Source organism: Streptomyces sp. NPDC058157, from assembly GCF_042884105.1.
Classification (GTDB): Bacteria; Actinomycetota; Actinomycetes; order Streptomycetales; family Streptomycetaceae; genus Streptomyces.
The window spans coordinates 1-57,671 of record NZ_JBHVUQ010000008.1; the positions used below are offsets into that span (position 1 = coordinate 1).

Annotated in this window: 38 protein-coding genes and 1 pseudogene (1 of these 39 running past the window's edge); 20 read left to right on the forward strand and 19 right to left on the reverse strand. The window is 69.1% G+C overall.

What is annotated here, in order from left to right:
* Positions 1–134: 134 nt before the first annotated feature.
* On the reverse strand, positions 135–1,349 hold the full coding sequence (locus ACFVXK_RS03680) for a CapA family protein (RefSeq protein WP_389609922.1): 1,215 nt from the start codon (positions 1,347–1,349) through the stop codon (positions 135–137).
* A 348-nt stretch (positions 1,350–1,697) separates the two neighbouring features.
* On the opposite strand from ACFVXK_RS03680, the gene ACFVXK_RS03685 reads away from it, so the two are divergent.
* Entirely contained in the window at positions 1,698–2,231 is a 534-nt protein-coding gene (locus ACFVXK_RS03685; protein WP_389609923.1) for a sigma-70 family RNA polymerase sigma factor, read from the forward strand.
* A 256-nt stretch (positions 2,232–2,487) separates the two neighbouring features.
* Positions 2,488–2,952, forward strand: a complete 465-nt coding sequence (locus ACFVXK_RS03690; RefSeq protein ID WP_389609980.1) for a hypothetical protein — start codon at positions 2,488–2,490, stop codon at positions 2,950–2,952.
* A 31-nt stretch (positions 2,953–2,983) separates the two neighbouring features.
* Here ACFVXK_RS03690 and ACFVXK_RS03695 read toward each other — a convergent pair whose 3' ends face one another.
* From ACFVXK_RS03695 to ACFVXK_RS03710, 4 genes are read right to left on the reverse strand one after another with little or no spacing between them, the layout of a single operon-like run.
* A complete protein-coding gene (locus tag ACFVXK_RS03695) occupies positions 2,984–3,373 on the reverse strand; it encodes a hypothetical protein (protein ID WP_389609924.1) in 390 nt (129 codons plus the stop codon).
* A gap of 27 nt (positions 3,374–3,400) precedes the next feature.
* On the reverse strand, positions 3,401–4,261 hold the full coding sequence (locus ACFVXK_RS03700) for an Fpg/Nei family DNA glycosylase (protein WP_389609925.1): 861 nt from the start codon (positions 4,259–4,261) through the stop codon (positions 3,401–3,403).
* 55 nt (positions 4,262–4,316) lie between these two features.
* On the reverse strand, positions 4,317–6,380 hold the full coding sequence (locus ACFVXK_RS03705; RefSeq protein ID WP_389609981.1) for a SpoIIE family protein phosphatase: 2,064 nt from the start codon (positions 6,378–6,380) through the stop codon (positions 4,317–4,319).
* Between the two features lie 7 nt (positions 6,381–6,387).
* A complete protein-coding gene (locus tag ACFVXK_RS03710) occupies positions 6,388–7,968 on the reverse strand; it encodes a DUF6777 domain-containing protein (RefSeq protein WP_389609926.1) in 1,581 nt (526 codons plus the stop codon).
* A gap of 166 nt (positions 7,969–8,134) precedes the next feature.
* Here ACFVXK_RS03710 and ACFVXK_RS03715 point away from each other — a divergent pair, with 166 nt between their 5' ends.
* The 3 genes from ACFVXK_RS03715 to ACFVXK_RS03725 are packed head-to-tail and all read left to right on the forward strand — an operon-like array spanning position 8,135 to position 11,039.
* A complete protein-coding gene (locus ACFVXK_RS03715) occupies positions 8,135–9,004 on the forward strand; it encodes a YndJ family protein (RefSeq protein WP_389609927.1) in 870 nt (289 codons plus the stop codon).
* 53 nt (positions 9,005–9,057) lie between these two features.
* Positions 9,058–9,588 (forward strand): DUF1990 family protein, encoded by a 531-nt coding sequence (locus ACFVXK_RS03720; RefSeq protein WP_389609928.1) that lies wholly within the window; start codon positions 9,058–9,060, stop codon positions 9,586–9,588.
* Between the two features lie 11 nt (positions 9,589–9,599).
* Positions 9,600–11,039, forward strand: coding sequence for a lipase maturation factor family protein (locus ACFVXK_RS03725; protein WP_389609929.1), 1,440 nt, complete (start codon positions 9,600–9,602; stop codon positions 11,037–11,039).
* Here the strand turns inward: ACFVXK_RS03725 and ACFVXK_RS03730 are convergent.
* Together ACFVXK_RS03730 and ACFVXK_RS03735 are read right to left on the reverse strand one after the other, a co-directional pair.
* Positions 11,019–12,011, reverse strand: a complete 993-nt coding sequence (locus tag ACFVXK_RS03730; RefSeq protein ID WP_389609930.1) for an NAD-dependent epimerase/dehydratase family protein — start codon at positions 12,009–12,011, stop codon at positions 11,019–11,021. The two genes, ACFVXK_RS03725 and ACFVXK_RS03730, sit on opposite strands and share 21 nt — an antisense overlap.
* A gap of 206 nt (positions 12,012–12,217) precedes the next feature.
* Positions 12,218–12,385 (reverse strand): hypothetical protein, encoded by a 168-nt coding sequence (locus tag ACFVXK_RS03735; protein WP_389609984.1) that lies wholly within the window; start codon positions 12,383–12,385, stop codon positions 12,218–12,220.
* A 291-nt stretch (positions 12,386–12,676) separates the two neighbouring features.
* Between ACFVXK_RS03735 and ACFVXK_RS03740 the strand changes: the two genes are divergently transcribed.
* On the forward strand, positions 12,677–13,108 hold the full coding sequence (locus ACFVXK_RS03740; RefSeq protein WP_389609931.1) for a hypothetical protein: 432 nt from the start codon (positions 12,677–12,679) through the stop codon (positions 13,106–13,108).
* A 103-nt stretch (positions 13,109–13,211) separates the two neighbouring features.
* Here ACFVXK_RS03740 and ACFVXK_RS03745 read toward each other — a convergent pair whose 3' ends face one another.
* Positions 13,212–14,705, reverse strand: coding sequence for an SDR family NAD(P)-dependent oxidoreductase (locus tag ACFVXK_RS03745; RefSeq protein ID WP_389609932.1), 1,494 nt, complete (start codon positions 14,703–14,705; stop codon positions 13,212–13,214).
* Between the two features lie 280 nt (positions 14,706–14,985).
* Here ACFVXK_RS03745 and ACFVXK_RS03750 point away from each other — a divergent pair.
* Positions 14,986–15,810 (forward strand): annotated as a pseudogene (locus ACFVXK_RS03750) (DMT family transporter); the annotation flags it as partial.
* Positions 15,811–15,861: 51 nt separating this feature from the next.
* On the opposite strand, the gene ACFVXK_RS03755 reads toward ACFVXK_RS03750, so the two are convergent.
* The 4 genes from ACFVXK_RS03755 to panD form a co-directional block, all read right to left on the reverse strand.
* Positions 15,862–17,187, reverse strand: a complete 1,326-nt coding sequence (locus tag ACFVXK_RS03755; RefSeq protein WP_389609933.1) for a transglycosylase family protein — start codon at positions 17,185–17,187, stop codon at positions 15,862–15,864.
* Positions 17,188–17,549: 362 nt separating this feature from the next.
* A complete protein-coding gene (locus ACFVXK_RS03760) occupies positions 17,550–18,182 on the reverse strand; it encodes an aspartate/glutamate racemase family protein (protein WP_389609934.1) in 633 nt (210 codons plus the stop codon).
* Positions 18,179–18,520 carry a GNAT family N-acetyltransferase gene (locus tag ACFVXK_RS03765; protein ID WP_389609935.1) on the reverse strand — a complete coding sequence of 114 codons (342 nt, stop codon included), beginning with the start codon at positions 18,518–18,520 and terminating at the stop codon, positions 18,179–18,181. Before ACFVXK_RS03765 ends, ACFVXK_RS03760 begins: the two co-directional genes overlap by 4 nt.
* 15 nt (positions 18,521–18,535) lie before the next feature.
* Positions 18,536–18,955: an aspartate 1-decarboxylase gene (panD, locus tag ACFVXK_RS03770; protein ID WP_389609936.1), complete on the reverse strand. Its 420-nt coding sequence runs from the start codon at positions 18,953–18,955 to the stop codon at positions 18,536–18,538.
* A gap of 654 nt (positions 18,956–19,609) precedes the next feature.
* Here panD and ACFVXK_RS03775 point away from each other — a divergent pair.
* Together ACFVXK_RS03775 and ACFVXK_RS03780 are read left to right on the forward strand one after the other, a co-directional pair.
* Positions 19,610–19,780: a helix-turn-helix domain-containing protein gene (locus ACFVXK_RS03775; protein ID WP_078909523.1), complete on the forward strand. Its 171-nt coding sequence runs from the start codon at positions 19,610–19,612 to the stop codon at positions 19,778–19,780.
* 74 nt (positions 19,781–19,854) lie between these two features.
* Entirely contained in the window at positions 19,855–20,676 is an 822-nt protein-coding gene (locus ACFVXK_RS03780; protein WP_389609937.1) for a serine/threonine protein kinase, read from the forward strand.
* A 59-nt stretch (positions 20,677–20,735) separates the two neighbouring features.
* Here ACFVXK_RS03780 and ACFVXK_RS03785 read toward each other — a convergent pair whose 3' ends face one another.
* Complete coding sequence (locus ACFVXK_RS03785; RefSeq protein WP_389609938.1) at positions 20,736–21,461, reverse strand: tyrosine-type recombinase/integrase; 726 nt, start codon at positions 21,459–21,461, stop codon at positions 20,736–20,738.
* Between the two features lie 886 nt (positions 21,462–22,347).
* Here ACFVXK_RS03785 and ACFVXK_RS03790 point away from each other — a divergent pair.
* The 5 genes from ACFVXK_RS03790 to ACFVXK_RS03810 all read left to right on the forward strand — a co-directional run bounded on the left by ACFVXK_RS03790 (position 22,348) and on the right by ACFVXK_RS03810 (position 41,198).
* The gene (locus ACFVXK_RS03790; protein ID WP_389609939.1) at positions 22,348–23,529 is read left to right on the forward strand and encodes a serine/threonine-protein kinase; all 1,182 of its coding nucleotides are present in this window, start codon (positions 22,348–22,350) and stop codon (positions 23,527–23,529) included.
* Between the two features lie 134 nt (positions 23,530–23,663).
* Complete coding sequence (locus tag ACFVXK_RS03795) at positions 23,664–26,669, forward strand: SNF2-related protein (RefSeq protein WP_389609940.1); 3,006 nt, start codon at positions 23,664–23,666, stop codon at positions 26,667–26,669.
* Positions 26,669–32,155, forward strand: coding sequence for a hypothetical protein (locus ACFVXK_RS03800; protein ID WP_389609941.1), 5,487 nt, complete (start codon positions 26,669–26,671; stop codon positions 32,153–32,155). Before ACFVXK_RS03795 ends, ACFVXK_RS03800 begins: the two co-directional genes overlap by 1 nt.
* Positions 32,152–38,877 (forward strand): DEAD/DEAH box helicase, encoded by a 6,726-nt coding sequence (locus ACFVXK_RS03805; protein WP_389609942.1) that lies wholly within the window; start codon positions 32,152–32,154, stop codon positions 38,875–38,877. Before ACFVXK_RS03800 ends, ACFVXK_RS03805 begins: the two co-directional genes overlap by 4 nt.
* Complete coding sequence (locus ACFVXK_RS03810; RefSeq protein WP_389609943.1) at positions 38,874–41,198, forward strand: UvrD-helicase domain-containing protein; 2,325 nt, start codon at positions 38,874–38,876, stop codon at positions 41,196–41,198. The genes ACFVXK_RS03805 and ACFVXK_RS03810 overlap by 4 nt, the downstream gene beginning before the upstream one ends.
* A gap of 51 nt (positions 41,199–41,249) precedes the next feature.
* Here the strand turns inward: ACFVXK_RS03810 and ACFVXK_RS03815 are convergent, their stop codons facing one another.
* The 3 genes from ACFVXK_RS03815 to ACFVXK_RS03825 all read right to left on the reverse strand — a co-directional run bounded on the left by ACFVXK_RS03815 (position 41,250) and on the right by ACFVXK_RS03825 (position 44,501).
* Positions 41,250–42,302, reverse strand: a complete 1,053-nt coding sequence (locus ACFVXK_RS03815) for a hypothetical protein (protein WP_389609944.1) — start codon at positions 42,300–42,302, stop codon at positions 41,250–41,252.
* A gap of 193 nt (positions 42,303–42,495) precedes the next feature.
* Positions 42,496–43,296 carry a hypothetical protein gene (locus ACFVXK_RS03820; protein ID WP_389609945.1) on the reverse strand — a complete coding sequence of 267 codons (801 nt, stop codon included), beginning with the start codon at positions 43,294–43,296 and terminating at the stop codon, positions 42,496–42,498.
* A 413-nt stretch (positions 43,297–43,709) separates the two neighbouring features.
* A complete protein-coding gene (locus ACFVXK_RS03825; protein WP_389609946.1) occupies positions 43,710–44,501 on the reverse strand; it encodes an aminoglycoside phosphotransferase family protein in 792 nt (263 codons plus the stop codon).
* A 140-nt stretch (positions 44,502–44,641) separates the two neighbouring features.
* Between ACFVXK_RS03825 and ACFVXK_RS03830 the strand changes: the two genes are divergently transcribed.
* Positions 44,642–45,166, forward strand: a complete 525-nt coding sequence (locus ACFVXK_RS03830; protein WP_389609947.1) for a GNAT family N-acetyltransferase — start codon at positions 44,642–44,644, stop codon at positions 45,164–45,166.
* Between the two features lie 76 nt (positions 45,167–45,242).
* Positions 45,243–45,785 (forward strand): NUDIX domain-containing protein, encoded by a 543-nt coding sequence (locus ACFVXK_RS03835; RefSeq protein WP_389609948.1) that lies wholly within the window; start codon positions 45,243–45,245, stop codon positions 45,783–45,785.
* 197 nt (positions 45,786–45,982) lie between these two features.
* Here the strand turns inward: ACFVXK_RS03835 and ACFVXK_RS03840 are convergent, their stop codons facing one another.
* Positions 45,983–46,870, reverse strand: coding sequence for a DUF5655 domain-containing protein (locus ACFVXK_RS03840; protein ID WP_389609949.1), 888 nt, complete (start codon positions 46,868–46,870; stop codon positions 45,983–45,985).
* 308 nt (positions 46,871–47,178) lie between these two features.
* Here ACFVXK_RS03840 and ACFVXK_RS03845 point away from each other — a divergent pair, with 308 nt between their 5' ends.
* From ACFVXK_RS03845 to ACFVXK_RS03855, 3 genes are all read left to right on the forward strand, one after another.
* Complete coding sequence (locus ACFVXK_RS03845; RefSeq protein WP_389609982.1) at positions 47,179–48,336, forward strand: hypothetical protein; 1,158 nt, start codon at positions 47,179–47,181, stop codon at positions 48,334–48,336.
* A gap of 61 nt (positions 48,337–48,397) precedes the next feature.
* Entirely contained in the window at positions 48,398–51,688 is a 3,291-nt protein-coding gene (locus ACFVXK_RS03850) for a hypothetical protein (protein ID WP_389609950.1), read from the forward strand.
* Complete coding sequence (locus tag ACFVXK_RS03855) at positions 51,630–54,383, forward strand: RNaseH domain-containing protein (protein WP_389609951.1); 2,754 nt, start codon at positions 51,630–51,632, stop codon at positions 54,381–54,383. Before ACFVXK_RS03850 ends, ACFVXK_RS03855 begins: the two co-directional genes overlap by 59 nt.
* An 885-nt stretch (positions 54,384–55,268) precedes the next feature.
* Here ACFVXK_RS03855 and ACFVXK_RS03860 read toward each other — a convergent pair.
* Complete coding sequence (locus tag ACFVXK_RS03860) at positions 55,269–56,243, reverse strand: tyrosine-type recombinase/integrase (RefSeq protein WP_389609952.1); 975 nt, start codon at positions 56,241–56,243, stop codon at positions 55,269–55,271.
* A gap of 323 nt (positions 56,244–56,566) precedes the next feature.
* Here ACFVXK_RS03860 and ACFVXK_RS03865 point away from each other — a divergent pair, with 323 nt between their 5' ends.
* Complete coding sequence (locus tag ACFVXK_RS03865; protein ID WP_389609953.1) at positions 56,567–57,505, forward strand: D-alanyl-D-alanine carboxypeptidase family protein; 939 nt, start codon at positions 56,567–56,569, stop codon at positions 57,503–57,505.
* Positions 57,506–57,517: 12 nt separating this feature from the next.
* Here ACFVXK_RS03865 and ACFVXK_RS03870 read toward each other — a convergent pair whose 3' ends face one another.
* Positions 57,518–57,671, reverse strand: partial view of an RraA family protein gene (locus ACFVXK_RS03870; protein WP_389609954.1) — the 3' end only. 539 nt of this gene lie beyond the right edge of the window; 154 of the gene's 693 nt are visible here — the last part of the coding sequence; its start codon lies beyond the right edge, outside the window; its stop codon occupies positions 57,518–57,520.

A 57,671-nucleotide genomic window follows, 5' to 3' on the forward strand; every position in this document is an offset into this window, starting at 1 on the left:
GTGACGGTGGTCCCGTAGCCGTCCGGTCCGGCGCGCCGGAGAGCGGGCCGGACCGGTCGGAGGGCGGGGCGGCGCCGGGCGGGCGGGCCGGACCGGTCGGAGGGCGGGCGGCGCCGGGCGGGTGCCGCGGGGGCCTATCCGGCGCGCCGGAGGCCGTCCTTGGCGGCGTCGCGGCCGAGCACGGCCTCGGTGATCTCGTCCTGGGCGCTCTCGTAGGCGGAGTTGCCGGGGTCCTGGGCGAGGGCGGCGGGGAGGTCGACGACGCGGCCGGTGGACAGGTCCATCATCTGCGGGACGAACTCGGCCTTCGTCACCTGCCAGCGCCGTCCGGGCGCGGCGGGCGGGGCGAAGGTGAAGCGGGCGATGGAGCCGTAGTTGCCGCGCATGTCGCGGGCGCCGGTGTGGTTGAACATCTCGCCCGCGACCTGGTCTCCCATGCCGTAGACGATCCAGGTCCCGTTGACCTTCTCGTAGGCCTGCGGGATGTGGGCGTGGGTGCCCAGGATCATGTCGATGTCGGGGCGGCCGCCGGTCTGGGCGGCGGTGAGGGCCTTGCCGAGCGAGAGCTGGGTCTCGTCGGGTTCGGTCTGCCATTCGGTACCCCAGTGGAGGCTGACGAGGACCACGTCGGCGCCCGCCTTCCGGGCCGCCCGCGCGTCCGTGAGGATCTTGTCCTGGAGCATCAGGTCGACCGCCCACGGCTGGCCCTCGGGCATCGGGTAGCCGTTGGTGTCGTAGGTGTAGGCGAGGTGGGCGACCTTGGCGGTGCCGGCCGTGTAGAAGGTGGTGCGGGCCGCCTCGGCCGCGGTGCGGGCGGAGCCGGCGTGGCCGAGGCCGACCTTGTCGAAGCGGTCGAGGGTGCGTTTCACGCCTTCGGCGCCGTCGTCCAGGGTGTGGTTGGAGGCGGTGGAGCAGCCGTCGTATCCGGCGTCCTTGAGGGCGTCGGCGACGGAGGGCGGGGAGACGAAGGCGGGGTAGCCGCTGAAGGGGCCGTCGTCGTCCCCGTAGATGGTCTCCATGTGGCACAGGGCCAGGTCGGCGGCCGAGACCACCGGCTTGACCGCGGAGAACATGGGCCGGAAGTCGTACCCGTCGCCGCCCGCGTCGGCGTGCGCCCGCTGGATGACCGAGGTGTGCGGGAGGACGTCGCCGCTCGCGACCAGGGTGAAGCCGCGGGCGCCGGCGGGGGCGGCCGGGGAGGCGGATCCGGCCGCCGCGGCGGGGGCGCCGGCGGCGCTGGAGCCCAGGCGCGCGGGTGCGGGGTGGCCGCCGCTGGAACAGCCGGCGGCCACGGCGGACAGCAGTCCGGCCGACAGCAGGGCGAGGGTCCGACGGGTGCGCTTGGTCATCTGACCCGGCTCTCCTTGAAGGGATTCGCGGATTATCGGATTATCTGCAATCCCTATGAATCCATAGGACAGGGTGTTCCAAGTCAAGGAACGGCGCCGTCCGCCCGGCCCGGCCTCACTCCGGTGGCGGCCCGGCCGTTCGCCGCGCCGTTCAACCGTTCGTCGTCCGGCGCGGCCGCCCACCGGACCACCCGGGTGCTTGGGCGCAACGGCGCCGCCGGACGGTTCCCGGGCGGCTCCGCGCAGGTGAGGGTGGGTGGAGCCGGACGCGCAGGACCCGCCGGCCGGTCCCCGCAGACCTCCCCGCCCCCCCTCGCCCGCCCCGCGGATCCGGAAGGAGCCACCGACGTGCCGCCCTCCCCCACCCTCCAGCGCACGGAACCCGAGACGCTCGCCGCACTCCAGCGCGAGCACGGGCGGGCCCTGTTCTACTTCCTGCTCGGCTTCACGGCGGGCGACGCGCAGCGCGCCGAGGACCTCGTCCAGGAGACCCTCGTGCGGGTCTGGCAGCACCCCGAGGTGCTGGCGACCGGGCACGAGTCCATGCGCCCCTGGCTGTTCACCGTGGCCCGGCGCCTGGCGATCGACGCCCGCCGCGCCCGGATGGCACGGCCCCAGGAGGTCGAGCCCGACGGGCTGGAGCAGGCGCCCGCGCCGGAGGACGCGGTGGCCGGCTCGGTCACCGCCATCGACGTGCGGCGGGCTGTCGGCAGCCTGGGGCAGGAGCACCGCGACGTCCTGGTCCAGGTGTACTTCCAGGACCGCTCGGTCGCCGAGGCCGCGGCGGAGCTGGGCATCCCGGCCGGCACCGTCAAATCCCGTACGCACTACGCCCTGCGCGCGTTGCGGAAGGGGCTCCAGGGGTACGGGCTGGGAGCCTGAACCGGGCGCGCGGGCACGAGGACCGCCCGCGCCCCGGTGGAGGAACACTCAAGGAACGCCCTCCAGGCGCACGAACCGGACACAAACCATGCCGAAATCGGCATCAGTCCGTTCAAGTTGAGTAAACATCCCCCGCCCCGCGAGCCCTGCGGTGAAGGCTCGGGTCTGACGACGGCAGGCTCGACGCGCGGGAGAAGGTGGAACGGTGCAGCCCGAGGGTTCGAACGGCACCAGTGACGGCGGACTGGCAGTGCCCATGGCGTGGCTCTACGCGGAGTACATCGCGGACGAGCTGCTGCGCACGGGCCGGCTGATCCCGGTCAGCACCCTGGAGTTCCGTGCCGGACGGGACACGCTCGCGCTGACGATCTACCTCTCGGACGCGGCGGGCGAGCTCTCCGGGATCCGGGTCGTCTCACAGCTCGACGAGTGGCTGTCCCTGACGGCGTACGGGCACCCCTGGCGCGACTGGGTCCAGACCCGCTTCCTCACCCTGGGCGAGGAGGCCCGCGAGCGCGGCGGCGCCGAGGACCCCGACCTGGAACTCGCCCGGGCGGCCTGGCGCTGGCTGGACCGCACCGAGCTGTTCGCCACCCACCTCGACCCGGACCACCCGGCCCAGGCCGGCCCCCCGCCCGGCCTGGACGAGAACGCCCGCGTCTGGACCCCCGCCTGGCAACTGGGGCTGCCGCTCGGGCACTTGGCGATGCACCTGTTCTGAGGGGCCCGGGCGGAGCCCGCCGGACGCCGCCCTACCGGGCGGCCGGGTCGGCGGGGTCGGTCACCAGGCCGGTGAAGTCCGCCTCGTTGCGCTCGGCCCGGGTCACGTACCAGCGGGCGATCAGCCACATCACCGGGTACGCCACCAGCCCGAGCGCCACCCACACCACCGTGCCCGCCGCCGCCCGGGGCAGCAGGAAGCCCAGCGGGAGCAGCCCGAGCACCAGGACCAGCAGGGCCACCGCGCCCAGCGCCGCCCGCAGCTGGCTGCGCATCAGGGCGCGCACATAGGTGGCGCCGAGGGTGGTCTGCTCGGAGATCTCCGAGCGGGCCGGGGCGTGCGCGGGCGGCCTGCGGCGGGCGGCGCGCGGGACTCCGGTGACGACCTCCCGCCGGGGCGGTGGCTGCTGCTGCTCGGCCATGGTGCCGGAGTCTACGCAGCGGGCCCGCTACTTGAGGAGGCGGGAGAGCCTGCGGTCGGCGAGCGGCTTGCCGCCCGTCTGGCAGGTGGGGCAGTACTGGAGCGAGGAGTCCGCGAACGACACCGAGCGGACGGTGTCCCCGCAGACCGGGCAGGGCTCCCCGTCCCGGCCGTGCACGCGCAGCCCGCTCCTCTTCTCCGCCTTCAGCTGCCCGGCTGCCAGGCCGTGGGCCCGTTCGACGGCCTCCCGCAGGGTCTCGCGCACCGCCTCGTAGAGGTGGGTGACCTGCTCCTCGTCGAAGGCGGAGGCCAGCTTGAAGGGGGAGACGCGGGCGGCGTGCAGGATCTCGTCGCTGTAGGCGTTGCCGATGCCGGCGAGCACGGACTGGTCCCGCAGGACGCCCTTGATCTGGCGCCGCTCACCGGCGAGGAGGGCGGCGAAGGCCTCCCGGTCGAAGCCGTCGGCGAGGGGGTCGGGGCCGAGGCGGGCGATCCCGGGGACCTCCTGGGGGTCGCGGACCACGTACACCGCGAGGCGTTTTTGCGTGCCGGCCTCGGTGAGGTCGAAGCCGGAGCCGTCGTCCAGGGCGAGGCGCAGGGCGAGCGGGCCCTTGCCGGGGCGCGGGGGCTGGGCGGGGAGGGAGTCCTGCCAGCGGAGCCAGCCGGCGCGGGCCAGGTGGGTGACGAGGTGGAGGGTGCCGATGCGCAGGTCGAGGAACTTTCCGTGGCGGGCCACCGGGCCGGCGGGCTGCCCCTCCAGGGCGGTGAGCGGGGGGTCGTAGGTCTTGAGCACGCTGACGGCGAGCGGGAGGACGCGGTCGACCGCCCGTCCGGTGAGGTGCTGGTCGAGGAACTCCCTGAGCGCCTCGACCTCCGGTAGCTCCGGCATCCTCCGATGCTCCCCCGAGCGGGAGCGCCGCGCGACCCGGACGGGGCCGGGGCGGCTACATCACGAACTCGCACCACACGCACTTGCCGCTCCCCCTCGGCTCCACCCCCCACACGTCCGCCAGCCGGTCCACCAGCATCAGCCCCCGCCCCGACACCCCCGCCTCGCCCGCCTCCCGCCGGCGCGGCAGGGCGCTGGAGCGGTCCTCCACCTCCACCCGCAGCCGCCGCTGCGGTCCGCTCAGGACGCGGAGGGTCACGATCGCCGGGCCGTCGGTGTGCATCAGGGCGTTGACGATCAGTTCGTCCGCGACCAGTTCGATCTCGTCGGCCCGGCCGCGCGCGCCCCACGCCCGTACCGCCGTCCCGATCATGTGGCGGGCCGCCACGAGGGCCTCGGGATCCCCCGGGGCCACGTGCTGCTGGAGCCGGCCGCCGCCGGCGTGTGCCGAGTCGTCGCCCTCGCGGCGCAGCAGCAGGAGCGCCATGTCGTCGTCCCCGCCCCGCTCGTCGGCCACCTCGCACAGCCGGTCGGCGAGCAGCTGGAGGTCGTCGGGGCCCTCGCGGATCAGGCCGGTCAGCAGGCGGACGCCGTCGTCCAGGTCGGCTCCGGGCTGTTCCACCAGCCCGTCGGTGCACAGCAGGAGCGTTTCCCCGTGGTCCAGTTCGACCGTCGTGACCGGGTACTCCAGGCGGCCGAACTCCGCCGACAGCCCCAGCGGCATGCCGCCCTCCACCGGCAGCCGCCGGCACTCGCCGTCCCGGGTGCGCAGCAGCGGGTCGATGTGGCCGGCGCGGACCACCTGGAGCACCCCGGTGGAGAGGTCGGCCTCGACGTAGGTGCAGGTGGCGAAGCGGTCGGTGTCCAGTTCGTGCAGGAAGACCGAGGCCCGGGCCATCACCGTGCCCGGTGAGTGCCCCTCGGCGGCGTACGCGCGCAGCACGATGCGCAGCTGTCCCATGACGGCCGCCGCGTGCGTGTCGTGGCCCTGGACGTCGCCGATGACGGCCCCGACGCGGCCGCCCGGCAGCGGGACGACGTCGTACCAGTCGCCGCCGATGTCCTGGCCCATCCGCGCGGACCGGTAGCGGACCGCGATCCGGGCGCCGGGGACGGCCGGTATGCGGCGGGGCAGCATGGCCTGCTGGAGGCCTTCGGCGAGGTCGTGCTCCTGCTCCAGGAGCATGGCCCGCTGGAGGCTCTGGGCGATGCTGCTGCCGAGGGCGACCAGCAGGTTGCGTTCCTCCTGGGTGAAGCCCTCCTTGTCCTCGTACAGCAGGCCGAGGGCGCCGATGGGGCGGGCCTGGGCGATCAGCGGCAGGTAGGCGGCGGCCGAGATCCGCATGTACGAGATCTTCGACCAGAGCGCGGGGTAGCCCTCGGCGAACTCCTCGGCGGACTCCAGGAACCGGGGCTGGAGCGAGCGGACGACCTCGCTCATCGGGTACTCCTCGTCGACGCGCGTGTAGCGCGTGCCGGGGACGAAACTGCCCTCCGGGCCTTCCGCCACGAGGTGGATCCGGCCCGCCTCGACCAGGCCCATCACCATGCCCATCGAGCCGAGCCGCTCCAGCCCGTGGGCGTCGCCGATGACGTCGATGACGTCCTTGACGGTACGGGCGTGGGCGAGGGCCGCGGTGGTGGATTCGACCACGGAGGTCTGGCGGCGGCGTTCCTCGTCCAGGCCGAGGCGTTCGGCGGAGTGGCTCAGCTCCTCGGTGGCGTCGCGGACGATGCCGATGATGCGGTACGGGCGGCCGTCGCGGCCGCGCATGACGCGGCCCTGGGTGTGGGTCCAGCGGAGCCGTCCGTCACGGCAGCGGATGCGGAAGTAGGCGCCGTAGCTGTCGGAGCCGCTCTTGAGGGCGCTGGAGACCAGCGCGTCCAGCCGGGCCGCCTCCGCGGCGGGGACGCGCCGGTTGAGCGTCTCCGGCCGCCCGTCGTAGTCGTCGGGCGGCGTGTCGAAGACGTCGAGTGCCGCCGTGTCCAGGTGCATGAGCCCGGTGACCAGGTCCCAGTCGAAACTGCCCATCCGGTTCAGTGACAGGGACCGGTCCGGGTGTGCGGGCCAGTCCTCCGGCAGCGATACGGTGCTCGGCACCGATCCACCATGACACAGCGCAGGGTCAGGCGCTCTCCAGGTAGGGGGCCTGGTCGGCGCCCTGGTCGGTGCCCTGGTGCTGGTCGGGGAGGCCGAACGGGTCGGAGGGCGCGGCCGGGCCGGTGGTCGGTACGTCCTCCGGGTCCGGGGTCAGGCCCGGTTCGGCGGGGACGGGGGCGGTGGGGGCGGTGGGGGCGGTAGGGGCCTCCGGGAAGGGGTCGGCGGGGGTGGTGGTGCCGCTCGGGAGGTCGCCGGGGGGCGGGGTGGTGGGCGCCTGCGGAGGGGTCTTGCCGCCGGGGGCGGTGGGGGCGGTGCCGGAGGGGCAGGGGGTGGTGGGCGCGGGGCCGGTGGCGGAGGGCGGCCCGGGCACGCCCGCCGCGCCCGGGGCACCGGGTTCGGCGGGGATGGGCAGCTGCTCGTCCAGGGGCCCGGCCTGCGCGGGGGCTCCCGGCGGGCCGGACAGGGCCGGCGGCGGGGCCGTCTCCGACAGGTGCCGGCCGTCCGCCGAGGGGGTGTCCAGCGGCGGGTCGGTCTCGGCGAGGTGCCGCCGACCGGCCGAGGGGGTGTCCAGCTGCGGGTCGGTCTCGGCGAGGTGCCGCCCGCCGGCCGGGGGGACGTCCAGCGGCGGGGCCGTCTCCGGGAGGTTCTGCGGGTCGATCGGCGGGCCGGAGGGCGGGGCGGAGGGGGACGTCGGCTTGGCGGTCCGGGGCGGGCCGGAGGCGCCGGGCGTGGCGCAGGGGTCGGCGGGGTCGTCCGGCGGGGTCGGGGGGCTGTCGGGGATGCCCTCGGCCGGGTCGTAGGGGGGCGGTGTCTTCGGCGCCTTGTCCTGGGCGCCGTCGTCACCGGCCTTCCGCTCGATCCAGGTGTTGTCGGCGAGGTTGACGATGACCAGCCGCTTGACCGGCTGGATGGTGGGTTCGATGACGATGACCTGGTGGGGGCGGTAGCCGTTCCACTGGTCCCCCTTGAGGACCGGGTTCCCCTTGGCCGAGCGGGGGGCGGCCAGCGGGTTGCCGCAGCCGCAGCGGACCCTCGGCATGCCGTGGTCGTCGACGAGGACGGCCGTGCCGGCCTGGAGGACGGCCTGGTAGCCGTCGGCGCGGCCGTCGCGGAAGCCGTGGTTGGTGATCCGGGTGTCGGCGCGCAGCACCACGGGGGTGAGGCCCCGCAGGAAGTCGGGGATCTTCTCCTGTTCGATGCCGGCGGCCTGGGCGAAGGCCCGGGCCTTGGCGTCGTCGGCGGTGAGGTAGGCCGCCTGGCGTTCGACGTCGCAGCTGCCGAGCCGGTTCGTTCCGCCGTACAGGCCCGGGGTGGCGGCGCCGACCGTGCGGATGCCCTGGCCGGACTTGTTCGGCACGGGGGGCTGTACGGGGGCCGACTCGGCCGTTGAGGTGGATGCGGTGAACGGGTCGGGTCCGGCGGCGCCCACCGGCTGGAGGGTGAGCTCCTGGCTCTCGGCCGCTGCGCCCTTGGTCTGCTCCGGCTCCTGCGCGCCGCACCCGGCGGCGATCAGGCCGAGGAGCGCCAAGACGGCCGCACCGGCCGGTACATGACGGCGCGATGCCTGACGGGGTGTCGGTGCGGGCACGTCGTTCACGTCGTTCACGCTGGCTCTCCCTTTTCGCCCCGGTTGCTCCTCTCTTGTCTGCCGCATCCGCCCCGGGGCCGCAACCGGAGTTCCGGCAGATGCGCACCGCGCACGCATTGAACACGTTCAAGAAAGGGCCTACAGTGGCGGGCGTCGCAGTTGAACGCGTTCAATGAGGTGGGTCGTGACCGTACTCGTGAACCTGGTCGTCGCACTGGGGATGCTCTACGCCGTCCCCGCCGGCCTGCGCCTGATCGACCCGGCCGGGCTGGGCACGGCGGCCCGGCTGTGGCCCTGGGCGGCGGTACCGGGGGCGCTGTCGCCGTGGCTGCCGCGCGGGGGCGCCGCCACCGCGCTCGCCGCCGTGTACGCGGCCGCCGCCCTGGCCCTGCTCGGCGCGGCGGGGGCCAGGCTGCTCCGCCCGGGCCGGTCCTCGGGCGGCCGCCGCCCCGACCCGGCCGAGGTGGCGGTGCTGACCGCCCTCGCCTCGCCCTCGGTCGCCGCGGCCGCCCTGGTCGCCGAACGGGCCGGGTACCGGCTGTTCGGCTTCGACCTGGACGTGCTGGCCCTGACCGTCCCGCACTTCCACTTCGCCGGGTTCACGGCCGCCCTCGTCGCCGGTCTGGTGTGCCGTTCGGCGGCCACCGGGCACCGGGCGCGCTGGGCGGCGTACAGCGTGCCGGCGGGGACCCTGCTCGTGCTGGCCGGGTACTTCGTGGACGACTGGGCCGAGCTGCTGGGCGCGGTCGTGCTGACCGGGGGCATGTGGACGGTGGCGCTGGTGACCTGGCGCGAACTTCGGCCCGCCGCCCGCGACCGGGCGACCGGCGCGCTGCTGGCGGTGTCGGCGGCCGTCCTCGTGGCCACCATGCTGCTCGCCCTGTGGTGGGCGGCCGGGGAGGCGACCGGGATCACCCACCCGACCCTGACCTGGATGGCCGCCACCCACGGCGTCGGCAACGCGCTCGGCTTCGCCCTGTGCTCCCTGCTGGCGTGGCGGCGGCTCGGCGGCGGCCGGGCCCCGGCCCCCCGGCCCGCCACCGCCCTCACCTGACCCCGACCCCCGCCCTCCCCGACCGCACCGCAGCCACCCGAACGGAGATCCCCGTGAGCCGCCTCATCAGCACCGGCCGGCCCGTCCTCAGCTACCCCGAACACGGCGCCTCCCTCCGGCGGCCGCTGCCCGACGGCTACCGCCACCTGCACCACCGCACCCGGATCGGATACGGGCGGGAGGTGTTCGAGGCCGCCGGCGCGGCGGTCCTCGGCTTCCGGATGCACCGTGCCGCCGGGGCGAGCGTCCGGGCGGACGGACCGGCCGCCCCGGGGGCCCGGGTGGAGATCGGCCTCGGCGCCGGCCCGCTGCGGATCGGCGTTCCGTGCGAGGTGGTCCGCACCTCTGACGGCCCCGGCCTGGCCGGATTCACCTACGGGACCCTCACCGGGCACCCCGCGAGCGGGGAGGAGTCCTTCCTGGTGGAACTGGCCGCCGACGGCAACGTCTGGTTCGAGGTGACGGCCTTCAGCCGGCCCGCCGCCTGGTACGCACGCCTCGCGGGGCCGCTGCTGCCCGTGCTCCAGCGGGCCTTCGTCCGCAGCCTCGGCCGCCACCTGCGCGCACTGGCCGCCGGCGCCTGATACTGGAGGGGATGGACTGGTTCACCGCGCCCGGGTACTGGCTGGGCCGGCTGGTCTTCCAGCGGGCCCTGGCCGGGGTCTACCTCTTCGCCTTCGCCGGGGCCGCCCTGCAGTTCCGTGCCCTGATCGGCGCGCACGGCATGCTGCCCGTCCCGCGCTACGTGCGGTACGTGCCCTTCCGGCACGCCCCGAGCCTGTTCCGACTGCGCTACTCCGACGGACTGTTCGCCGCCTGCGCGTGGACCGGGGCCGCGCTGTCGGCGGCCCTCGCCGCGGGCGCCGGGGACCTGGTGCCGCTGGGCGCGGCGATGGGGATGTGGGCGGTGCTGTGGCTGCTCTACCTGTCGATCGTCAACGTGGGCCAGACCTGGTACTCGTTCGGCTGGGAGTCGCTGCTGCTGGAGGTGGGCTTCCTCGCGGTGTTCCTGGGCAACGCCCGGGCGGGGCCGCCCGTGCTGGTGCTGTGGCTGCTGCGCTGGGTGCTGTTCCGGGTGGAGTTCGGCGCCGGGCTGATCAAGATGCGCGGGGACGCCTGCTGGCGGCAGCTGACCTGCCTCTACCACCACCACGAGACCCAGCCCATGCCGGGACCGCTGAGCTGGTTCTTCCACCGTCTGCCCAGGCCCCTGCACCGGGTGGAGTGCGCCGCCAACCACGTGACGCAACTGGCCGTTCCGGTGCTGCTGTTCACCCCGCAGCCGGTGGCCTCGTACGCGGCCTGGATCATGATCGCCACCCAGCTGTGGCTGGTGCTCTCGGGGAACTTCGCCTGGCTGAACTGGCTGACGATCGCGGTGGCCCTGTCGGCCGTGGACTTCACCGGGCTCGCCGGTCCGCCGCCCGCGGCGGCCTCGCGCGGGGCGCCGCTGTGGTACGTGGTCCTGGTGTGCGCGGTGACCGTGCTGGTGCTGGTGCTGAGCCGGCACCCGGTGCTGAACATGGTCTCGCGGCGCCAGGTGATGAACCGCTCCTTCGACTCCCTGCACCTGGTCAACACCTACGGGGCCTTCGGCACGGTCGGCCGGATCCGCGACGAGTTGGTGGTCGAGGGCACCTCGGACCGCACGCCCCGCGAGGACGGCGACTGGCGGGAGTACGGCTTCAAGGGGAAGCCCGGGGATCCGCGGCGGGTCCCGCGCCAGTTCGCGCCCTACCATCTGCGGCTGGACTGGCTGATGTGGTTCGCGGCCCTCTCCCCCGGCTACGCGCGGGACTGGTTCGGGCCCTTCGTGGAGCGGCTGCTGGCGGGCGACCGGGACACGCTGCGGCTGCTGCGCCACAACCCCTTCCCGGACGCCCCGCCGCGCTTCGTGCGGGCCAGGCTGTACCGCTACCGGTTCACCACCTGGCGGGAGTTGCGCGAGACGGGCGCGTGGTGGCACCGCAGGCTGCTGCGGGAGTACCTGCCGCCGACCCGGCTCGCGGAGGCCTCATCCGCCGAGCCCGAGTAGCGCCGCCTCCCGCTCGGGGTCGAGGCCCTTGAACGAGCGGTCGGGGCGCATCGGCGCCGTGCCGCCGATCGAGCGGAGCCAGGTCCAGGTGTCGGCGACGGTCTCCTCGACCGGGCGGCAGGTGAGCCCGGCCGAGAGGGCCTTGGTGACGTCCGCGCGGAACATGTGGTCGTGCAGCTCGCCCGGGGGCAGCCAGCAGGGCAGCTGGATCCAGGGCTCGACGCCCGCCTCCGCGATGCGCTCCGGGTCGGTCCAGCGGAGCTCGGCGGCGCCCCCGGTCACGGCCGCGCAGGCTTCGAGGAAGGAGCCCGTGGTGGCGTGTCCGGACGGGGAGGCCACGTCGTAGGATCCGCCGAGGCCGGCCTCGGCGGCGTCCAGGGTCCAGTGCGCGAGGTCACGGACGTCGACGTACTGCATCGGCAGGTCGCGGGGGCCGGGGGCGAGGGTGGGGCCACCGCGCGCCATCCGGCTCAGCCACCAGGGCAGCCGGCCGACGTTCTCGTACGGGCCGAGGATCAGGCCCGCCCGGACCAGGAGGGCCCGGTCGCCGAAGGCGGCCACGGCGGCCAGCTCGCCGCCGCGCTTGTCCTCGGGGTAGCCGGTCGCGTCGGCGTCGGGCGAGCCATCGACCAGGGCGGCGTCCTCCGCCCGGCCGGCCGGCGCCGGGTAGGCGTAGACGGAGCAGGTGGAGACGTACGCGTACCGCCCGGCGCGGTCGGCCAGCAGGCGGGCCGTGTCGCGCACGGCGGTGGGGGCGCCGCTCCAGGTGTCGACGACGAGGTCCCAGGTCCCTTCGGCGAGGGCGGCCAGCCCCCCGGGCGCGGTGCGGTCCCCGTGCACGGAGCGCACGCCGGGCGGCGGGGCGTGGCGGCCCCGGTGGAAGGTGGTGACCTCCCAGCCCCGCTCCAGGGCGTCCTCGGTGATCGCGCGGCCGACGAATTCGGTTCCGCCCAGCATCAGCAGCTTCTTCATGCCGGTCAGCCTGCCCGGCCGGGTGGGCCGGGGAAAGGCGTGATCGCTGTCGGCGATGACGCTGAGGGCTGATCGGGAACGGGAACCTCCGGCCGGGTCCGGCCGGTCGTGCCGCGCCCCCGTCACCGTGGGGTGCGGGGGCGTGGGGCGTGGGGCGCGCCGTGGGCCGGTGGCTCTGGCGGGGCCCGGCCCGGGCGCGTTCGGGCCTAGTCGATGCCGGGCAGGATGTGCGGCTCGGCGAGGTCGTCCTCGTAGCCCGCCAGCCGGATGGGGGCGGATCGGGCCCAGACCTCGAGACTGCCGAGTTCGTCGGAGCGGGTGGTCGTCCGTCCCGTCAGCTCCATGGTCGGGTTGGGCTTCGTCGTCTCAGTCACCGCGCACTCCCTTGTGTCGCGTAACCCGGCAGGCTCGACCGCATGCCGGATAGGGAAATTAAAAGGTCTTCCGGACGCGGTGGCGCCTTGGTGGAGCGGATCCCGGGTGGGGATCCTTGCGCCTCAGGGTACACATATGAGCGGGGTGCCGCTCGATGGAACGGTAAAATCCACGCTGGACCGCTTGTTTTCGCCGCGAGTTCAGGAAGTCGTCCTCCGGCGTGTCCGCCGGGGCTGATCTGCTCGGCGAAGGCGGCGGCGTGCGAGCGCGGACGACGGAGGGAAGCGGCGATGGCCAGGTCAGGGATGCCCTCGATCGGCAGTGTCGACGAGCTGATGGAGCTGCTGCACGCCCGCCGGGCCGGGCCGGACGCGCCCGGACGGGACCTGGGGCTGCGGACCGCGGCCCTGCTGCGCCGCTCGCACCCGTACGACAAGGAACTCCAGGTGGCCGGCCTGATCCACGGCCTGATCCACGGCCCGGTCCGGGGCCCGGTCCACGGCCCGGCCGGGCTCCCCGACACCGAGGCGGCCGAGGCGGTCCGCCCGCTGCTGGGCGACCGGGTGGCCCGGCTGCTGCGGGGGCCCGCGGCCGGCGGCGAGGACGCGGAGGCCCTGCACCGGGCCGCGGAGGCGGGACGGGCGGCGGGGCTGGACGCCGGGGTGGTCGAGGACTGGCGTCCGGTGCTCGAACTGGTCGCGGCGGGGGCCTACCAACTCTGACGCCGGGATTGACCCGAACGGATGACGGGCCGGCCCCCCTCCCGCGCCGGAGCGGGGACGGGGGCCGGCCCGTGGATGCGTACGGCCGCCGAAGCGGGTACGGCTACCAGTTGGCGGGCGAGTAGTCCTTGAGGAAGACCCCGTACAGGTCCTCGCCGGCCTCGCCGCGGACGACCGGGTCGTAGACCCGGGCCGCGCCGTCGACGAGGTCGAGGGGCGCGTGGAAGCCCTCCTCGGCCAGGCGCAGCTTGTCGAAGTGCGGACGCTCGTCGGTGATCCAGCCGGTGTCGACCGAGGTCATCAGGATCCGGTCGCTCTGGAACATCTCCTGGCCGCTGGTCCGCGTCACCATGTTCATCGCGGCCTTGGCGGCGTTGGTGTTCGGGTGCCCCGCGCCCTTGTAGCCGCGGCTGAAGACGCCCTCCATCGCGGAGACGTTGACCACGTACGCGCGGCCGCTGGAGGCCTTGCGGGCGGCCTCGGCCATCGACGCGCGCAGCGCGCTGATCAGGATGAAGGGCGAGGTGTAGTTGCAGAGCTGGGTCTCGAGCAGCTCCACCGGGGAGATCTGGTCGATGGTCTGCACCCAGGTGTTGCTCTCCACGACGTCGGGCAGCAGGCCGCCCGCGTCGATGGCGGTGCCGGCGAGGTGGCGCTCCAGGCTGGCGTTGCCCGCGACGAGGGCGAGGTCGGCGACCTTCTGCGCCTCCAGGCCGCTCACGCCGACGGGCAGCGCTGCCAGGCCGTCGACCGCGCCCGAGTTGAAGGCGCCGATGACGTGGTGGGCGGGGAGCTCGCCGGCCGGCAGCGGGGCGCTCTCGCCCTCGACCAGCGCGGCGTAGGCGGTGGGCAGGCGGCGCACGGTCTGCGTCGCGTTGTTGATCAGGATGTCCAGCGGGCCGGCCGCGGCGACCTGCTCGGCGAGGGCCACGGACTGGGCCGGGTCGCGCAGGTCGATGCCGACGACCTCCAGGCGGTGCATCCAGTCCGCCGAGTCCTCCATCGCCTTGAAGCGGCGGATGGCGTCCTTGGGGAAGCGGGTGGTGATCGTCGTGTGGGCGCCGTCGCGCAGCAGTCGCAGCGCGATGTACATGCCGATCTTGGCCCGGCCGCCGGTGAGCAGCGCGCGCTTGCCGGTGAGGTCGGCGCGGGCCTCGCGCTTGGCGCGGTTCTCGGCGGCGCAGTCCGGGCAGAGCTGGTGGTAGAAGTAGTCGACCTCGACGTAGCGGGTCTTGCAGACGTAGCAGGAGCGCGGGCGCTGGAGTATCCCGGCGATCCGGCCGGCCTCGGTGACCGAGGAGGGCAGGATGCCCTCGGTCTCGTCGTCGATGCGCTCGGCGGAGCCCGTGGCGGTGGCCTCGGTGACGGCCTTGTCGTTGGCGGTCTTGGCGGCGCGGCGCTCCTGGCGGCGGCGCTGCTTGACCGTCCGGTAGATGCCGGCGGTGGCGCGTCGTACCGTGATGGCGTCGGGGTGGTCGACGTCGATCGTGTCGAGCTCGTCGAGCACGCTGAGGCAGACGGCGAGGCGCTCGGGGTCGATGCCCGGCCCGTATGCCTGGTCGTCTTCGGTGTGGGTGTCGGTATCGGTCACCGTCATGGCCGCTGCCGTTCCTTGCTCGCTCGTCCGCGTCCGCCTGCTGCGGAAGTCCCCAAAACGGAAACTGTACGGATCCGACACGCCCGGGACCAAACCCGTTCGCGGTACCCTCACCGACCGCGAGCGTCCTGTCACGGTATGGAGGGGATCAGGTCCTTCGTCCCCGCGGGCGCGGCTTGCGCGTACTCCCCCTGGTGTATGCCAGGAGGATGACTCGGACCTCGATCAAGGGGCCCGTGGACGGATGAACCGGGGCCCCGGTTGCGGCATGGTGGGTCCCATGAGTGCCCTGGCCCTGTCGGTTCTGCTCTGCCTGGTGTCGGCCGTCGCGTACGCGGGCGGCGCGATCCTCCAGGAACACGTCGCGGCGAGCTCCGCGGAAGACCGCGCGACGGCCGCGCTGCGCCGCCCGGGCTGGTGGGCGGCGGTCGCCCTGAACTGCCTGGGCGCCCTGCTGCACGTGGTGGCGCTGGCGTACGGGCCGCTGAGCCTGGTCCAGCCGCTCGGCGCGCTGACCATCGTCTTCGCGCTGCCGCTGGCGGCCGCGTTCGTGGGGCGGCGGGCGGGTACGGCGGCCTGGCGCGGGGCGGTGCTCGCGACGGTGGGCCTGGCCGGGCTGCTGGCCCTGACGGGCGGGGAGGGGCGGGGGCACCAGGCCCTGGCGGGCGGGGAGCGGAGCCTGCTGCTGACGGTGACGGCGGTGGCGGTGGCCGTGCTGGTGCCGGCCTCGCGGCGGATGCGGCGGCCGGTGCTGCGCAGCGTGCTGCTGGCGGCGGCGGCCGGGACGGCGTTCGGGATGGCCTCGGTGTTCACGAAGTCGGTGGCCGAGGGCTTCGCCCCGGACTCCGCGGAGGGGCCGGGCGGTCTGCTGCCCGACGTGGCGGCGATCGCGGTGCTGGCGGCGGTCGGGCTGCTGCTGTCGCAGGCCGCCTACCGGGGTGCGGGGCTGACGGCGCCGCTGGCCACGGTGACGGTGGTGAACCCGGTGGTGGCGGCGGCCGTGGGGGTCACCCTGTTCGAGGAGGGCTTCCGGTACGGGGCCACCGGGGCGGTGGCCGCGCTGGCGAGCGGCGTGCTGGCGGCGGCCGGCCTGATCCTGCTCACGGCCGTGCCGCCGCACGTGCGGGGGTCGGTTTCCCCGCGGCCCCCGTACCCCTCAGATGCCGACGCCCTTGCCGCGGAGGTACTTCAGCGGGTCGATGTCGGAGCCGTAGGCGGGGCTCGTGCGCATCTCGAAGTGCAGGTGGGGTCCGGTGGTGTTGCCGGTCGAGCCGGAGCGGCCGATGCGCTGGCCGCCGGAGACCTGCTGGCCGGCCTTCACGCCGAGCGCGGAGAGGTGGGCGTACTGGGAGTAGCGGCCGTCGGCGTGCTTGATGACGACCTGGTAGCCGTAGGCCCCGGCCCAGCCGGCCGACTCGACGGTGCCGGGGCCGACGGCCTTGATGGCGGTCCCGGTCGGCACGGGGAAGTCGACGCCCGTGTGGTAGCCGCTCGACCAGGAGGAGCCCGCGACGTGGTAGGCGGTGCCGAGTTCGGCATCGACGGGGGCGGTGAACCCTCCCGAGGCGGGCTTCTGCTCCGTTGAGGCGGGCTTCTCGGCGGGCTTGGCGGGCTTGGCGGACGGCTGTGCGGGCTTGGCGGCCTGCTCGGGCTTGGGCTTGCTCTCGGGCTTGGCGTCGGGCTTCGCCTCGGGCTTGGCGTCCTGCTGCGTGTTCGGCTCGACGGGCTTGACCGGCTCGGCGGTGCGCGGCGGCTTCTCGGGGTTCTGCGCGGGGGGCGCGGGTGCGGGCGCGGCGGTGATGCGCAGGGTGAGGCGCTGGCCCGGGAAGATCAGGTCCGGGTTGCCGCCGACGGCCTGCCGGTTGGTCTCGTAGAGGGCCTGCCAGCCGCCCTCGACGTGCTGCTGGGAGGCGATGCTCGACAGGGAGTCCCCGGGGGCGACCACGTAAGGGTTCGGCAGCACGGTGGTGCCCGTCGGGCGGGGCATGGCGACCGGGGCGCCGGTGGTGGCCTTGGTCGGCTGGATCCGGTCCTTGGGCGCCTGCGCCTGCGGCTTCGGGGAGGGCTTCGCGGACGGCGCCGTGCCGGCGGCCGGGGCGGCCGCGCTGCGGCTGAGCCCGGCCTGGGGGCCGCAGGCGGGCCAGGCCTTGGGCCCCTGCCCCTTGAGCACCTTCTCCGCGACGGCGATCTGCTGGTCCTTGGTGGCCAGGTCGGCGCGCGGGGCGTAGGCGGTGCCGCCGAATTCGCGCCAGGTGCTCTGGCTGAACTGGAGCCCGCCGTAGTAGCCGTTGCCGGTGTTGGTCTGCCAGTTGTTCGTCGACTCGCAGGCGGCGACCTTGTTCCAGGTGTCGACGGCGGCCGCCTGGGCGTCCCCGGCACCGATGAGGGGGAGGGCGATACCGGCGCCACCTGCGGTGACGACGAGCGAGGCCCGGTTGATGCTGCTCGGCTGATACCGGCGGTGCCGGCCCCGTACACCCATGGGAGCCCCCCTGGAAGACATCAGGAACCGCACAACCTAACGGCGCCCCGATGTCCTGACAAGGGCCACAACCAGCCGTTCCGACCCGGCAGTTGACCCCCTCAGGGCTCAGCTCGACGGGCTCGAACGGGCCCGGCTCAACGGTCCCGGCTCAACGGGCCGGGCTGCGGGATCGGCGCGGGTCCCGGCGGCGGGGGTACGGGGTCAGGCTCGGGGAACGGCTGCGGTACGGGCGGCACCGGCCGCGGCACCGGCCCGGGGTCCGGCAGCGGCGGTGCCGGCGAGGGGACGGGGTCCGGCTCGGGGACCGGGGGCTGCGTCTGCTCTGCGTTTCGCACCATAGACCCCACCTTCCCCCGATCTCAGCCCGTACGCCCCCCGAGCAGGGCGGCCGCCAGCCCGGGGGCCGGGCTGGACAGCACGGGCACCCGCGTCCGCACGAGGCGGGCGGCTCCGGCCATGGAGGCCTGCGCCAGCACGATGGCGTCGGCCTCCTCGACCGCGTCCGCCGCCCGCGCCACCAGCTCCAGGTAGCCGTCGCCGTCCCCGGCCTCGAAGCGCTCCCAGGCCCCGTCCACGACCCGGCTCCGCACCTCCAGGGGAAGTCCGCCGGCCTCCTCGGCCAGCAGTTCCCCCGTCGGCGCGAGGGTCGACTCCAGCGCGGCCAGCACGAGGACCCGCGGCCCCCTGCGCACGGCCTCGGCCGCCATGGGCCGGTCCACCCGCAGCACGGGCACGCCGAGCCGGGGCGCCAGCGACTCGGCGACCGCGCCGACCGTCGAACAGGTGACGAGCACGGGCGAGCGGACCCCCTCCAGCACCTCGCACACCTGCCCCGCCACGGCTCCGGGCCCGGCCTCCCGGGCCCGGTCGAGCAGCCGCGGCACCACGAGGTGGCGCAGCACGGCCCCGGGGTGCCGCTCGTCGCGCAGCGCGTCGAAGACGGGCACGTGCACCGGCGACGTGTGCAGCAGGGTCAGTGCCTCGCCCGTCACCAGAGGTCGGCGTCCCGGTCCAGCTGCGCGATCGCCGCGTCGACGACACCGGCCGGCGCCACGGGCGCCCGCTCGGGGTGCTTGGCGGCCCACCGAGCGGCGTAGGGGCAGAGCGGCACGACGGCCACCCCCTCCTGCGCGGCGATCTCGTAGAAGCGGCCCACCAGGTCCCCGGCGATCCCCCGCCCCTCGTGCCCCGGCTCGACGACCGTGTGCACGGCCACCAGCGCGTGCGGCTCCGCCTCCAGCACGAAGTAGGCGATGAAGCCCACCACCGCGTCGTCCTCGACGGCCAGCAGCCGCCCCGCCTTGCGCTCGTCCAGCAACGTGATCGCCATGGTCCCCGACTCCCCTCAGACAGCCACCGCGTGGGGGCTGCGCTCCTGGTCCGTTCCCGGCACGGGGGCGGACGGGTCCGCCCCCAGCTCGATGATCCTGTTGTCGCCGTCCACGTGCACGACGCGCGGCTTCAGCACCCGCGCCTCGGCGTCCTCGACCTGCGCGTAGCTGATCAGGATGACGAGGTCCCCGGGGTGCACGAGGTGCGCGGCGGCCCCGTTGATCCCGATGACCCCGGACCCCCGCTCCCCCTCGATGACGTACGTCTCGAGCCGCGCGCCGTTGGTGATGTCCACGATGTGGACGAGCTCCCCCGGCAGCAGGTCGGCGGCGTCGAGCAGGTCGGCGTCGACGGTCACGGAACCGACGTAGTGCAGGTCGGCCTGGGTGACGGTGGCCCGATGGATCTTGGACTTGAACATGGTGCGCATCATCGAGGTACTCCTGGATCTATGCTCCCTGCCTGCGTTTTTGCAGGTCAAGTGCGGTTTCCCTACCCTACAACGAGTCGCAAGTTCGGTCAGCTTTCCCCATGTTTTTGAGGACTGATGCTGACCAATTGCTGACTTTTCTGACTCACCGTCAGCTAACTTCGGAGGGGTTGAGGAGCCTCACCCACTCCCCCGCCGTGACGACGACGCCAGCCTACGCAACGACCCTCGGCAGCCACTAGGACCACCTCCACTGTGACCGGAGCCACGCGAGCAGGTCGCCAGTCAGTACACCCCGGGGGCCACCTGGCGGCGGCCCCAGCTCTGAGAAGCGCAGTACCCCCAGCCCGGATGACGCTGCCCTCGGATCGCCACAGCAATCACCGGACCCGAACGGCGGAGCAAGGTAACGGCAGATCCCCGGTTAGCCAAACCGGGGATTGTCGTGACCATTGCTGTAGTCCGCACGACGACAGGGCGCCCACTGGGTGCACCTAACCCTGCCGCCGCCTGCCGGGCTGCAGGCCGATCCATTCCGGATCGGCGTGGCCTCCAAACCGAAGGAGATCCTTGCCCATAGATCCGCAGACGCCCCTCGGCAGAACAAACACCGCAGCAGACGGGCCTCACGGGAGGCGCATCGTCGAGCCCGTGCTCATGAACACGTCCGAGGTGGCAACCATGCTGAATATGTCCACGAGCTGGGTGTACAAGGAGGCCGCCAAGCTCGGCCTGAAGGGTTACAAGCTCGGCCGAGGCAGGAACGCGAAGGTCCTCTACAAGAAGACCGAGGTCTTCAAGTGGCTGGAGCAGCAAAAGATCCATTAGTGCCGATCGCCAGCCAGACATCGCATCAACCGATATCACTGCGGACCTGCACCCAAACTGACAGCATTCCGGAAATGAAGACGCACCCGTTCGAGGACGTTACTCACGTCCCGGCGCTCGAGCCTCTGCTGGCCCGGCTGGGCACCGTGTTCCAGCGGTTCGACGATCAAGACTCCGGCTGCACCTCCTACGGATTGCTGGCATCGGGACAGCGCTGGTTCGTGAAGACCGCGTCGGCACCCGAAGCCGTCCCGTCATTGGACAGGGCGATGGCCGTTCACCATGCCATCTCACATCCGTGCATCGTGGCCTTGGCGCACTCCTTCACGACGGACATCGGCCCTGTGCTCGTCTATCCGTGGACGAGCGGTGAGGTTCTCTACCACCCGACCCGGTCACGCCACGGCGGACGCGCCGCTCCCGGCAGCCCCATGGCACGGTTCAGGGCCCAGCCGCTCGCCCAGATCAATATCGCTCTGGAAGCACTGCTCAACGCCCATCTGGCTGTCGAAGATGCTGGATACGTAGCCGTGGATTTGTACGACGGCTGCATGCTCTACGACTTCGATCAGCAACGCATGATGCTCTGCGATCTGGACGAGTACCGCCCCGGCCCCTTCACCCTGGAGGGGGACCGGCTCCCCGGCTCCAGCCGCTACATGGCGCCCGAGGAGTTCGTCCGGGGTTCGCTCATTGACATCCGCACCACGGTCTTCAACCTGGGCCGGGCACTGCGCCTCCTCCTCGACGCCGGCGACGAGGAGACGCAGTGGCGCGGAACCCCGGCCCAGCTGGCTGTCATCGCGCAGGCGACCGCACCTGAGCCGCAGAATCGACTGCCGTCCGTGGGCGCGCTCATCGATGCCTGGCAGGCAGCAGGAGACCAAACTGGCTGACGCTGCGGTGTCCACGCATCACCGCCTCTGAACCAGGCCACCGCAGGCTCCCTACCTGATCACGCTGAGCTGGCGCCGGACACTACCGCCCCCGTTGGGACGACCAACTGGGAGTCCAGTCGTTCCCAGGCTCCAATGACCGCCTGGTGAGCGCCCGGGGCGAGGTGTGCGTACCGCTGTGTCGTTTGATAGCTCTCGTGGCCAAGTAGGTGCTGGACGTCGTAGAGCGAGACGCCCTTCTGGACGAGCCACGACACACATGTATGGCGGGTGGAGTGCGGCGGGTACTGCGGGACGCGCACCAGCGCACCGTCAGCGTCCATGGAGTGCGCCCGCCTCATCGCGGGCCACCATGCCTGGGCCCGCCAGTTGCCGTCGTCAAGGAGCCGGCCCGACCGTCCCTTTGTGACGGTGGTGAAGACGACGCCCTCACGGTCGCGGTCGTGCATGTGTCGGGCCAGCGCGTCGAGGACGTGATCAGGAATCGGAACCTCGCGGCAGCTCTTGGAGGTCTTCGGATACTCCTTGATCCCCGATTTTGTATTGACCTCCACCACGAACAAGCGGCCGCGCCGCCAGTCAATGCGGTGCCCGTGCAGGCCGGCAAGCTCGCCCCACCGAAGGGCGGTATAGAAGGCAAGCAGCACCATCGTCTGCCACGGCTGGTCAAGCTCGTCCAGGATGGCCTGGGCCTGCGCGATCGTGAACCACTGCGGCGGCTTCACCGCCTCCGGCGGCAGAGCGATACGCCGGCATGGCGTCACCGTGATGAGCTCTTCGTCCACCGCCGCTCGCATGATGGAGGACAACAGGTTGTAGGCCCGCCGGATGGCCGAAGGACCCTTCCCGTCCACGACAAGCCTCCGGACCCAGGCCTGCACGTCCAGCCTCGAGATCGCACGCACTTCCCAGTCCGATCAGTACGGCGTGAGGTGGGTGCGGATGCACGAGGCATCGCCCCTGAGCGTTTGAGGCCCGACCAATCGGGCCTCCCACCAGCGGCCGTGCCACTGCATAAACTTGATCTTGCTGGCCCCGTGACACGGAGACGCACCTCGCCTGACCTTCGCCTCTTCATCCAAACCCCAGCCGCGGGCCTGCGAGCGCAAAGGGAATGTTCGGCTGAACCGCTTGCCAGCACGATTCCTGACCGTGGCCTGCCAGTTTCCGGAGGGCAGCTTACGCAAATAGGGCATACGTACCGTCCATTGCCTTCGGCGTACTCGGTGGCTGCGGGGAGGACAGAGATCAGCAACCTCCCGGACACTTGCGCCCTCGCCTCACGCCTCGGATGTCCGCGAGACTGTCCGCCGCCCCACTCGACCAATCCTGAGGAGAGGACGCAGCGAGGCCTCGGACGTTCGCGACGCTGGCGAGCAGCCACCGCCGCTATCTGGCAGTCCCCGGTGGTCACGGAAGGGCACGTCGAAGCGACAGAAACTTCTGCCGTCCTGTGCCGCCTCAGCCAGGCCGCTCTTACCCCGAGAACGTCGAAACCGCCCCGCCGCATGGTCTGCCGCAGGCACGGCGAGGCGCGAGATCCGGCCAGGCTCGTCTCCCTCGTGCCCTGATCACGCCGAAAGGCCCCCAGCCTGGCCTTTTGGCCGATTAGAGTAGCCCCGGGAACGGCGCCGATCGGGTGAGGCGCACCGGAAAGGTGAGTCGGTACGGATGAGCGGGGTACCCACGCGGATCGGTCGCTACACGGTGGCGCGGGAGCTCGGCTCGGGCGGGATGGGCGAGGTCTATCTCGCTTACACCCCTGCGGGTGACCCGGTTGCCGTGAAGGTGATCCGCAACGACAAGCTGGATCCGGTGACCCGTGCGCGCTTCGAGAAAGAAGCCCTGATCGCCCGCACAGTGATCGGTACGAACCGGGTGGCACGCTTCCTGGACGCCGACCCGTACGCTGACCAGCCCTGGCTCGCCATGGAGTACGTGGCCGGCCGCACGCTGCTGGCCTGCATAGACACTGACGGCGCGCTCCCTCTCCCGCTGGTGGCAAGCCTCGGCGCGCTGCTGTCCGAGGGTCTTGCGGCTGTGCACGCCGCTGGTCTGCTGCACCGCGACCTCAAACCTCAGAACGTGATCCTCGGCAGCGACGGGCCGATGATCATCGACTTTGGTCTCGGCGCCTTCATGGACACCTCTCAGGAGACGTTGTCGCACAGTGGCATGATCATCGGCACGGTGCGGTGCATGCCCCCGGAGCAAGCGAGCGGTCGTCCGCAGGTGACCCCGGCAGCGGACGTCTACGCGCTGGGCACGGTCCTGCTGTACGCGGCCACCGGCCACTACCCATACGACGGGACACGCTGGGAAGCCATTGCGGCCCAGGTCACCAACGCAGACATCGCACCGGACCTCTCTGGTGTACCTGCGGCGCTGCAGCCCCTGCTCGGGTCGATGCTCGCGCACGAGCCGGAAGACCGGCCATCCCTCGCAGACGTCTCCAAGGCGTGCGCCGGCATACTCGCCGATTCCGGCACGGCCCCGGCGACCGCCAGGCTGGCGTTGATTTCGCACACCACCGCAGGCGCTCCGCCGTCAGCGGCGGGGGAGCCGCTGACGGCTTCCTTCGAGAAGCTGCTCCAAGAACAGGCTTCCACGGCTGAGGGCGAAGTCCCCAGCCCTCTGGACGTGCCCCCGCGGGCAGTGGTGCCGGACGAGGAAGATGAGGAAGAAGCGGAGCCCGCTGGGCATGAACCGGCGGTTCCGCTGCCGGAGCCGACTACGGCGACCGATCGCCCGAAAGCCCGAGCGAAGGCAGGCCCGGCTCAGGGACGGCCGCCCGCTTCGAAGCGGGTCGCGGACGAGCTGCGAGTGTTGTACGCAGCGGATCTTGCTCTTTGACTCATGCACTGACAGTGCCTGGTGAGAGTCTGTGTCGGAATGGGTGCGTACGGGGCGTCGAGCGACGGTTTCCAATGCAGCCCATTGGGGTGTGTGCGGCGGTCTGGGCCGCTAGTAGAGGATCGGAGCGGACGTTGAGCGTCGAGGCGGAAGCCGTGGGCGGCCAGGGCGATGCAGTGTGGGACGCCTGGAGGCCCGACGATGCTCCGGACCGGCCGACAGGTCCTGCCTCGTCCGGCTACGCTCCGGGAGCTCAGGTACTGATCCGTGACGAACTGTGGCTCGTCCGCAACTGCAAGGACACCAAGCTCGACGGGTGGATGGTCGAGGTCACCGGCATCTCCTCGTTCGTCCGCGGCACCGACGCCGTCTTCTACAGCCGGCTCGACGACATCCAGGTCCTGGACCCGCGCGAGACGCGGCTCGTCCCGGACGACTCTCCCAACCACCGACGCGGCAGGCTGTTCCTCGAGTCCGTGATCCGCAAGACGTTCCTGCCGCAGACCGAGCACGGGCTGGCGCTGGCCGACGGCTTCCTCATGGACCAGCAGGTGCATCAGCTCCGTCCGGCCGAACTCGCGCTGTCGATGAAGAACCCGCAGCCGCGCATCTTGATCGCGGACGTGGTGGGCCTCGGCAAGACCCTGGAGATCGGGGTGCTCCTGGCCGAGCTGATTCGCCGCGGCCGCGGCGAACGGATCCTGGTCGTGACCCCGCAGCACGTGCTGGAGCAGTTCCAGCGCGAACTGTGGACCCGTTTCGCCATCCCGCTCGTACGCCTGGACTCGACGGGCATCCAGCGCATCCAGCAGGACATCCCCGCCGGCCGCAACCCGTTCGCTTACTTCAAGCGCGCGATCATCTCCGTGGACACCCTCAAGAGCGCCGTCTACGCACACCACCTGGAGCACGCCGACTGGGACGCCGTCGTCATCGACGAGTCCCACAACCTGGTCAACCGCGGCACGAAGAACAACGAGCTCGCCCGCCTGCTCGCCCGCAAGACCGACGCCTTGGTGCTGGCCTCGGCCACACCCCACAACGGCCGCGCCGAATCCTTCGCCGAGCTGGTCATGATGCTGGACGAAGCCGCCATCGCGAACCCCTCCGCCTACGAAGTGGAAGACCTCGGCCACCTGTACATCCGGCGCACGAAGACCTCCGCCGAGGTGCGCGACTCGTTGAAGGGGGCCTGGGCCGACCGCGGGCCCTCGCAGCCAATCCACGTGCAGGCCGGCGAGAAGGAGCTGGCTGTCTTCCAGGAGCTGGCCACCCGCTGGATTCCAGGCGATGCGGACCATCCCTCGGCCAGTCGGCACCAGCTCGTGCCGTACCAGCTGCTGAAGTCCTTTCTGTCCTCGCACCGGGCCCTGCTGGAAACGGTCAAGACGCGCCTGAAGACCCTGGACGCACCGCAGGACGGTGCCCGGGAAGCCGCACGACAGGCGGAACTCGCCGCTCTGCTGGACCTGCGGACCCTGGCCGAGCAGATCCAGGACGAGGATTCCGCGAAGCTGACCGCGCTGGTGGACGAGCTGCGGACGATGGGGGTCGGACCGGGCTCGGACACCCGCGTGGTGGTCTTCTCCGAACGCATCCCCACGTTGAAGTGGCTGGCCCAGGCAGTCCCGGCCATCCTTGGCTTCCCGCGAGGCGCCAATACGGACGCGAACAAGCCCTGGCTGGCGTTCGGCGGCGCGGTGCAGGTCATGCATGGTGAGTCCACCAGCGACGAAGAGCAGCAGGCCATCGTCGAGAAGTTCGGGCTGCGCGACGATCCGGTCCGCATCCTGTTCACCGGTGACGTCGCCTCCGAGGGCGTCAACCTGCACCAGCAGTGCCACAGGCTGATCCACTTCGACCTGCCCTGGTCCCTGATCCGGATCGAGCAGCGCAACGGCCGCATCGACCGCTACGGGCAGGAGCACCAGCCGCAGTTCCGGGCACTCATCCTCACCAGCGACGTCCCGTGGCGTACGGACGACGCGACTGGCCAGCCGCGCACCTTGGACGACCGGCTGGTGGGCGAGAAGCTCCTCAAGCGCGAGGAGGAGGCACACAAGATCGAGGGGTCGGCAGAGGCGGTCACCGGCTTGTACCGGGCCAAGGAGGAAGAGAACCGCCTGACCCAGGACCTGATCGCCGGCCGGACCGTCGAGGAGTCGCTCAAGCAGTCCCAGCAGGGAGGTGCCGCATTTCTCGCCGGTCTCCTCGGGCAGGTCGGCGCCGTGCCGGAACACCCCGAGATCCGGCGTGCGAACGTCCCCAGCCTCTTCGACTCCACCGCCAGCTACTTCGACGAGGCGCTCCGCCAGGTCTGCCGCCCGAACCCCGAGGACCAGCTGTCCCTGCGCCGCGACGACGACGGCACCATCGCGTTCGAACCTCCGCGCGACCTGCTGTACCGGCTCAAGGCGCTGCCCAAGTCCTACCTGGACGAGCAGCAGATCATGCCCAGGAAGAACGAGCCGGGCCGTATGCGGATCACCTTCTCCAAGGACCTCGCGGCCTCACGGCTGAAGGCGGCACGGGAGTCCTCCAAGTCCCAGTGGCCGAACGTCTCCTACGTCACCGACGTCCATCCGGTCATGGACTGGCTGACCGACAAGGTGCTCGTGGAAGTCGGCCGGCACCAGGCCCCGGTACTCGCCGCCGCCGTGGACACCCCGACCTTCCTGGTCCAGGGCATCTGCTCCAACGCGCTGGGTCGCCCGACCCTCGTCGAGTGGATGGCCGTTCACGGTCTCCCTGGCGCGCCCGAGGTTACGTCCCTGACCGCTGACGTACTGGAGCAGTACGGCGTGGGCCCCTCCATGCCCGGCCGGTCCATGCCGCTCGACATCGACGGCCTCACTGCACTCGTACCCAATGCCATCGAGGAAGCGGAACGGCACCTCGTGAAGCTCAGGGACGGCTACCGCCGACAGATCGAGGAGACCCTCGCCCCGTACCGCAAGCGGGTCGTCCACTGGCAGCAGGAAGCCATCTTCTCCGCGGACGGCACGGGCAAGCGCGGGGTCAATCTCAGCGCCAGCCGCCGGCTGAAGCTGATCAAGTCCCTGGAGACCACGGGCGAGCCCATGCTGCGGTTGCTCGCCGTCCTCGAACCGCTCAACGCCACTGAAGGAGGCACCGCCTGATGAGCACCGACTTCGACTCCTTCAGCAACCGCGGCGAGTACCTGTCCGCGCACTACTTCGCCGAACAGCTCGGCACCGACCTCAAGAAGGGCCTATTCACCACCTGGGCCCTGCGCGAAGGTGACGAAAAGGACCCTCGCCGCACGCCCCGCGAGATGCTGCGCGGCCTGCGCGGCACCTACCTGGCAGAAGACGTACGCGGATACTTCGCCGATACCGCCGACCGTGACGCCGGCGACGAAGCCCGGTTGAACACCCACAACAAGGCTGAGTGGCGCAAGCGACTCGCGGAGTGGCACCAGACAGTCCTGGGCGCCCTCGGCTTCGAGTCCACGCCTACCGAGGTCGCGGTCCACCGTGCAGGACGTGATCACACTCTGACTGCGGCGTACCACGGCCACGGCATCGTCGCCCTGGACTGCGGCTGGGCCTCCGACAACGACGCCGCCCTCGATGCCGACGGCGCTGGCCGCCTGCTGTCCCCTCTCCGGGTGAGCGCGAGCGAGACGTTCGAGACCGGCCCGGCCCTGGCCTCCTGGCTTTTCCAGAGCGAGCTCGGGGAAGCTGGAGGGCCCCGTCCCCGCTTCGTACTGCTGCTGTGCGGCGGTGTCTTCGTCCTGGCCGACCGGCAGTCCTTCAATGAGGGCCGCTACCTAGCGGTCAACCTCGACGCGGCGCTGGAACGCAACGACCGTAGCCAGCAGGGCGAGCTCGCGACCATCGCCGCCTTGTTCAGCCTGGAGATGCTCCGTCCCGGCGAGAACGACCAAAGCCGGGCCATCGACGCGCTGCTGAAGTCTTCCAGCGCCAACGCTGCCGGCGTCTCCGGCGACGTTCGCCACGGTCTTCAGCGCTCGGTCGAGATCATCGCCAACGAAGTGCTTCAGCGGATGGCCGAGCCGAAGAACGACGTCACCCCAGCCGACATCGAAAGCCCGAAGGTCCCCTTTGCCCGGGAACTCACCCGCGAGAGCCTTCGCTACCTCTACCGGATCCTGTTCCTCCTCTACGCCGAGGCTCGACCCGAGCTGGGCATTCTCCCTGCCGACGACGGCAGCTACGAGGCCGGCTACTCCATGGCCCGCCTGCGTGAGCTCGTCGAGCGCGACGAGGAGCTCGTCGAGGAAGAGGCCCGCAACGGCTTCCACCTGTACGAATCCCTGAGCGTTCTCTTCAACAAGGTCAACTTCGGCCACCGGGCGTACGGCACCGAGGACGACGACGATCAGCCCGGCGACGACGCAGAGACCCTCAGGGCAAAGGCCGCCCGCCGCAGTGAGGACCGTGGCCTGCGCTTCGAACCCCTGCGCAGCGAACTCTTCGAGCCCTCAGCCGTCCGACTCATCGGCCGAAACCTCGTCGACCCCCGCAGCGATGAGGACAGCGACCCACGCTGGCTCGACCTGCGTCTGCGGAACTCCGCCCTGCACGAGGTGCTCCGCCTGCTCACGATGAAGAGGGGCAAGCGTGGCGAGCGCGGAGGCTTCATCTCGTACCGCAATCTCGGCATCGACCAGCTCGGCTCTGTCTACGAAGGCCTGATGTCCTACACGGGCAGAATCGCCGAGGAGGAACTGTGCGAGGTCGCCAAGGGCGGTGACCCGGAGAAGGGCTCTTGGCTGATCCCCTCTCGAAAGCAGGACCAGTACCCGGACAAGACCCTGGTCCACTACGGCGAGGAAGACGCCCGCAAGAACCTGCGGGGAGTCAAGAAGTACGAGAAGGGTTCCTTCGTCTACCGCCTCGCCGGCCGTGACCGGGAGACTTCCGCCTCGTACTACACACCCGAATCCCTGAGGCAGGTCACGGTAGAGCTCACGCTCAAGCACCGTCTGGACCAGGAACGTGACGCCGACGGCAACGTGGTCAAGACGAGGGCCGCCGAGCTACTCAAGTACAAGATCTGCGAGCCGGCTCTCGGCTCCGGAGCCTTCCTCAACGAGGCCATCAACCAAGTGGCCGAGGAGTACCTGCGGCGTCGCCAGGAAGAGCGCCGCACAAGCATCCCGACTGCCGACGCCCTCGCCGAGAAGCAGAAGGTCAAGGCATACATCGCCCTCCACAACGCGTACGGTGTCGACCTCAACCGCACGGGCGTCGAGCTCGCCGAGGTGTCACTCTGGCTGAACACCATGCATCCAGGCATGCGGGCGCCGTGGTTCGGCCTGCACCTGCGGCGCGGCAATTCGCTGATCGGCGCACGGCGAGCGGTATTCCCGGCGGACGACGTCACCGACAAGGAATGGCTCAAGGCCAAGGGAGCTTTGGCCCCGACGCCGCTTCCGTTCCTCGACGACGGCAAGCCCCAGCCCCTCCCCCAGGACGCGGTGCATCAGTTCCTTCTGCCGAGCCCCGGGTGGGCGGCGGTCGCAAGCTCGAAGGAAGCGAAGGAGCTCGCGAAGGAGGACGTCGAGAATCTCGCAGCCTGGAAGAAGGGCATCCTCCAGCGACCGAAACGCAGCACCGCCCACCTCAACAAGGACGGCAGCCCCAAGCTCAACCCCAAGACCAAGGAGCCGAAGCCGGAAGCGCCGTCACAGTTCACCCGGCTGCGTGATGCTGCCCGGCGGGCGGAGTTCCTCTGGACACTGGTCGCCAAGCGCATGGAGCTCTCTGAGCAAGCCATCGCACGCCGCATCGACGTGTGGGGCGCCTTCCCCGACGACCCGGAGTACGGCTTCCTCCAACGCCCCAAGCACGCCATGCCCAAGGAGAAGGTCCTCGAAGATCTCTTCAACGCCGCGGACACCCCCTACTGGCGACTGAAGAAGATCATGGACGCCTGGTGCGCCCTGTGGTTCTGGCCTGCCGACAAGGCTGGCCTACTGGACGGCACGGCGAGCGAGTACGCGGTGCACTCTGCGGTCACGGAGGTAGACGGCCTGACCAGGGTGCTCGAGGGCGCACCGCTCCCCATGGAACCGCCGGCCCCAGCGGACACACCGGGAGCACAGGCCCCACCCGGAAGCTCCGGGCCACGCTTTGTCGAGGCGACGGCACTCTTTTCGCTCGGCCCCGAGCAGACCAGCCTCGCGGACCTCGAGCTGACAGCGGACAACGCGATCGTGGAGGTGCAGGAAGTCAAGGCCAAGGGCGGAGGAAAGCCCGCAGCGCCCAAATCGAGCACGCCCACACGACGATCCATCGTCCCGCTTCAAGACCTCGAGGACTGGTTGGAATTCCTGGAGGCCATGCTGGGCACGTCCGACGTGCCTGAAGGCACGCTCATCGACCGCTTCACGAGTCTGGAGGAACTCAAGAGTTACGAGGAAACGCTCCCCGGCTTCATGGGCATGGACGCCGGCAATCCGGAGGACCGCTTCCCGTGGCTCCGGGAGACGCGGGACATCGCCGAGGAGCAGGGCTTCCTGCACTGGGAGCTGGAGTACGCCCTCGTCTTCGCGCGCACCGGCGGCTTCGACCTCCAGGTCGGAAATCCTCCGTGGGTGCGCCCTCGGTGGAACGAGTCTGCGGTGCTTGCCGAGCACGAGCCGTGGTTCGAGCTGCAGGAAAAAGCGTCCGTGGCCGAGAAGGAGCGACGCCGCCAGAAGGTTCTTGAGTCCGCCGAGGCTCATCATTACGTGGTCGGCGAGCTGACGAATACAACCGCCCAGGTCGCCGTTTTCGGTTCGCCACAGATGTACCCATTGCTGACAGGAACCCAGCCAGATCTCTACCGGGCATTCATGTCCCAAGTTTGGGCGCATTCCTCACTGCGAGGCACTGCCGGGATGGTTCACCCGGACACCCATTTTACGGGAGATAATGAAGGAAACCTCCGCGAGGCGGCATACGGCCGTCTGCGCGTGCACGGAGACTTCGTCAACGCTGGACAGCGTTTCTTCCCCGAGCCGGTTGGCCACACAGCTCACTTTGGCGTGCACGTCTACGGCCAGCCTAAGGAAATCGCCTTCGATCATCTTTCGTGGCTGGTCTCAACAGACGCCCTGCGGCATTCGGCCGAGCACGACGGTTCCGGCGAGGTGCCGGGGGTCCGATACCGCAACGGTGAGTTCGATGAGCGTCCTCACAGAGCCCGTGTAATTCGAGTCGACACACAGCAACTGTCTGTTTGGCAGCGCCTGCTGAACGAAACCGGCCAGCCCATCGAGCAGGCCCGTCTCCTGTTTCCCGTCAGTACTGGGGAATCGGCAGCGATCCAGGCGCTGGCTGACTATCCGGTGCGACTTGGTTCGGCTGCGCGGATCTCCTCGGGATACCACGAGAGCGGCGCCAAGAAGGACAACCTCATCGATTACAACCGACCCGACCCGAACACCGGCAGAGAGTACCAGCCGAACCGCTGGCGACATGTAGTACTTAAGGGCACGCAACTTAGCGTGGCTACCCCCGTGTTCAAGCGGCACGACGCCAACAGCAACGACGCATACGGCGCTGATCTCGTAGCTCTCGCTGACGACTTCGTGCCCGACACCGCCTACGTACGGGCGAAGGGCAGGAACCGTGCCTACCTCTCCGAGCAGGAACGGTGGACCGACCATCAGGCCCTTACGCGCCTGCGTACTTGCGACACTGCGATCCGCCGTGCACGGAAGACGGTCGCTCAGGCGTATCAGATCCCGGAAGGGCAGGCGACTCCAGCGCAGATCGACGGCGTGCTGGTGGAGAGAGCTCAGCGCAGGTACGCCACTTTTCACCGTCTTGCATGGCGCAAGATGATTGCCCCAAACACTGAGCGTGCGCTCTACGCCGCTCTCGTACCACCAGGCACAACACACATTCACGCCGTGCACAGTCTTGCCATGCCGGATCTCCATCTCACTGCGCTAGTCAGCGGATTCTGGGCCTCGCTTCCGCTCGACTATTTTCTCCGGGCAACCGGTCGGGGCGACCTTCAGGTCAAGGGCGCTAGAGTCATGCCCGCTCCCACCCCTACTCATCCCCTTGCCTCGGCCCTCCTCCTCCGCACCTTGCGGCTCAACTGTCTCACCCGCGCCTACGCGGATCTCTGGGCGACGCTGTACGACCCGACCTGGCCCGCCTACGAGCCGTGGGCTGGCGAGTGGCCTGGGCTTCAGCCGCTGCACGATGTGTCCCCAGACTGGCGTCGCGAGACACCCCTCCGCAGCGAGCGAGCCCGCCGGTCTGCCCTGGTAGAGATCGACGCCTTGGTCGCCGTATGGCTCGGCATGGATGCCGACGCGCTCATCGCGGCGTACCGGGGCCGCTTCCCCGTGCTCCAGAAGTACGAGGCCGTGACCTGGTTCGACTCCGAGGGCTGGAAGATTGCGGGCAATGCCCGCACGATCGGTCAGCGCCAGACGAAGGAGAGTTGGGCGCAGTTCGAGGCGTACCGGGCCGACCCCGCCAAGGCCCCAGTGCCGGATGGCTACACCGCGCCCTTCCACAAGGCGGACCGTGAGGCCGAGATGCGGGCGGCGCATGCCGTGTTCCAGAAGCGACTGGATGAGGCCGTGGCACGTGGTGAATGGGATCCGGTCAAGCAGGAGGTGCCGCAGTCATGAGGCCGACGCTCCAGGCGCGGGGGCTCAAGGAGAGCCTGCTGCAGTACCTGTCGACCACCTACGCGCTGACCGACGAGGGCGCGCGCGAGGCCCTGCACCGGTTCCTCGGGGACGAGACCTCTGGGATGTTCCGAGGGCCGTACCTGCGGATCAGAACGCCCTTCACCGTGGCCGGTGAGGACTGGCGCCGGCATCTCGAATGGCAGCGGGAGGGGTTCAGGCCGTACGCGCACCAGGCCGTCGCCTTCGCACGGCTGACTTCCGCGCACGGGCACACGCCGCAGCCGACGCTGGTCACAACCGGCACCGGTTCCGGCAAGACGGAGTCGTTCCTGTACCCGGTGCTCGATCATTGCCGACGGGAGCGCGAGGCGGGGAAGACCGGCGTCAAGGCGGTCTTCCTGTATCCGATGAACGCCCTCGCCACCGATCAGGCGCAGCGCATCAACGACCTGCTCACGCAGAACGCCGAGCTCGGAAAGCTGTCGGCTGGGCTGTACATCGGCGAGCGGGCCGCGACGCAGTACGAGAAGGTGCGCACGCGGCGTTCAGACATGCAGATGTCGCCCCCGGACGTACTGATCACGAACTACAAAATGCTGGACCTGCTGCTCCAGCGTGCCGATGATGCGCCGCTGTGGCGGGAGTCGGATATCCAGTACGTCGTCGTGGACGAGTTCCACACCTACGACGGCGCGCAGGGGACGGACGTCGGGATGCTACTGCGCCGGCTCGCGGCGGCCGTCGGCGCGTCGGAGGAGGGGCGGCCGCTGGGGAAGATCTGTCCAGTGGCGACGTCGGCGACGCTCGCTTCGGGGACGGACGAGGACGGAGTGGGCCAGCTGCTGGAGGTGGCGACGCACGTCTTCGGCACCCAGTTCACCGCGGAGTCGATCGTCGGGGAAAACCGGCTGTCGGTGGACGAGTTCGCTCCTCTCACCGAAGTGACCATGCAGCCGATGCCGACCCCCGACGAGCTGTTGGCGCTGCCTGACCCGACTGCCGGCGACGAGGCGCTGCTTGACCTGATCGAGAAGGTGACGGATGTCCGTGACCTCGATCCGTTCGTGCTCGGTGCCAACCTCAAGCGGCACCTGTTCACCCGCGCGGTGATGCAGGCGCTCAGTGGTGAGGTGAAGACCAGCGCCGAGGTGCTGGATGTGATGTGGCGGGCCGGTGCGGCCGGCTGGTCGCAGGCGGTGGCTCGTCAGCCTGAGAAGGCCGCCGAGGCGCTGGCACGGTTTGTCGCGCTGCTGTCGCACGCGCGCGATCCGGAGTCCACGCCTTCCGAGCCTCGGCCGTTCGTGCAGGTCGAGGTGCACCAATGGGCGCGTTCGGTGTCTCGTCTTCTGCGCGGTGTGCTGCCCTGGCCCAAGGCTGAGTTCCGCTGGGATGCGGCGGGCATGGCGGATGCGAGTGCGGCGGACAGCGGGCGTACGGCTCCGGTGACAACGGCCACTTCTGGCCAAAGCGCCAACCTGTTTTTGCCGGCGGTCTACTGCCGTGACTGCGGACGGTCGGGCTGGGCGGTGTTCTCGCCCGAGAGCGATGACCACGACGTCCAGTTCGACACGTACAAGATCCGCCGGTCGTCCCTCGGGCAAGACAAGGCGCGAGTACGGAACCTGATCGCTGCGACCGACCGGGAGGCTCGTGAGGGTTCCGGCGCTGCGCTCATGACGGCGACCAGCGGCAAGACCGGCTCGGTAGCGTCGCAGGGGGCAGGCGGAACGTTGATGGTGCTGGACGGCACCCGAAAGCGGCTGCGGCTGCCCGACCCCCTCAACGACTACGACCGGGACACCAAGGAGCCGCGGGTCACTGCCCGTGACTCGGCCTTCGTGCTGGTGAACTTTGGGGAGACGGCGAACACCGCGGCCAAGGAGGACTGGTGTCCGGCGTGCGGCGAGCGCAACGCTATCCGCTACCTCGGCACTGGTGCGGCTGCGATGGCTGCTGCGTCGATCACGCAGCTGTTCACCGGCGGGGAGCTCAACGAGGAGCTCCACGAGGACAAGACCCTGATGTTCAACGACTCGGTGCAGGATGCCGCCCACCGAGCCGGGTTCGTGGCGAACCGCTCGTTCACCTTCTCTCTCCGCGCTCTCCTGGCGGGCCATCTGCGGCATGACGAGCCCACCGCGCTCAACGACGTGATCGCGAACGTGGTCGAAGCGACTACGGACAAGGACACCCTCTCCGCGGTGGTGCCACCGGACCTGCACGGGTTCAAGGGCGTGGACAGGCTGCTGTCCGGACAGGGCCGCGGCGGGGACCTGAAGACCTGGCGGCTCATCGGCCAACGCCTCGCCTTCGAGACCCTGATGGAGTTCGGATTCCGGTCGCGCAACGGCCGTACGCTGGAGCTGACCCGGACCGCCGCCGCGCAGGTCCGCATCGACGATCCGGCAGCTGTGATCGCACTGGTCAAGCAGCTCCACGAGGAGTGTGTACGCGACGGCCTGCCCCTCGTGCCGCAGGACGACGCCCGGTACCTGGCGTTCGTACGTATCTTCCTCGAGCGGTTGCGGACCCGTGGTGCGGTCGCCCACCAGTGGCTGAACAAGTACATCGACGAGGCGGGCACCAGCAGGTACTACATCTGGGGCAAGCGCGAGCCGGGCATGCGTGCGTTCCCCAAGGGGATCGCCGCCCCGGTGTTCCTGCTCGGGCAGACCAAAAACGGAAGCGAGTTCGACTTCGCGACCGGACGGTTGTCCTGGTACGAGCGGTGGGCCGGGCGGTGCCTGGAGCTGCCGCGTGAGCTGGCGCCCGAGCTGTGGAGTCGGCTGCTGCCCGAACTGGCCTCGATGGGCCTGGTGTCGGTCCGCACCCCGAACGACACGTCGGTGCGGGTCTACGGGCTCAAGCCCGGCAGCATCGTCGCCCAACTCCTGGACGACGATCAGGTGCGGTCCTCGTATGTGCGCTGTCCGGTGTGCTTCTGGGAGCAGACGGTCCACCCGTCTCTGCTAGACCAGTGGCACGACCAGCCCTGCCCCTCCTACCGGTGCCGAACGGGCCGCCTGGTGGCCGGCGACCGACCCGAGGGCCTGGGGATACACCACCGCGACCGCGACTACACGCACGACTACTACCGGCGCCTGTACCGCGGCGCGGGCACGTACCAGGTGGTCACGGCGGAGCACACCGGCATGCTCAAGCGCCAGCAGCGGGAGAAGGTCGAGGAGGCGTTCAAGCGCGGCGGCGGATTCAAGGACCCCAACGTGCTCTCGTGCACCCCCACGCTGGAGATGGGTATCGACATCGGTGACCTGTCAGCAGTGGTGCTGGCCGCGCTGCCGCGCCGTCCCGCCTCGTACGCCCAGCAGGTTGGCCGGGCCGGGCGCCGCACCGGCAACGCCTTCCTACTGACCATCCCGGATCGGCGCCGCCGCGACCTGTACTTCCTGGAACGCCCGAAGGACCTGATCGCCGGCACCATCGTGCCGCCCGGCTGCCACCTCTCCGCCATCGAGATCCTGCGCCGGCAATACCTGGCCCACCTCCTGGATCTGGCTGCCGCCGGCCGCCTCGTCCGGGCGGACGGCATCGTCCTGCGCGCGCTGCCGCACAAGGCACCTCGCCTGTTCGGGCCGTCCGGCTACCTGAACGACCTGGTGGAGCTGGCCATCGACCAGGGCGCGGAGCTGGTCAAGGGATTCCTGCGACTGTTCCCCACCGGAGTCAACGACCAGGCCAAGGCCGACCTGGCGGAGTACGCAACCCACGGGCTGCGCAGCAAGGTGGAGGAGGCGGAGCGGGAGTGGCGGCGAGCAGAGGACGCCCTGCGGGCTCGCCTACGGCAGATCGACGAGGCCCATGGCGATCTGCACGAGTCCGATCCGGACCAGGCCCGCCAGAAGGCTGAGCTGGACGCCGAGCGCCGCGGGGTGGGCAAGCGACTGCTCCACCTGGGCGAGACCTCGGCGCAAGGCGCGCTCTGCGACCTGGGCCTGCTGCCGAACTACGCGCTGATCGACTCGACAACCACGCTGTCGGCAACCCTGTACGGGGAAGACGGCATCGACCCGAAGACCGGGAAGGTCCTGTACACCTCCGAGACCCTCTCCTACGAGCGGCCCCGCCGCTTCGCCCTCCAGGAGCTGGCGCCGGGCAATACCTTCTACGTCAACGGCTACCGGCACGAGATCACCGGTCTGGAGCTGTCCACCGGCGGGCGGCAGGAGTGGCGGACGTGGCGCGTATGCCCGGGCTGCGGCTACGTCCGCACCGACGACGCCGCCACCGACCGCTCGCCGTGCCCAAGGTGCAAGACGAGCCAGATCGCCGACGACGGCTCCTGCCTGTTCCAGATCGTCGAGCCGGCCACGGTGACCTCGCGGGACAAGCGAGAAGACGCCCGGATCCGCGACGACAAGGACGACCGCGACCGCCGTTCCTACACTGTCGTGGACGCGGTCGACATCCCGGTCGAAAAGATCGAGCGGGGCCTCTCCTGGCGGCATGACCGCGAGACCTTCGGGGTCGACTACTGCCGCAGCGCCATGATCCGCCGGATCAATGTGGGGCCCGTCCGCTACGACGCTCCGGCCCGGGACGACTTTGCCGGGCACCTGGTACGGCTGAACCCGTTTCACGTGTGCACCGCCTGCGGGGCTGCCACCTCGGACGGCCGGCCGGTGTTCGACCATGACACCGACGCCCTCGACTCGGCTGCAGCCCGCGCTCCGCAGCTCAAGCACCACCGCCCGTGGTGCCCACTGCGGCGCGGCAAGAAGGACGGCGTCACCCAGGAACCGGTGCTGCTCGCCCACCAGCTGGAGACCGAGGCCCTGCGCATCCTCATCCCGGCCGCGACCGCGGACGTGGACGCCAAGGTGCACTCGTTCCGTGCCGCCCTGCGGCTCGGCGTGGACCTGCACTTCGGTGGCGACCCCCAGCACCTCGACACCACTGTGGCGTCTATGCCGGACAACGACAGCGGGGAGCGGCGCTGGTTCCTGGTGCTGTTCGACAGCCTGCCCGGAGGCACCGGCTACCTGGACCGGCTCACCGACCGGAACGCCTTCCGTGACACGCTCGCCCGAGCGTACGAGCAGCTCAAGGCGTGCCCATGCGCGGAGGAGCAGCGCCGGGCCTGCCATCGATGCCTGCACCGCTACACCCCCGAGCAGTTCCAGGACGTGGTCTCGCGGCAGGCAGCGCTGACCATGCTTGAATCCTTGCTGTTCAAGGGCGACGGCGAAGACGGCTGGGACGTCAGCGATGTGGATCACACCGGACTGGTCGGACTGGACGCTCAAGTCGAGTCCGACCTGGAGGCCCGGTTCCTGACCGCGCTGCGGGACTGGGTGAAGGCCGCCGACGACGCGGCCCTGGACGAGGATGGCCATGCCAGCGGCCACCTGCGGTTCACCGACGGCTCCGAGGTCATGCACTGGCGGCTCACCGCCCAACGCCAGCTCGAAGGCACACGAACCGACTTCACCTTCACGCGCGTGGGTGGGCCGACGCAGAGCGTCCACGTCTATCTCGAAGGTTTCCGGTTCCACGCCAGCCGGGAACACAACCTCATCGCGAAGAACGCAGCTCAGCGCACGCGGCTCCGCGCCGACGGGAAGCTAGTCTTCCAGATCACGTGGGCGGACATCGACCTGTTCGAACAGCGGCCGGGCCGCACCCGTCCGGTGTGGCCACCGTACCGGGGCACAGCTCAGGAGCGGGCGAAGTCGGCGTACGAGCAGTACGGCGGCAACCGTGCCCACTTCGGCGAGGCCGTCTTCGCCAACCCGATCGACACACTGATCGCCTACCTGCGTGATCCGGAAGCCGCACGTTGGGCGCGCCGGGCACGAGCGCTGGTCACCGGGCTCACAGGCGTGCCTGCAACGGCCTCTGTCGCCGCGACAGGCAAGCGCAGCGAGCTCGTCACCGCGCTGCGCGAACAGCTCGCAGTACTCGGGGCAGGCGAGCAGCACCACAAACCAATCGTCCCCGACGCGACGGGCATCGGACCCGTCCACGTCTTCCGCACCCAGGATGAGCACGGCCTACCGATCCTGTTCACGCTGGATGCCGCAGACCTCGAGAACCTGCGGTGGACCGCACTGGCCATCTTGGACGACAGGGATGCCGTCCTCGACACGGACGAACACAAGCTGCGATGGCGGTCCTGGCTGTACTGGACCAACATCACCCAGTTCCTGTCCTTCGCCGGAGGCGACGGGGTTCAGCTCGCAGGCAGCAAGGCGGCGGACTTCGAGGTCGAAGTACTCGCTGTGTGCGGTGGACTCGGCGAGCTCGAGTCCCTCGCCGCTGCTCTCACTCCGGCAGTCGAGCCAGCCGTCCAGCCCGCCGTCCCGGAGCCGGCCGAGGACTCGGCAGCCGAGGCGGCGCTGCGCCGGATCATCCGGGACGCCGCTTGGGACGAGGACATCCTGGAGATCCTGCGCGAGGACTCGGAGGCGTCGCCCGATCTGCTTCGGCTCGCCGAATCCCTCGCCGACCGCGGCAAGCAGGCACCCGTCTTCGGATTCGAACTGGGCGCCAGCGGCTGGCAGGCCGAGTTTGCGTGGCAGACCCGCGGTCTCAAGATCGCCGTGGTCACCGCGCACTGCGGGGCCGACGACCCCGAGGCTCAGCGCCGGGACGCCGCGTACACCAAGGACGGCTGGACCGTACGCACGGCCGCCGACTGGCTCGACCACCTCGACACGCTGCTCGAACAGCTCCCCGACACGGAAGGCACCACCCGATGACCGCCCGGCTCAGCCTGTACCGCAAGGCCGAACAGGAGCTGTACAAGCTTGACCGCTCGGTCAAGGCCCAGTTCTACGACTTCTGCCACGACTTCCGAAAGAACCCCAGCCTTCCCGGGTTCAAGCTCAAGAAGCTGAAGGGCGACTCCCGGATCTGGTCCGCCCGCGTGAACCAGTCCTACCGCGCCCTCCTCGCACCCACGGGTGTCGATGCGGACGGCACCGAGAGCTGGCTCGTCATCGCCGTCCGCCACCGCAGAGATGTCTACGAGGAACTCCAGGTCGCGGTCAACCGCGTCACCGGCGAGATTGAGTTCGTCGACCTGGCCGTCGTCGGCGACAGCGCCCTGCGCCGTGCTGGCATCACGCTCACGCCTGCCGAGCCGGACCAGACGGAAGTACCCGTCGAGCCGGCGCCGTCCCCCGTCGTGGAACCGGCAGAGCCTCCGGCCACGCCGACGCTGCTCGCCGCGTACACCGCCGAACAGCTGCGCGACCTGGGTGTCGCGGACCAGCTCATCGAGTTGGCCCTCTCGGTCACCGACAGCACAGAGCTGGATCAGCTCGTCGAGGGCGCCCCCCTGCTGTCCAAGGACGTCCTGTACGGCCTGGCCGCCGGCATGGACATCGACGAGGTCCGCAAGGAGATCACCCAGCCCGTCGAGCTCGGCCACGAGCCGGACCTTGGCGACTTCGCCGCCGCCCTGACCCGCACCAAGGTCACCGCCGTCGACGACGCTGTGCAGGCCGCCATCGACGAAGGCGACTTCCGTGCCTGGAAGGTGTTCCTCCACCCCACCCAGGAGCGCATCGTCCACCGTCACTACAACGGCCCTGCCCGCGTCTCGGGCGGACCGGGCACCGGCAAGACCATCGTTGCTCTGCACCGGGTCAAGCACCTGGCCGAACAGCTGCCGCCTGGTCACGACAAGCCGATCCTGCTCACCACCTTCACGAAGAACCTCACCACCGACCTGCGGCTGCGCCTCGCCTCGCTCATCGAACCCGAGCTGCTGGCTCGCGTAGAGATCGCCCACATCGACCAGCTCGCCGCACGAGTGCTCGGCGAAAACACCGCGCCCGGCCGCGGCCGGCAGCGCGTCTACGACAACGTGGCGCTGAACGAGATGCGCCAGCTCCTCGCGGAACTCGACGACCGCCGCTGGGAGGCGGAGTTCCTGCTCGAAGAGTGGGAGCAGGTCATCCTCGGCCAGTCTGTACCCACGCGCTCCGCCTACTTCCAGGCGCGCCGCGCCGGGCGGGGCCGCTCCCTCACCCGGCCCGAGCGCAACCACATCTGGAAGCTGATCGAGCAGTTCACCGCCCGTCTCGACAAGCTCGGCGTGGAAACCTGGGGCCAGGCTTCCGAACGCGCCGCCCGCTTCGAGATCGAACGTGCCGCGAAGATCCGGGCCCGCCGCGAGTACAAGGAGGAGGTCGGCGGCAAGGACCTCATCCACCGCGACAACAGCTCGGGCATGCGCTACCTCGGCTTCCGCTACCGCCACATCGTCGTCGACGAGGCCCAAGACCTCAGCCCCGCGCATTGGAAGATGCTTCGGGCCATGGCCGACCCGGACCTGCCCAACGACATGTTCATCGCCGGCGATACCCACCAGCGCATCTACGACCACCAGGTCGCACTCGGCGCTCTCGGCATCAACATCCGCGGGCGGTCCTCCCGCCTCACCCTGAGCTACCGCACCACCAAGGAGATCCTCGCCGACGCGCTGCGCGTCGTCGAACCGCGCAACTCCGCCCTGAAGGGCGGCTACGACGACCTCGATGACGGCACCGACAACCTCGCGGGCTACCGGTCCGTGCTCCACGGCCCTGCCCCTACCTTCACCCCGTACGGCACCTGGGACGACGAACTCGCCGGCCTCGCCACCACCCTCGCCGCCTGGCGCAGCGAACTCTCGACCGACGAGAACGGCTCTCCGCGTGACCCGAGCGGGCACATCGCCGTTTGCGTCGCCGATCGCGACATGGTCAGCCAGACCATGTACTACCTGATCACGAAGGCCGGCATCACCTGCGCTGAGCTCACCAAGGAAGGTCCCAAGGGGGACGGCGAAGTCCACGTCGGCACCATGCACCGCTTCAAGGGCCTGGAGTACCAACGTCTGGCGATCGTCGGTGCCAGCGACGGCATCATCCCTCGTACCCACGTAATCGACCGCTACCGCGCCGAGGACCCGCCGCGCTACGAGCGGGAGCAACGCAAGGCTCGCTCCTTGCTCTTCGTGGCAACCACTCGGGCACGAGATGCACTCACGATCAGCTGGCACGACAAGCCCAGCCCCTACCTGCCGATTTAACCAACTGCTGGCCTCCCTGCACCCGCGGGGAGGCCAGCGTCTCGACTGACATCACGTACGCGACAAAGAACTGGCCTCATAGCGGAGCTGGTAGGCGCGCACCCCACCGCCGCTCATCCGATAGATCGTTATCGCCGACAGGAACTGCTCCTTCACCTCCAGCGTGCGGCCCCGCTCCTTCTCGGCGATATCGCTGATCCAGTCCTCCACATGCTCCGGCAGCTTGAACGCGAGCTCATACGCGCTCTCCGCACTCAACGGCGACAGGGTCCACTCCGCCGAGCCGCCGCTGCCCCGCCGCCGGATCCGCACCGCGTGGTCAGGCTGGGCATCCGCATACGCCACGAATGCATGGTGATCGTCGGCGGCCAGCGGCAGGATGAACGGGGCCGCCGGAAACCCGAGCAGCAGCTCAGCGTCGCTGCGCTGCTGCATAGCCGCGACGAAACTCACAATAGCCGCGGTCGCCTCTTGCTTAAAATTCCCCTCAGCGACCGGAACCGCTGGCAGCAGATGGTCCGGTGCGGTACCCAACGCCTTTCGCAGCTCGGTACGGAGCCACGTCATCGGGAACGGCTCGGACGACCCCAGGTGCTTCTGAGCCTTGTCCAATGTCCACGCTGTCGTACCAATGGCCCCCAGCAGCCAGGCGAACGACGCGCCGGAGAGATCCACCAACGAGAGCTGATGGGCAAGCGCGTACTTCTGCGCCTCAGCGGTGAATCCGTTCGCGGAGAACAAGGCGTACGAATACTGGTAGCGCTGCCGCGGCCGCCTCCCGGCATGCGTCATGAAGTTCTCGTTCACGTCGTGCACGACGCCGTGCGCGTTTCGCACGATCTCCAGCCCGACCCGGTCCTTGTAGAACTTCGCCTCAAGAAAGAGCCGCACCGGCATCGAGAACGCCGGCGTGAACGCGAACTCGCCCAGCGCGTCCACCTGATGCAGTGCACCACGCCCCCGGACCCGGAGTGTGTCACCTTGACTTACGAGCTCCACGGGATCTTGGTCTTCGTGCACCAGGAGCCGGTAGCCGGAGAATCGCAACAGCCAGGCCAGCGACTCCTCCAGCAGATATCCCCGCAACGCCGAATCCCTGGCCACGTTCTTCCCCTCCGCAACACGATCACGCCATACCCACCAGTGATGATCTCACCGCTGGCGAAACCAAGTCATGGGCTGGAGCGTCGCCCAGCGCTCTGACGCAACTGGTAGGGAAGAGGCGCCTCCGGTCGGGAACGGGGGGCGCCTCTCGTTTCCGCAGGTCATCGCCGCCACGCTGCTCAGATCAACGATCTTACGTAGCGGATTCGGGCGTGGGGAGTTCCCCTCGGAGAAGTTGGAGTACATCGGTGCCAGGCGGCCGGAGCCACAGTAGGTCCACGACTCCAGGGTATTTGTCGAGGTAGGGCTGCACGGCGGATAGGACAGTGGCCGCTGGCTGGGTGACCGAGAATACCGTCCCTGTCTTGTCTTTGGGGCCCATGTGCTGATCGAGAATGAGCATGACCGGGTAGCCGACGTCCTTGGCGCTTTTCAGCTGCTTGGTGAGCTTCTTCTCCACGGCCGCCCCCGCTCCCTCGCGGATCTGCTCAGCGAGGCTCGGGTTGCCAGTGATGGTTTCCCAGAACGACAGAAACACCATCCCGGGCGGCCAGCACAAGGGCTGAACCGACGTGAAACCGTCCTCTGCAAACCGTTGGGCACCGGTCGCCGCGGCATCCCGGGCGAGGGTCTCTACCTCGTCGAAGTATGGGCGTTCCTGGGCCTCACCACGACGCTGCGGCAGTACACAAACGTTCAGGGCGCAGCCGTGAACAGCAGCAATGGTCTCCAGCTTCCCTTGCAGGGCCTTCGTGGTGGTGGCGGTGGCCGAGGGGAGCCGGTTGTCCCGTGTGAGCAGCATGTGCTCGGCGACCCAGTCGATGCCATCTACGGTGAGGATGCTCTCCACGGTGAGCGGGTGATCCGGGTCGCGGTCCGGGGTCGCCGTGATGGCGGCACGATGACCCCGGGCAGTGAGGGCCTGCACCAGGGCGTTCAGCGCCCCATCCTCGTGGCCTTCCTTCTCAGCCTGGTGGCCGCGGTTCTCCTTCATGCTCAGCAGTCCCCCCGTGTCGGCTCGCACAACGCAGGTCGCGGAGCGACCGCAGGGCGCAAAGGTAGCCCAAGCGCCGCCCACACAAGCAGCGCCCCTGGCCGGGAAACCGAGGGACGCTACCCCTTTGCGCGGCTCACAAACCGTCCGCGTGATGATCAGCTCACGGGTGCAACACAGACTCTGTTCCAGAGGTGCGCCGGCATCGCTTGGCACCCCGCCGACCAGCTTCCTGACTACACGGTCCCGTACAACGCGTATGGGATCGACAGTACCTCAAGGGCGAAGCGCGCTCAGTCATCCCAGTCGAGGGAGGCTCAGGGCCCAGACGGTCATGCTGTACCAGAAGAGCTGCCTGAGCGGCAGGATGACGTTCCTCTGCGACGGCACGCACCGCTGCAACTGGACCCATGTCAAATCGCCCATTTCTTTCGCGCGGCAAGCCACCGCAAAACGACCTCACCGCTCCAGGTTTGATGCTGTCGCAGGAACGGCGATCCGAACACATGAGGCGGCTGGGCTCCGGAAGCGAGGAAGAAGCCGGAAAGGGCGGCCAAGGCGGCGTCCAGCTGCTCTGCTTCAACGGCCTGGGCCGTGGGATGGCGGGCGAAAAGCGCCGATGCGTCGTACCCATCAGCGAATGCAGTTGCCAAAAGCAGCGCAAGGTCGAACCAACTTGCCCCAAGACAGGGCCAGTTCCAGTCGCAGATCCAGGCCGCTCCACTGGTGTCGAGCAGGACGTTGTCCTGCCGGAGGTCATGGTGCAGAACCGCGGTGCCCGCGGTAGCCTCGCGCCATCCAGCCTCCAGGTCGGCCAGTTGATCCAAGAGATGAAATGGCGTCCAGGTCGGCAGTAGACGGTGCTCAGTGACGCCTCCGGCGAGGGCGCGCCAATCGTCGAAGTCTCCTCCGTCGCCCACTGGTTGAAGTCCGGTTTGTAGAAGTTGAGCGGACGGGTGAGCAAGCGCCTCTGCCGTCGCGGCCCATGCATCCAACGCGGCCGACAGCTCCTCGGGCTTCCAGGGCTCACTGGGCATACGACCTCCGATGACGGCGTCGAAACCCAGGACAACCCATCCGTCCTTCTCCTCATGCCATCGCAGACGGGGAGCTGGCACACCGTGGGGTAGGGCCGTGTTGATCAGCGCCTCGCGCCGGTAGCAGTCCGCGATGTGCAAGGAGTCGGCACTGTTAACGGCCTTCACGAACTGATACCCGGCTGACGTACGCCCAGTTCCGGACGCTGCACGGGCGGGCGTCCGGACTTCGCAAAAAACGGGCCGCGCCGGCCGCCTCGGCCCCAGTACGCTCCGTCGCCTGTCCGCTGCAGAACGGAGCCGCGCCTGTGATCCTCACCAGCGCCCGCCTGACCCTCCGCGCCCCCGAAGAACACGACATCGACTGGATCACGGCCGAAGTCCAGGACCCCGAGATCCAGCGCAACACCACCGTCCCCAGCCCCTACAGCAGACCTGACGCCGAGCAGTTCGTGGCCAACGCGCGCAACCACGACAGCCACAGCACCTTCGTCATCACCACCACCGCGGGCCAGCCAGCCGGAGTGATCAGCCTCCACCAGCACCCCAAGCACGCACCCTCGGTCGGCTACTGGATCGGCAAGTCCGCCCGCGGCCAGGGCATCGCGACCGAGGCGGTCATCCGAATCTGCCGCTGGGACTTCGAAGACCTCGACCTGCCGATCATCACGTGGATGGCCCGCGTCGGAAACGACGCCTCCCGCGCCGTGGCCCTCAAGGCCGGATTCCAGATGGAGGGCACCCTCCGCCTACGCATCACCTCACAGGGCCGCCTGCGCGACTGCTGGGCCGGATCCCTCCTCCCCGAAGAGTTCAACCCGAACGCCAGGTAGAGAACCGCTTCGCACCCAGGGGCGGGGATGCCGCCGCACCACCCACATGCCACCCATCGGACCCACAAGGAGCACGATGCCCGAGAAAACCGCCGCCTTGACGCGCAGCTACGCGTCCCACTACGCCGACGTCCACCTCCTGCTCCGCCAGGGCGACGAAATCCTCATGAGCCGGCGCCGACAGCAACAGGTCTTCCCCGGCATGTGGCAGATCCCGGCCGGACTCATGGAACAACACGAACCCGCCCGCGCAGCAGCCGCCCGCGAGTTCACCGAGGAGACCGGCGCCTCCGTCGACCCCGGCCACCTGCGCTTCGTGCACCTCATGCACCACGTCTCCACCGGCTCCGGCTCGCGAAGGATCGCGTTCTTCTTCGAAAGCGACCGCTGGCACGGCAGCATCGGCAACCCCGAGCCGGACAAATGCGAAGGCTGGCAGTGGCACAAAACCACCAGCCTGCCCCAGCCGCTTCCGCCCTACCTCGCTGTAGCGCTCCAGCACATCGCCGACGGCACCCGGTACAGCGAGTACGCCTGGCCCGATACCGCGGCCCCGGGCCCAGCCGTTCATCCGGCGAGCCGAGCCCAGGCGGCACACGGCCTTTCCCCACTCGAGTAGGCCAGTGCCAGGTGTTCGCCACGACCCGGCGATGCCGCCAAACGGTCGTACGTATAGCAGGCGATCCCCGGTTAGCCAAACCGGGGAATCGCCGCGACATTGAATACCCACCGCCACTCGACTATCCGCACCGCCGAAAGGCCAGCACCACGCCCCAAACCCACAACGACAAAGTGCCGCACTGGCCGTTCGCGCGTTTACGCCGCGGCGTAGCTCATCCGGAACAGCTCCTGGGCACGCTCCAGGTCCCGCTCGGAGTGCAGCCGCACCTCCAGGTTGCCCGTGCCATGGTGGCCGAGCCCCGTCACATCCCGGCTGAACCCGGGAACGAGCTCGACCTCGGCCGGGCTGGCCTTGAGGTAGACCAGCAGCCTGCTATTCCGCGGGCAGACGCAGGCGAAGTTCTGCAGCCGCTGGTAGGCGATGTAGGTCTGGTTCTCGACCTTGGTGACGCCCTCGCCGAGCCCGAGCAGCGTCTCGTCGACCGCCGCGGCCAGCTCGCCCATCGCCCCGTCCCCGCGCCCGGCGTGCTTCTCCCGGGCCGGGCCCCGGCGGCGCCCCGCCCTCGCCGGCGTACGGGTCCCGCCTGCCGAGGCGACGGTCTCCAGGCCGAAGTGCTCGTCGCCGAAGATCCGGTAGCGCACCAGGTCGATGGAGTGCCGGTGCTCGCGGACCGCATGGAGGTCGTAGCGCGTGAAGTCGCCGGCCACGCAGATCAGCCTCGGCGCGCTCCACCGCACCCGAGCCGCAGCCTGCGCACCGAGCCGGTCGCGGACCAGGCGCCGGAAGGCGTCCCGGTGATCCATCAGCCAGGCCAGGTAGAACAGGCCCTGGCTGATCACACCCGCGTCAGTCGAACGCTTGTACTCGACTTCGACAGGGGAGCCGTTCTCGTCGATGCCCAGCGAGTCGACGCGGCCACCATGCACCGGTCCGGTGCCGTACTCGCTCGCCAGGAACGTCACCCCGAGCATGGCCTCCATGTGCGCCTCGACGAGTTCCTGCACCTCGGCCTCTTCATCGGCCAGCCGCGGCACGACCTCCGTCACGCCGCCCTTCATGCTGAACAGCTTCAGCCCCGACACCTCCCCTTCGCCGACCTGACCCAACCACCTAGGAACCGAAACTATTTCCGGCTCAGGTGAAGTGGTATCCGATTCAGCCACTTACTACAGAGCGTGATAGCCGCCGAACGGCCGACCAGGACGCCTGCCGACCGAGCAGCCCGATCGTTGAAGACCAGCCGAATCACTCTTCGCGCGATCACGGCATTCCGACAACGCACCCCGAAGCAGCTTGCAGGTCTCACCCATTCGAGTGGAGGCGTTGGCGAAGAATCGCTTTTGCTTTCGCCTGGACCTGCAAGGCGACCTACCGTGCGAGGGTGTGGATCATGGAGTCATCTCCACCCTTCGCCGGCCGCAGCAGCCCACAGCGCGATTCGGAAGTCATTCTCAGCTTGATCGCTTCCGGTCTCGTCTCCCTGCCGGCGTGGCGGGGAGACGTGGATCGGCGGCGCCCATACGACGGTCGCCTGCAGCTTGGCCTTGACCGGCTTGCCGTGGCCTGCGCTCGAGATGGGCACAAGGGACCAGTGGGCGTGGGTGACCTCGTCTGGGACTGGTGCGCCGAGCGCCCCCTCGGACACTGGCCCCTTGTCTTCGAACCTGACGTGCAGGCCGAGGGCGAGTTCCTCGTCATCGACGGTGCGCCCAGCGAGTTCTGCCGGGAGTGGGTGCGATCGACACAGGATGTAGTAGCTGACGTACACGAAAGCTCGTTGGTCCAACACGTCAAGGACGTGGCGAAGGCATTGGGGCGGCCGGAGCTCTACTCCGTCTGGCGGATGATGGTGACCGAGAACTCCGTCCTGTCGGCGGCTCAGATGGTCGGGCGGAAGAACCAGTTTCTTGATGTGCCCCCATGGGCCAATTGGCTGGACGAATCCTACGAACCTGTGCCTCAGGAAGCGACAGTTGATGGTCACGTCGCCGTCTGCCGCGGGTGCACGCAGTGGATGACACCTGACCTCAGCGGGTCGTGGAAATGTCCGAGCTGGCGATGCGCGAAGCGCCGCACTCAGGCGGCTCCCGAGCTGCGACCAGCCTCTGGTGCGTGGCGGCTTCGCAGCGAACTCGTGCTCTTCATCGCCCTGCCGGGCCTACCAGAGTTGGAGTTGGCAGAGGCCCTGGCACGGCGGGGAGCCCGCGTAGTCGTCTATCCGGGTCTCGATGCACTGGATGCCGTGGCCACATGGCCCAATGGCTTCTCCATCGGGGTCGATGTGAAGGACTGGCGAAACCCTTACCTCTTGGCGCGACGCATCAAGCAATTCCCGGCGTGGGCAGACGACCACCCGCACGCCTACACCATGGGGTTCATCGCAGTACCTCGCGACCGAACCCGCGGCAAGCGCTCCTACCTGGAAATCCTCCGCAAGCACAGCGAGACACTGCGCTCGCAAAGCCACGTTGAGGCGGTCACCATCGACGAGCTAGTTGGCCGCTGCCCGAACCTCGGGGTGAGAGGATCGATCGTCTGTGGCCCGTGACCGCACGAATTGGCGGAACCGAGTGCTGAGGCTACTCCGTAGGCCGGCACAGCAGGCAGGGGTGAGCGAGCCTGCACTGAAGCGTGCTGTGGCTGTGGAGTTCGGACTCTATGCCCTTGAAACATGGGCGCCCCGAGCAGCGTCCCGGGACGCCTGGGCACTGCTGAAGGGGTTTGATTTTCGGCCGCACGCATCTGCAGGTGCGGCTATGAACAACTCGGTGCGCTGGCTGATTGGAGAACTGAAGAAGGACCAGGACTGGTTCCGGGCTCTCGACGCCTACGATCTACTGCCCGAACAACTGCGGCTTTACGAGGTGAAGGACGGTCTCGCTCCGCCGGTGCGACGTGTGCTGTCTACCGCGCCGGAGCGGCTGGCCATCTACGCGGAGGCGCTCGCCGGCCCGCCAGCACACAAGAGCGAACCAGCCAAGTTGGCAGATGCGGAAACGGTCTACAGGTTCACTGTGAACGGCTCTGCACACCGCGTACGGTTCCCACGCTGGCTTATGCCCGCGCCGTGTTCAGAGCATGCCCACGGGCGCCTCCGTAGGCCATTCCGGGTGAACTGGGCGTCCTTGATCGCGACCGCAAAGCGGATGGATAAATCGGATCGCGCTGCGGGGCGGGCCAGCTGTAACTGGCAAGGCAGGATCCTCGACCTGAAGCTCCACCTGCGTGCTGGGAGGGGCCTTAAGCCCGCGCGGCGCCTGTCTGTCGAGGAGATCGTGCACTTGGTGGGCATGCCCGCAGTAGGGAAGACCACCCTTCTGACGGTCCTGGCCGTATGGGCAGCACGCCACCGGTACACGATGACCGTGCTGCTCGGGGATGTCATCGCTGTCCTGAACATGGTGGCTGATCTGAATCGATACGTGCCCAGGGCAGCTGCACCGATTCTGGGCGCTTCGACCCGGGGGCAGCATCTCCGGCAGCTGCACCGACCGCCGGATCCACGAACAGCTGGCCTGGAACTTCTCAAGGATGACAGGCTGCGGTGGGTATCCACAGCCTGCACTCTGCAGGGGAACATGCCGGTACTGGGGTTGCCGTTCGCACTGGGTGATGCTCCGTGCTACGGAAAGCTGGAGACGCTCGTCAGCGAACAAGACCCCGACTCCAAGCCGAAGGGCGAACGCTGTGCGTGCCCTCTGTTCTCCGGTTGCGGACGCCATGAAGCGGCGCGGGCCCTGGTAGTTGCGCCGATCTGGGTGGCGACGGCTCAGAGCTTGCTTCACTGTCGGGTGCCAGCACAGCTGACCAATGAGGCCAAGCGCTATCTCGAACTGGCCTGGGAGCGCAGCGACGTCATCGCTGTGGACGAGGCGGACCGGGTACAGATCCAGCTGGACCAGGTGTTCAGCCCGTCCCAGACTCTTGCAGGGCCAGGTAAGGACGCCTACCTCGATGAAGTTCGTCCACTGTTCGACCAGCACACCCGCTCCACGCACGGGCGGCATCTGACGACAAGCTCGACGGTTCGGGACTGGTCCATGGCTATCAGCGCGGCGTCCATGCTTGTGGCTCGTCTACGCGCGCTCTTGGCCGAGCATCAACACGTGCGTGAGTGGTTGCTCGAGGGTTACTTCAACGAGTGGCGGCTGGGCGTCAAGCTAGCGGCCGAACTCTCGCGCCGGCCTCGGCAGGTTGACGACGACAGCCAGGCATGGGCGATCGACAAGGAACGGTACGAGCGGTGGTGGGACTCACTGCGAGACTGGCTTGACGACCCTGGCGGCGACTACCACGGCAGTAACGGGAACGTAGCGGCACTGCGGGGCATCTCCGCCCGCGGCTACGACGACACCAACCGGGTGACCGAGCGCTTCATCACGTGGATCCAGAACGCGAATGACCTCGTCATCTCGGGTCAAGAAGCCTGCCGCCGGCTGGCCATCCGGTTTCAGGTCGCCATGACCGTGGCCTTGCTGGCCAAGCATCTAGAACATCTGACGCGCTACTGCTGGGAAGTTGAGAGCGAGACCGGCGCGGAGGGCATGTCGTCCAGTCTCGTCCACCGTCCCCCCGCCGAGTATTCCGCCTTGGTGCCAGAGAGCCCCATGGGCAATCTTCTCGGCTTCCAGTACCGCGAAGACGACCACGGGGCAGTAGACCGGCTGGGCTCGCTCAGCTTCTTCCGCTGCGCCGGCATCGGGCGCTCTCTGCTTCTCAATCTTCCGCACCTGTTCAATGGCAGCAGTTCTGGCAACGGACCGCCGGGCCCCGGTGTTCTGCTGCTTTCCGCAACAAGCTGGGCGGGGAACTCGCCGCGCTACGACGTGCAGGTACCCGTAGCAGGCATCCTCAGCTCCGTCGCCGCAGACGCCGTACCGATCCAGGAGCGGATCTCCTGCTTCTATCTGCCCTCTCGGGTTAAAGACCCCACCGGCCGCATCATCGAGCGTCGGGTGTCCGGCAAGCAAGGCGACGAACGAGCCGCGGCACTCGCCGACTTGCTAGCGGACCTCTGTTCTGCGCGGCTGGGCCCTCGCGGTGCGAGGCCGAGCCCCCTCGAGGCTATCCGTGACGAGCTGGAGCCAGGACGGCAGCGCCTGATGTTGCTGGTGGGAAGTTACCAGGAAGCGAGAGAAGCGCATCGCAGACTCCTAGAACTCCGGCCGGAATGGGCCGACCAAATCATGCACATGGTGCCCGATGACAATCGCGGCACACACCACTGGGATGTAGGTGAACTCGCCCGTAGCCGAGTCTCCACCTTCGCCCGTCACCAGGGTGTGTGGATCCTCATCACCCCGATGCTTGCCATCGAGCGCGGCCACAACATCCTCAATGACGACCACGTGGCCGCACTCGGCGCAGCCCTGTACTTGGTGAGGCCCCATCTCCACCCCGAGGACCTCAATTACCACATCGAAGAGATGAACCGGTGGGGCATTGAAGAGATCCGGAGTGGGCTTCCCTCCGCCGGGCCCCCAGGCGCACCACTCGGTTCGCGGGCGGCGATGTTCCAGCGGATTGCGCACCGCCGGTGGATGGACCGATTGGAAGAGTCGCTGCAATACGCCCTGACCGGCGAAGACTCCCTGCAGCGTCGCGCCATGGACTGGACGAACATCCCACCGCTCAACCAGATCGCCGGCCGCATGCTCCGGGGCGCTGCCCGCGCACGCATCTACTTCTGCGATGGCGCATTCGACCCCCGCAGTGACGACAGCATCCTGCTCGGCATGTACCGGGCAATGCACGAGGCTTTGGAGGGCCGCGATGCCCTCATCGCCCAACCGCTCTACCTCCCGCTGATGCACGGATTGCACAACCTCCTGGAGAACTACCGTGGCGATCTACAACCGCCTCCAGCGCCTCTCGCTGATCTTGCGCACCGATACAACTGAACCGCTTGGCACGTACAAAGCATTCGGATTTCCGCAGCCCTGGGCTCAGCAACTCCGCCAGAATGTCTTTCGTCGCTCTCAGAGCAACGGCGAAGACGACGAATGGTCCGGATTGCCGCTGTGGGCCCTCAACAATGGAATCGCTGCGCTGCTCCCACAAGTCCTTGTCACCGATGCCTCCGGGCACCAAGGCAGGACGTGGCTTGCCTGGAACCACCAGGATGGCAGTCCCGCGCCCGATACCGAACTGCTCGTCGAACTTGTCCGCAGCGGACTGGTGGTGGCCGCAGACGCCATGAACGAGAAGGCCCGCCTGCGTGGTCGCCGGCAACCGGTCGAGATGGCGGATCTGGCTGCAGTACTGAGAGGATTCAAGCCGACTGATCTGCGCTGCGAGGCACGGCAAGCCACCATCCGCAAGGATCTACCGCCGCGCAGGGAGGACTACAGCGTCATCCCCAATCTCCTTGCTAGTCGTCTCGTCGCTGCGCACTGGGAAGTTCACCACCAGGGATGGAAGAAGGAGACCGCTGAGGGCCCGCAGACCCCCGAGCCGTACGGCATCTCCCGTTGGAGGCGGGTATCCAGCCCTGAAGGTGCCGAGATGATCTCCTGGCCGCCGCATTGCTACACGAGCTCGAACGGGACCAGGTATCTCTGGTCCTACACTCTCCGCCTAAGCCTCCAGAACCACGCTCTCGACCCGTCCGGCGACGCGCTGGTCCACGCACGGATCGGTGTCCGGAGGTGGGCACGCAACAACGTCTGGGACGGACAGCGCTCCATCACCGCCTTTCTGTTCACACCTTCCCCATGGGCTGACGAAACCAGCCCGTTCGGCCGGGCAGGCCTGCGGTGGCGGCCCGGCCCCAAAGGAAAGAAGGAGGGCAAGATGGTGTGGGACGATGTCCTCGCCCCCACTCTTGCTCGCATGTCGTCCCAGCGCTACCTACCCTCGGCAGCAGATCTTGCATCTGCCCCAGACAGCTTCCTCCACCCTGGCGGTGGGGAGAACCCTGTGGCCGGCATCGTCTTCCGCGACGGCCTCGGTGAGTACTCCAACCACTCAATCGGCACTGGTGCGTCAGCCCGCGACCGATGGCAGATTTTCCGGCACCTGTGCTCAGCCCTTACTGACGTCGCTGAACCGGAACCCGCCCTACACCGGCTGCCCGTCCCCGTGAGGAGTCGCACCTCCGCGGACGAAATGTTGCGGATCGACCTTGGCGCGCTGACTCAGGCGACCTCCTCCAAGATCGTGATTGATGTGCTCTGCGATACCACGGTGATGCGTGACCTGGTGGTCAAGACGCTGCACGCCGCTCTGGGGCTACCTTCGCCCTCTCCCAACCCCCTACACACCGGATCCGATCTGGTGGAACAGGTCCTGTCCTGCGGCGACATCGAGGTGCTGCTCCGTACACAGCCCATTGGCGAACTAGCATCAGCCCTGACGGTCGATAGTTCCATCAAGAATCGCAGGGACCGAGTACGCAAGGCCACAGCTCCGCGACGTGCTCTCGCAACCGAGCGCCTGAGCAGGGGCTGCCTTGAGGGCATGCCGCGATTTGCGCTAGTCGAAATGGGCAACGTCAACGCCTATCCCAGCTCCGAGCACGACCCAAAGGAAGCGGTAAAGGCTGCGGCGACGGCACTCGGCGTGCTGACGCAGAACATCACCCCGCCCAAGCCCACTGGGACGGCACCAGGCTGCGAGAGTGCAGCGACGCGAGCGCAGCGCGCGGGCAAGGCGGTCATGGACCTCCTTGTACGGCAGACGGGCTTGCTCCGACGTCCGCAGCAGCCGGCCATCGCCGACACTCCGCTCATCGACGTCACAGCCGTCGGGCTCTGGGTCGTCCGCCGGAACAAGGAACACCGTGCACTGCTGCCGGTCGCCGTGTCACACGCCCCTGACGAGCCATTCGCCCGCATCCGGATGCCTCACACAGACGCCTGGCTGCCTTTTCGTCAAGGTCTGCTGTCCCTCGGCGACTTCGACATCGAACGTCGCCTCGAGCACGAACAGGTCCAAGACTTCTTCGGACAGGTCGTTGACGAACTCAGTGACGGCTCGGACATCGCCCTCCTGACCCTCGCGCAGAACCTCCGTAGCACGTGCCCTGGGATCGCCAACGGTCCTCTACGACCCGATGTCCTCGCCTTCAACCCGAAGCAGCCAATCCCGCCGGCCCGCCGAAAGGGACTTCGCCATATCCGGCTACGGACAAATGTGCGCGATGAGACGAGCCAGCACTACAGCTTCACCGATGGGGCCCTCGATGGTGAGGTCGGGGTCGGGTCTCACTTCTGGGTCGACCCACGCCGACCAAGGCATTTCTTCAGTACCGCCAAGAAGCCAGCCACCGCCGCCAGCGGTTCCCCTGGAGGCTCCCGGATCGAAGCCCACTGGGCATGCACAGGAAAGGACAAGGAGGGGAATAAGACCTATGGCATGAGGCACGACACGCTCCAAGACGTTTGGAATCCGCAGCTGCTAGAGCTCCTTGTCGCATGCCATGCGCCCACCGACAGCCCTAAGGCCTGGGCTGCCCTCGTCCACCAACAGCGCTACGAAGCCGGTCATTTCTCCGACCCGCTCGCCCTGCCGGCCGTCCTCCATCTCGCCTACACCGTCGGCAAGCACCTCCTGCCCGACTACCTGCTGGAACCCATCACCGAGTCCGACGCATAGCCCATGTCGCGGCGGGCAGCTTCAGGCGTCAGCAGTTGCAGTGCGGCCCAGAGGTGGGCCGCACTCAACGAACGACAACAGCGATACCTATCTGTCGTCCTGCAACTCGATCAGGAAGCAGAAGCCGAGCAACAGCGTCGATGGCACCGACACCTCTCCAGGGAGCCGGCCGAGATCTGGCGGTGGATCCCATATTCAACACGGCAGCCTGGAGCTGCACCTACTCCCTGCCAGCATCGCCTCGACGCGGAGGGGATCCGGGGCCCCGGTGCGGGTGCGACGCTCGCTGCTCTGGCTCGCCGCGGACTGCTACAGATCCGGGAATCGAGAGTCGACGGGGAGCCGGGCAAGCCACTGCAAATCCACATTCAGCTCACGCCCATTGGGCGAGCTGCCGCCCGCTCCACCATCAGCGAGCAAGCCGGGCCAGCAAGCCCACCGCCTTGGCTGCTGGAAGCCCTGATCAAAGTGCATGAAGCCGGACAGGGCGGCCTTCCCAAGTTTCAGCTAGGACGCAGACTCGCACGCAGGTTGGATGCGCGCGGCCTCGGCTACATCGCGGACGCCGAGGCATGGTCCTACCGCCTCACGCCTCACGGGCGTGAGGTGCTCGAGCGCAATGCAGGGCGTCATGGAGAATAGCCCCCGATCGTGAACATCCACTGGCTACCCATCGCCCGCCACCCGATCAGGCAGCTTCCCAGAGACCAGCGTCGAGCACCCGGGCCGCCTTCGTGATACTGCCGGGCATGAGGTGCCGATAGGTTCGATAGGTTTCCTCGATGGACTTGTGCCCCATCCATCCGGCTACATCGGTGATCGGTATGCCTTTACCCAGCGCATTTGACGCGAAGGTGCCCGATGGGGTACGAGGCGTGGGTGTGCTCAGTAGTGACGGAAACCATACATGCCCATGCCGTGCACCGGGGGAAGGTCTTTGAACAGCTTCTGCACACGACGGCGCTCCATACCTTCGGTGTAATAGCCGCTCGGCCCTCTGAGGAGATAGCCTTCCCCCGTCGTTCCATACTTCTCCTCGAAACGCTCCATCGCTTCTCGCACGGTACGCGGCATCGGCACCTCTCTGAATTCACCGACCTTTCGATGCTTGAGCTTCGCCGGCTTCTGCAGGTTCGAATGGATCTGCTCGTGGACTCGGTAGACATCGTCTGCAACCACGTTGTTGATGTTCACCGCCCGCGCTTCACCATTGCGGAGACCACACCCGACCATCATCGTGATCTCCAGTGCGAGGTCTTTGTCTGCCACCCCAAGGGCCTTGGTGATGTAGTCCAGCTTGGGAATGATCACCTTGCTACGGACGTATTCGGGATCCTGCACGCCCTTCACCGGATCCTCAGCCATCGCACCCTTGTCGTAGGCGTCTCTCAGGATCGACTTCAGGGTGCGAAATATATTCATCTGATTGCCGCGCCCGACACCATTGGCCTCAAGGTCATCGAGGAACTGCTCAACGACGCTCGGGGTGACCGAGTTCAGCTTTCGGGAGCCGATGGCAGGATTGATGTGGACCTTGATATAACTGCCGACATGCTGCGTGGTTGAGTAATCGGTCATCTTGCGCTGCCGAGGCAACCACGTCTCCGCAAACTCCTTGACCGTCTTTTGCCCCAATTCACGACGTGCTTCGGCCACGGTCGGGGCCGTCTGCTTCTTGGTCTTATAGAGCGCCGTGAGGCGATCTATCGCATCGTCCTGCGTGCTGAAACCAGTCTCCTCGCGCTGCTTCCCCAGCGCGTCCCGGAAGCGAATCGCGTATGTGTGAGAGCAGCGCGTTTGCCTGGCGCAGTCACAGGGCTTGAAGAACGTGCCCATGCCGCGGGCGAGCTGTCGAGCCATGAGTGGGAGCCTTCCGGAGCCGTGCGGGCGACCGCTGGCCCGGCCCCCCGCTGTCTCGCCCGGAGGTCAGCATCGCCGGAACGGGGTCCGGTCTCATGCTGAGTGTTTGCTGATCTGGGCCCGGTCATCATGGCCCTGACCTGCACAGATGACCAAATGTCAGATGTTGGACTTGAACATGGCGCGAAGCATGCGGAATCTCCCGGAATATCTGCTCCCTGCCTGCGTCCACAGGCCAAGGGCGGTGTCGGTGGGCGGGAGGATGGGGAGACCGAGACGTGTCTCCCCTCCGGGCTTTCTTCTCCCGCTGCTGTGAGGATCGAATGATTGCCAGTCTGATGCGGCGCGCCCGGGGCGCGCTCGCCGTCGCCCTCGCCACCGGCGCCCTGTTCACGGCCGCCGTCCCCGCCCACGCCGCCGCCCCGCCCGCCCTGACCGCGGCCGGCGCGATGCTCGTCGACGCGGGCACGGGCGCCGTCCTGACCTCCAAGGCCCCCGACACCAAACGCCAGATGGCGAGCACCACCAAGATCATGACGGCGGTGGTGGTCACCTCGCAGCCCGGGCTGGACCTCGACCGGAAGGTCACGGTCAAGCAGGAGTACCTCGACTACGTCTACCGCAAGGGGGCGAGCTCCGCCCAGCTGAAGGCCGGGGCCGCGCCGACGGTCCGTCAGCTGCTCTACGCCATGCTGCTGCCCTCGGGCTGCGACGCCGCGTACGCCCTCGCCGACACCTTCGGGACCGGCTCGACCACCGCCGGGCGCACCGCGGACTTCATCGCGAGGATGAACGCCGAGGCGAAGGCCCTGGGGATGACCGGGACCGTCTACGACAGCTTCGACGGGATCTCCCCGACCGGCAACAACCTCACCACCCCGCGCGACCTCGCCCGGCTCACCCGGCGGGCGATGGCCGTCCCGCTGCTGCAGACCGTGGTGAAGACCACCGCGTACGGCACGGGCGGCACCTCGTCCCTCGCCACCTGGTCCAACACCAACCTGCTGGTCCGGCCGCGGCCCGCCGGGTACGGCTACCCCGGCGCCCTCGGCGTCAAGACCGGCACCACCACGGCCGCGGGCAAGTGCCTGGTCTTCTCGGTCACCCGCAACGGCAGGACGGTCATCGGCGTGCTGCTGAACGACGAGGAGCGCTACACGGACTCCATGGCCCTCTCGGACTGGGCCCTCGGCCCGGCCACCGGGTCGGGGGCTGCGCTGCGGCGCAGCAGCGCCGAGCCGGTGCCCGACGTGCTGGACTGACCGCGGGCCGGGTCATTCCTCGATCGCCCCGCCGACGCGGCGCAGGTGCGCGCGGAAGGTGTACGAGGGGTCGGCGGCGCGGCGGGTGAGGTAGTCGGCGAAGGCGGTCTGTTCGCGCAGGGTTCGCCCGGCGCGGATCAAGCGGGCCTGCTCGCGTTCCGTGGCG

Excerpts from the sequence above, each read along its gene's own strand:
- ACFVXK_RS03780 (WP_389609937.1), top strand. The coding sequence starts at position 19,855 with ATGAAGACGCACCCGTTCGAGGACGTTACTCACGTCCCGGCGCTCGAG.
- ACFVXK_RS03745 (WP_389609932.1), bottom strand. The coding sequence starts at position 14,705 with ATGACGGTGACCGATACCGACACCCACACCGAAGACGACCAGGCATAC.
- ACFVXK_RS03820 (WP_389609945.1), bottom strand. The coding sequence starts at position 43,296 with ATGAAGGAGAACCGCGGCCACCAGGCTGAGAAGGAAGGCCACGAGGAT.
- ACFVXK_RS03810 (WP_389609943.1), top strand. The coding sequence starts at position 38,874 with ATGACCGCCCGGCTCAGCCTGTACCGCAAGGCCGAACAGGAGCTGTAC.
- ACFVXK_RS03765 (WP_389609935.1), bottom strand. The coding sequence starts at position 18,520 with ATGGCGATCACGTTGCTGGACGAGCGCAAGGCGGGGCGGCTGCTGGCC.
- ACFVXK_RS03805 (WP_389609942.1), top strand. The coding sequence starts at position 32,152 with ATGAGGCCGACGCTCCAGGCGCGGGGGCTCAAGGAGAGCCTGCTGCAG.
- ACFVXK_RS03730 (WP_389609930.1), bottom strand. The coding sequence starts at position 12,011 with ATGAAGAAGCTGCTGATGCTGGGCGGAACCGAATTCGTCGGCCGCGCG.
- ACFVXK_RS03835 (WP_389609948.1), top strand. The coding sequence starts at position 45,243 with ATGCCCGAGAAAACCGCCGCCTTGACGCGCAGCTACGCGTCCCACTAC.
- ACFVXK_RS03800 (WP_389609941.1), top strand. The coding sequence starts at position 26,669 with ATGAGCACCGACTTCGACTCCTTCAGCAACCGCGGCGAGTACCTGTCC.
- panD (WP_389609936.1), bottom strand. The coding sequence starts at position 18,955 with ATGATGCGCACCATGTTCAAGTCCAAGATCCATCGGGCCACCGTCACC.
- ACFVXK_RS03775 (WP_078909523.1), top strand. The coding sequence starts at position 19,610 with ATGAACACGTCCGAGGTGGCAACCATGCTGAATATGTCCACGAGCTGG.
- ACFVXK_RS03740 (WP_389609931.1), top strand. The coding sequence starts at position 12,677 with ATGGCCAGGTCAGGGATGCCCTCGATCGGCAGTGTCGACGAGCTGATG.
- ACFVXK_RS03680 (WP_389609922.1), bottom strand. The coding sequence starts at position 1,349 with ATGACCAAGCGCACCCGTCGGACCCTCGCCCTGCTGTCGGCCGGACTG.
- ACFVXK_RS03860 (WP_389609952.1), bottom strand. The coding sequence starts at position 56,243 with ATGGCTCGACAGCTCGCCCGCGGCATGGGCACGTTCTTCAAGCCCTGT.
- ACFVXK_RS03755 (WP_389609933.1), bottom strand. The coding sequence starts at position 17,187 with ATGGGTGTACGGGGCCGGCACCGCCGGTATCAGCCGAGCAGCATCAAC.
- ACFVXK_RS03845 (WP_389609982.1), top strand. The coding sequence starts at position 47,179 with ATGGAGTCATCTCCACCCTTCGCCGGCCGCAGCAGCCCACAGCGCGAT.
- ACFVXK_RS03700 (WP_389609925.1), bottom strand. The coding sequence starts at position 4,261 with ATGCCGGAGCTACCGGAGGTCGAGGCGCTCAGGGAGTTCCTCGACCAG.
- ACFVXK_RS03690 (WP_389609980.1), top strand. The coding sequence starts at position 2,488 with ATGGCGTGGCTCTACGCGGAGTACATCGCGGACGAGCTGCTGCGCACG.
- ACFVXK_RS03695 (WP_389609924.1), bottom strand. The coding sequence starts at position 3,373 with ATGGCCGAGCAGCAGCAGCCACCGCCCCGGCGGGAGGTCGTCACCGGA.
- ACFVXK_RS03790 (WP_389609939.1), top strand. The coding sequence starts at position 22,348 with ATGAGCGGGGTACCCACGCGGATCGGTCGCTACACGGTGGCGCGGGAG.
- ACFVXK_RS03725 (WP_389609929.1), top strand. The coding sequence starts at position 9,600 with ATGGACTGGTTCACCGCGCCCGGGTACTGGCTGGGCCGGCTGGTCTTC.
- ACFVXK_RS03865 (WP_389609953.1), top strand. The coding sequence starts at position 56,567 with ATGATTGCCAGTCTGATGCGGCGCGCCCGGGGCGCGCTCGCCGTCGCC.